This is a genomic window from Halarchaeum nitratireducens (assembly GCF_014647155.1).
GTDB classification, from domain to species: Archaea; Halobacteriota; Halobacteria; order Halobacteriales; family Halobacteriaceae; genus Halarchaeum; species Halarchaeum nitratireducens.
In genome coordinates this window covers 113,614-169,963 of the sequence record NZ_BMOQ01000002.1, presented here as the reverse complement: position 1 = coordinate 169,963, position 56,350 = coordinate 113,614, and the positions used below count along the sequence as shown (strand labels likewise).

Genomic DNA, 56,350 nt, shown 5'->3' with positions numbered 1-56,350 from the left:
GACGTCGCGGCGCTCGACGCCCGCCGCCTCGCAGGCCGCATCGACGTCTGGAAGGTCCGCGATCGCGGCGTCGAACCCCGCCGTGTGCGCGTCGACGAACGCCTCGTCCACTCGGCCGGTCTCGACGACGCACGCGAGCACCGCGCGGGCGAGCGTCAGATCCGCCCCCGGGTCGGGCCGGACGTGGACGTCCGCGGTCTCGGCGGTCTCGGTCTCCACGGGGTCGACGACGATCAGTTCCCCGTCGCGCGCGCTGTCCGTCACCCACCGGAAGAACACGGGGTGGGCGACGGCTGGGTTCGCCCCCCACACGACGTGACTCTCGGCCTCCGGGACGTCCGCGTAGCTACACGGCGGCGCGTCGCTCCCGAACGCGTCGTAGTAGGCGGTCACGGCGGACGCCATGCAGAGCGTCGTGTTCGCGTCGTACTGTCGCGTTCCGATCGCGCCGCGCGCGGCTTTCCCGAGGGCGTACGCCGCCTCGTTCGTCTGCTGGCCGCTCCCCAACACCCCGATCGAGTCGGGGTCGCGCTCGCGCGCCACCCGCATCGCCTCCGTGACCTTCCCGAGCGCGACGTCCCACGTCGTCGAGACGAGTTCGCCGTCGCGCCGGACGAGCGGACGCGTGAGGAACGTCGCGTCCGGATCCGCGGTCTCGCTGACCCCGCGCTGGCAGGCGAGGCCGCGGTTCGTCGGGTGTCCCGCGTCGCCGCGTACGGAGTCGACCCCGTTGCCGAGGTCCGCGCCGCGCTGGAGGTGGCCGCACCCGACCGCACACCGCATGCACGTCGTCGGGACCCATCCAGTCATCGCCGCCCCCGACGGTGCGATACAGAAACGGGCACCCAAGTCGAACTCTCTGAGACGCATGTCCCACTCGTCATCGCTATCCCAATCGTGTTTACGATATAAGAAACCACTCGTTTGTGATCGTCCATTTTTATCTTGGTCTGGTGACCGGTGCGGCGCGCGCTCGCTCAGCGCGGCGCGCACCGCGGCGCTCGCGCCGACTCCGCGGAGAGATCGAGGTGTGCCGCGCCGATCTCCAGCGCGCGCTGGACCTTCGCCTCGACGGTCTGGTCTGTCCCGTCGAACGGCCGATAGCGGCGCTCCCGGGCGCATAGACGGACATCTGGCGTCCGCTACTCCGCCCACGTAGTAACTCGAACGCCTACCGGTAACATGCGTGGCCACCCGGCGACGACACTCGGGAGGCGAAACGAGCGACACGCTTATTACCTTCGTGTCGTTAGAACGACATAGAGCCAGCACGGACGGATACGGTGAGACTCCGGGAGCCCCGTTCGGACTCCGGGCCGTGCACCACACGTGTTACCCATCCGGGGTCGAGGGCGCACCACCCCGACCCCATCGTTCGTCCCGCCGAGCGACAGCTGTCCGCCGACCGCGCGTTCACCGACGGGCCGAGTGGCGATCCGACGCGTCCTCGACAGCCCGTTCGCCGGCGGCCGCACTCTCGCCCGCTTCGCCGCCACCGGTCTCGTCGCACTCGTTACGCCCCTCCCGCTGTCGAGTTCGTCTGTGACGGGACCGTCGACGCGTGCGGTGGTCAGCGCGCGGCGCCCACGTCCGTCCCGTTGGTGTCCGTCTCGTTCGCGTCTGATTTCGCATCCGACGTCCCGAGCCGGACGTACTCGACGTCGGTGTCGTCCCCCGTCGTCGCCTCGATGCGGTAGACGCCGGGTGGCACGCCGTCGAGGTCGAACGCCGCCGTCCACTCGCCGTCCCACCCCCACGTCTGGGCGCTCGTCAGTCGGGTCGTCGTTCCGTTTGTCGCGCGAAGCGAGAGCAACACCGCCGCCTCGTCCGGCTGTCGGTTCGTCACGCCGCGGACGACGAGAGACGTGCCGGTCGTCGTCCCGTTCGTCGCTGTCCCGTTCGTCGCTGTCCCGTTAGTCGCCGTTCCGTTCGTCGTGACGCCGTCAATCCCCACCGACTCGGCCGATCCGTGCTCGGGGAGCGCCGCGCTCGTACCGCCGAGGAGCGCGCACGCCGCCAGCGTGCAGAGGGCGAGGGCCGCGGCGATCCGCGCGGTCCGTTCGGTCCGTCCGTCCGTCCACATCGGTACGACTGCCCGTTCGGTCCGCGACGCCGTAAGCGCCCCGCTAGAGCGACACCCACTCGCGGCGCTCGTCGCTCCGCTGGATCGCGTCGACGACGCGCTGGACGTCCCGCCCCGTCCCGAAGTCCGGGTCGTAGTCGTCGCCGTCGGCCGCCGCGCGGAGGAACGCGGCGTTCTCGTGGACGAACGTGTGCTCCCACCCGATCGTGTGACCGGGCGGCCACCAGTGCTCGACGTAGGGGTCGTCCGGGTCCGTGACGAGCACCGTCTCGAAGCCGCGGTCGTCGCCGCGGAGCACGTCGAGTTCGTTGAGCCGTTCGAGGTCGAAGCGGATCGCGCCCTCGGTGCCCTCGACCTCGATCGCGTTCGTGTTCTTGTGGCCGGTCGCACAGCGCGTCGCCTCGAACGTCGCCGTCGCGCCGCACGCGAGCGTCGCCTGCGCGCTGAACGCGTCGTCGACCGTGACCGATCGGAGGCGGCCGTCGTCGTCGGGTCGCTCGTCCACGTACGTCGTACACTGGCCGCTGACGGCCGCCACGTCGTCGACGAGGAACTGGACGAGGTCGATGCTGTGTGCACCGAGGTCGCCGAGCACACCCGTCCCCGCGCTGTCGGCGTCGAGACGCCACGACCACGGCGCGTCCGGATCGACGAGCCAGTCCTGGAGGTAGCGGGCGCGGACGTGTCTGATCTCGCCGAGGGCGCCGTCCGCGATCAGCCGCCGCGCGTACTCGATCGCGGGGACGAAGCGGTAGTTGAACGCGGTCGCGGCGACGGCGTCGCTTCGGGCCGCGGCCTCGGCCATCCGCTCGGCGCCGTCGAGCGTCGGCGCGAGCGGCTTCTCGCAGAGGACGTGGACGCCCTCGTCGAGCGCGCGGATCGACGGGTCGACGTGGACGTCGTTCGGTCCGAGGTTGTAGAAGACGTCGACGCGCGCGATCGCGTCCCGCCAGTCGGTCTCGACGTCGGCGAAGCCGAAGCGGTCCGCGGCCTCGCGCGCCGCGTCGGCGTCGCGGCCGCAGAGCACGTCGAGGGAGACGTCGGGCGCGTCCGGGAAGAACAGCGGGAGTCGTCCGAGCGCGTTCGCGTGCGCCTTCCCCATGAAGCCGTAGCCGAGGACGCCGACGGAGAGCGTATCAGTACCCATACGGTCCCGTGCGTCCGGGGGAGCCTCAAGGTGGCGCACGCGCGCGCCGAGTCCGGGGTCGTGAAGTGTGTCGGGGGAGAGGAGAGCAGAACGGAGCCCCTCGGCCGACGCCGTCCCGAGAATGCGCATCGGTCGCCGGGACCGCCACGTATTCCGAACGAGAGACCGAAGCCGCGTGTATGCCCACAGAGATGGCGGCACACCGGATCGCGGCGTACGGCGACGCGGACGCCTTCGAGACCGACACGGTCCCCGTCCCCGACCCCGGCCCGGGCGAGATCCGCGTCGCGGTCGAGGCGTCGAGCGTCAACCCCGTCGACTACAAGATCCGCCGGGGCGACATCCCGGACTTCGCGCCGTCGCTCCCGGCGACGCTCGGCTGCGACGTCTCCGGCGTCGTCGACGCGGTCGGCGAGGGCGTCGAGGCGTTCGACGTCGGCGACGAGGTGTACGGCATGCCGGGCGGGGCGGGCCGACAGGGCGCGCTCGCGGACTACGTCGTCGGCCACGCGGGGACGTTCGCGGACGCGCCGTCGTCGATCCCGCTCGCGGACGCCGCCGCGCTCCCGGTCGTCGCTCTGACCGCGTGGGAGATGCTGACCGACAAGGCCGACGTCGGCCTCGGGGACGAGGTGCTCGTCTACGGCGCGAGCGGCGGCGTCGGACACATCGGCGTCCAGCTCGCCGACTGGTTCGGCTGCGAGGTGACGGCGACGGGATCGACGGCCGCGAAGCGCGACTTCGCGGCGACGCTCGGTGCCGACGCGACCGTCGACTACACGACGACGGACGTCGAGACGTACGTGAGCGAGCACGCGACCAACGGCGGCTTCGACGTCGTCTTCGATCCGGTCGGCGACGACCACCTCGAAACCGCCTTCGAGGCCGTCCGTCCCTACGGTGCGGTCGTGACGACGGAGTCGAGCGCCGCGGAGTCGCTCTCGCTCGCGCCGATGCACGCGAAGTCGCTCGAACTGGGCGTCGTGCTCGTCATCCTCCCCGTCCTCCTCGGCGAGGGACAGGAACGCATCGGCGAGGAGCTCTCGGACATCGCGGCGCTCGTCGACGACGGTGCGCTCGCGCCACACGTCGACGAGCGCTTCGCGTTCGCGGACGTCGCCGAGGCGCACCGGCGCGCCGAAGCGGGCGACTTCCGCGGGAAGATCCTCCTCGTGAACGAGTGAGTCCACACACCGCCCCGTCCGCAGTATCGTCGCCCCGAATGCGGTAACTCGGTCGAATACCGCGGTGTGCTGACCGCGGACGAAACGGGGTGAAACGACCCCACCTAGCGGCCCGTCAGCGGCGACGCCAGCGGCGGCCGAGGCGTTGGGCCGTCGGGAGGTGCCAGTCGAGCGAGACGGCGAGGAGCCGCGCGCAGACGGTGACGCCCGCACAGACCGCGGCCGCTGTACGGGGATGGCCGCCGACGCCCGCGGACAGCCAGTACGCCGCGCCGCCGATGACCGCACAGCTGGCGTAGAAGTCGTCGAAGAGGACGAACGGCTGGCGACCGAGGAGGAGATCGGCGAGCGCGCCGCCGCCGACGGCGTTGATCGTGGCGACGGTGATGACGCCGAACCCCGAAACGCCCGCGTTCGTCGCGACGATCGCGCCCGTGGTGGCGAACGCCGCGAGCCCGATCGCGTCCGAGACGAGCGTCGCGGGGTGCTCGTCCGCGGCGTCGAGGACGACGTACGCGCCGACGGCGAGCGCGACGCCGATCAGCGCGAGCGAGATCTCACCGAACGACCGGAGGACGAGCGGGACGCGTCCGACGAGGAGGTCGCGCGTCGCCCCGCCGGCGAACGCCGTGGCGAGGCCGACGACGGTGACGCCGAACAGGTCGAACTCCTCGCGGATCGCCTTCGTCGCGCCGACGAGCGCGAACGCGACGAGGCCGACGGCGTTCATCACGGCGAAGGGGCGGACCGGCAGGGCGGCGAGGGCGTCCGACAGCACGTCCGAAGGACGTGGACGAGCGGTATTGAGACCACCGCTCCGCGCTGGCCGCCGGAGCGGACGGCCCCCGGATTGCCGCCATCGCGGAGGGAAGGCGCACGCCGTTGCCCGTGGAGGCGCCGACGAACCGGGATCACCCGTACACCGTTCGGTGGGTCTATATTGTATTGTACTCAATTCGAATTGAGACAATATGTTTGGACAGGATACTGCCACCGGGCGGTCGAACGCGGCGGTTCGGGAGGCGTACGACGACTACGTCATGCCCATCTGGAAGTCGCTGAACGTCCCCGTCCGGCGCGCGGAAGGCTGTACGCTGGAGGATTTCGAGGGGAACGAGTACCTCGACGTCTTCTCGGGGATCTCGGTGATGAACGCGGGCCACGGGAACGACGCCGTCGTCGAGGCCGCGACGGCGCAACTGGAGGAGTTCGTCCACGGCTGTTCGTACGTCCACCCGAACGAGCCCGTCGCGTCGCTCGCCGAGCGACTCGCCGAGGTCACGCCGGGGAACATGCGCAAGACCTTCTTCTGTAACTCCGGGACGGAGGCGGTCGAGGGTGCGATCAAGCTCGCGCGCAAGCACACCGGATCGAAGGAGGTCGTCTCGCTCGAAATGGGGTTCCACGGGCGGACGCTCGGGAGCCTCGCGCTCACGGGCAACAAGTCGTACAAGGCGGGGATGGCCCCGACGATCAACGACGTCGCGCACACCGCGCCGCCGTACGCGTACCGCTGTCCGCGCTGCGACGGCGAGCGCTGCGACGCGAGCTGCGCCGACCGGCTCGAACGGGTCATCGGCGCCCACACGAGCGGCGATCTCTCCGCGGTCGTCGTCGAGCCCGTCATGGGCGAGGCGGGGATCGTCGTCCCGTCCGCCGAGTGGCTCCACCGGGTCCAGGAGATCGCCCACGACCACGGCGCGCTCCTGATCGCCGACGAGGTCCAGACGGGGTACGGGCGGACCGGGGCGCTGTTCGCGAGCGAGCGCTTCGACCTCGAACCGGACGTCATCACGCAGGCGAAGGGAATCGCGAACGGCCTGCCGCTGGGTGCGTTCAGCGCGCGAGCCGGGATCGCGGACAGCTTCAGCGCGGGCGATCACCTCTCGACGTTCGGCGGGAACCCGGTGGCGTGCGCCGCCGCGCTCGCCACGCTCGACGAGCTGCAGGACGGCATCGTCGAGAACGCGCGCGAACAGGAGCCGTGGCTCCGCGAGGAGCTCGCCGCCCTCGAAGCCGACTTCGACGCCGTCGGCCAGAGCCGCGGGCTCGGGCTCATGTGGGGCGTCGAGCTCGTCGATCCCGACGCGAGCGGGCCGATAAGCGACGCGCCCGCGCCGGACGCCGACCTCGCGGCGCGCGTCGGCGAACACCTCCGCGAGGAGGCGAACGTCGTCATCGGCGTCGGGGGGTACTACAAGAACGTGATACGCTTCCAGCCCCCGCTCACGATCACGCGCGAACAGCTCTCGCGCGCCGTGACGGCGCTCCGAGACGCACTCGACGAGCTGGCGTAACCGGGGCGTCCCCCTGGGAGCGCGCAGGGCTCGGCGACCACGGCGCTCGCCGTCTCCGGGTCCGATCGCGTCCGGACCAACACGCATAGGACGGCCCGGCGCCACGTCTCACGGGGATGAGCGAACCCGACCTCGACGAGAAGGACGTCCGCATCCTCGGCGCGATCGCGAAGCTCGGGACCGGGAGCCCCGAGAAGCTCGCCGCGGAGACGGGGATTCCGAAGTCAACGGTCCACTACCGGCTGGACGCGCTCCGGGAGCGCGGCGTCATCACGAACGACGTGTTCGACATCGACCTGGAGGCGTTCGGTCTGAACCTCACCGTCATCACGGAGGTGCGCGCCGACTACGAGGAGGGGTACCACGACGAGGTCGGGCGGAAGCTCGCGGAGATCCCGGGCGCGAGCAAGATCTACTTCATGATGGGCGATACGGACTTCATCGTCGTCTCACAGCTGGCGAACCGAGGGATGGTCGAGGACCTCGTCTCCCGCTTCGAGGCCATCGACGAGGTTCGCCGGACGAGCTCGAAGTTCGTCATCAAGACGCTGAAGGACGACCCCCGCCCGATCGACGGCTACGACCCCGACGAGCTCGTCGGCGAGCTCTGAGCGACTGGCCGAGGCGGCCTATCGAGGGGAGAAACGCGAGGGGCGCGGACGCGACGACGTCGGCGGCGAGTTCCGCTCACCGATCGACCAGCGGCGGGACGGACGCGACGTGCTCGATGGCGCGGAGCTCGCCCCGTTCTTCGGTCCCGGCGAGCGTGCGCCACGAGGCCGCGTGGTCGCCCTCGACGAGCAGGGCAACGGCGAGCTCGCCGATGCCGCCGTACGTCAGCGACGCGAAGTCGAAGTTCGGGCGCGGGCCCGGGAAGGGGCCGTCCTCCCGGGGGCGACGGACGTCGAGGACGCCACCGATGTGCTCGCGCATCGCCGCCGTGAGGTCGAGGCATTCGCCGAGCCGCGATATCGGGAACTCGTAGTTGTCGACGATGAGGGTACCCGCACCGTCGAGCGCCGCGGCGACGTCGGTCCGGCCGGCCTCGATGAGGAGCGTAACGACGTCAACGGTCGAGTCGGTCCCGCTGATCGCGTCGACGTACCGCTCGACGGCGCCGCCGCGTTCGCGCCCGTCGTCGGCGCGGTACTCGACGAGGCCGGCGGTCTGGAGGTCGACGGGGATACCGCGCGCGAGGAGGACGCCCTCGACCGTGATGCTGGAGGGAAAGACGAACCGGACGGCGTCGTCGTTACTGTCACCGTCGCCGTCCCCGTCGACGGCTTCGACCGCGCCGCGGACGGGGCCGAGCGGCGAGTCGTCGAGCGCGCGAAGGCGGTCGAGCGCGGCATCGATGCGGTGTCCCGGAACCGTCACCGCGGACGTCACGACGGTCCCCACGTCCTCGATGGGGTCGTAGGTGACGCGGTCGGTGAGGGTGGCGATGCGCTCGCGGACCTGTTCGAGGCGGCCGGTGACGTCGCCGCGTTCGAGCTCGCGCCGCCCGCGATCCGTGAGGCGTCGGCCGCGACCGGGAACCTTCTCGGTCAACCCCGCCTCGTCGAGGTCGGCGAGCGTCAGCCGAATCGTGCGCCCCTGTATCGTGTATCCGTGGCGCTCCATCAGGTCGGTGAGCCGGATGCTCCCGATGGGGCCTTCGGCCCGGACGAGGCGGAGGAGATCGTAGGTCCGCCGGTCGAGGTCGACCATTGCGACCGAGGGTTGACCGCAGCGCCACTTAGCTGTCGGCGATTCGCCGACCGCCGGCGCCCCCGATTCGGTGGTACGACCATTCCGGTCGGTATCGCACTGAGAGACCGGGAGCGGCGGGCGCCCGAGCCGAGAGAGCACGAATCAAACCCTTACCCAGCGCCATGAGTAGTCGTATACGGCGTGAAATCGCCGGCGTCGCTCACGCGGCGGAGAGTGACGAAGGGTTATAGTGATACGGCACCGAGTTTCCGGTGTACGATGCGACAGGACGTCTCTCTCTCGAACGGCGATGCGACGCGGCCGCGCGGTGTCGCGGGGGCGAACGAATGAGCGATCGGACGCCCGCGGCGGCCTTCCACGAGCGTTACGACGACGCCGATGTCGGCCTCGCGTACAGCGGCATCAAGACCTTCCTCAAGGCCGCCCAGCGCGACGTCGACGACGTCGACGACGTGGACGCCGCGGTGCTGGGCGCGCCGTACGACGGCGCGGTGACGAACCGACCGGGCGCGCGATACGGGCCCGAGGCGCTGCGGAGCGCGAGCGGCTGGTGGGCGTACCTCTCGGGTTACAAGGGCGGGCTGACGAACATGCAGACGCGCGAGCAGGTCGACTACGACCGGCTCACCCTCGCGGACTGCGGCGACGTTCCCGTCTTCCCGATGGACGAGACGAAGACCGCCGAGAGCATCACCGCACACGTCGCCACCGTCGCCGAGCGGGCGTTCCCCGTGATGCTCGGCGGCGACCACTACTGCACCTACCCCGCGGTGCGCGGGTTCGCGGAGGGCGCGGGCCACGACTCCGTCGGCCTCGTTCAGATCGACGCGCACACCGACACCTCCTCGTCAAGCGCGCTCTTCGGGGAGCATTTCCACGGCTCGCCGACCCACCACATCGCCGACTCGCCGTACTCGGATTACGAACACGTCAGTCAGGTCGGCATCCGCGGCTACGAGGCCCCGGACTTCTTCGAGTTCGCGGACGACGTCGGCCTCGACCTCCACACGGCGCGCGACGTCGCCGAGCGCGGCATCGAGACGGTCGTCGCGGACGCCGTCGAGTCCGCCGCCGAGGGGACGGACGCCGTCTACGTGACGTTCGACATCGACGCCGTCGACCCGTCGATGGCCCCCGGGACCGGGACGCCCGAGGCGGGCGGTCTCAGCGCGGACGAGGCCCTCCGAACCATGGAAGTGTTGGGCGCACACGACGCGGTCGGCGCGGCCGACCTGATGGAGGTCGCACCGACGTTCGACCCGTCCGAGGGGACCCAGCGCCTCGGCGCGTATCTCCTCGTAACGCTCCTCGAACGGAAGTTCGCCCAGACCTAGTCGAGTTCCGCGACGGCCCGGACGGGCGCGCCGTCCGCGTCGATCTTGAGCGGATACGCGCGGAGCGCGAACCGATCCGGGAGCCCGTCGAGACCGGTGAGGTTCTCGAAGACGAGCCGATCGGCCCCGAGCAATCGCTCGTGCGCAGGGAATCCCGAGGGGTCGGACGGGGAGGCGTTCGCCGTCGGCGTCGGATCGGGGCTGAGGAAATCCACCGCGAGGTGGTAATTGTTTTCCACGCACCAGGTGGCGGCAGCCGCCGTGAGATAGGGGTGATCGAAGTATCGCTCGGTCCCCCACTCGGCGTCCCATCCGGTGCGGACGACGAGCACGTCGGCGTCGTCCGGGTCGGGGAGACGATCGGGGCCGATCGCCTCACGAGCGCCGGCGTCGACCGGCGCGAGGCGGGCGTCGAGGCGGAACTCGTCGAGCGGGACGTCTCCGAGCGTCGGGCCCGCCGCGTCGACGTGTCGGGGCGCGTCGACGTGCGTCCCGGCGTGCGTACCGAGGGCGAGGGAGCAGACGTGGTAGCCGTCTTCGGGGTTAGTCGCGGCAGTTTCCACTGATACCTCCGGGTCTCCCGGGTAGATGGGCATCTCTGACCGCAGTTCGTGCGAGAGGTCGATACTTTTCACGGGATGTGGTTTGTATCGTCCGTCTCAAACGTCCTTCGACACGGGGAGCACAATAATTAAGTCACGCTGTGAGAGAGTGTCTCACGGAAATGAGTTACCACGTGTCGGGGGCGGTCCCGTGATCCGTTCGACGACCGGTGCCGCGTTGTTGGCCCTCTGGGGAGCGGGAATGATCGCGCTCGCCTACTACGTCTACCGCCGTCAGGGAGTCACCAACGCCTCCGAATTCATCACCGCGGGCGGCCGAGCGCGACTCGGCCTCACGACGGCGAGCTTCGCCGTCACCTGGATGTGGGCGGGAGACGTCCTCGGCGTCCCGCAGTACGTCGGGATCACGGGCATCGCGGGCATCTGGATGTACGCCGCGCCCGCGGTGCTGTCGAGTCTCGTCGTGATCCCGTTCGCGCTCCGGATGCGACGGCTCTTCCCACAGGGGCTCACGTACAGCGAGTACTTCCTCGAACGCTTCGACAGCCGGCTCCCCCACCTCGCCGTCGTCTGCGTCGTCCTGTACACGATGGTGCTCGGTGGTATCATTCAGCTCTTCGTCGGCGGTGCCGTCATCGGCGGGCTCACGGGGATCAGCCCCACCGTCGTGAACGCCGTGCTCGTCGCGATCATCGGCGCGTACATCCTCCTCGGCGGGCTCTGGAGCTCGATGACGACGGACTTCGTGCAGTTCGTCTCCGCCATCGTCCTGACGCTCGTCTTCGTCCCGTTCCTCGTCTGGCAGGCCGGCGACCCGAACGTCGTCTACCAGCACGCCGTGACGAATCTCGGCGGGCAGGCTGACGCCTTCTTCAGCATGGGAAACCTCTCCTCGCTGGAGGGGCTCTTCCTCCCGTACGCGCTCGGCCTCGGCGTCTGGGGCGTCGTCAGCATGGCGACGTGGCAGCGCGTCTTCGCCGTCCGGCGCGATAAGACCTCGCGCTTCCTCACCGTTGGCGGCATCGGGGTCTTCACGACTATCGCCATGTACGGCGTCATCGGCGTCGTCGGGCTCTCCGCGTTCCCCGAGGTGTCCCCGGGGAACCTCTCCGTGGAGACGCTCTCGCTCCTCCCGTCGTGGGCCGCCGTCGTCTTCATCCTCGTGACGTTGATGGTGCTCGGTTCCTCCGTCGACTCCTACCTCGCCGCCATCGCCAGCCTCGCCTCGCGCGACATCTACTACCGGCATTGGAACCGCGACGCGGACAGCAGCGAACAGCTCAGCGTCGCCCGCTACGCCAGCATCGTCTTCGCCGTCGTCGTCTTCGCCGGCACCGAGTTCGTCAGCGGGCGGCTCTCGTTCGTCACGCTCCTGCTCATCGGCGGGATCGGTGCGAGCGGGCTCGTCGGTCCCTTCGCGCTCTCGCTGTTCTGGCGGTGCACGAGCGCCGGCCCGTTCGTCGCCGGCGTCGTCGTGAGCCAACTCGTCACCGCCTACCTCCTGCTCGGGAACGCCGCGCTCCCCGGTTGGGTCGGCCTCAAGCTGTGGGAGATCATGGCCGTCGGCCACATCGTCTCGACGGGGCTCACCGCCCTCGGGAGCGCCGTCACGCCCGACGACTTCGCGTTCGCCGACCTCCCGGACGAGGCCACGCGGGCCGACGGGGGTGAGGAACGGTGATCAGCGAGACCACGTTCCTCGTCCTCCTCGGCGTCGCGTGGGTCTCCGAACTCGGGTTCGGCGCGCTCATCAGCTACTGGTTCATCACGCAAGGGTTCGGCGACGACGCCGCGACGGCCGCGACGACCGCCCCGCTCGAATCGAGGCGGTCCGTCCGTCTCTCGCTCGCCGCGTGGGCGACGTTCTTCGTCGTACTCCTCGCTGCCATCGTCTTCCTGAACTAAGGGAAGGGCCCGGCCCGCGTCCCCCTCACCCTCATTCGACCGTATCGAGCGAGTAGGCGTCGGTGCGTCGATCGCCGAACGCGTCGGCGTGCGCCGCGAGGCGCTTGTCCCGCGCGCTCGCGAGATCGAGCGACGCGGAGCGTGTCTCCGCGTCCGTCACGCTCGCGGGGCCGGCACGCGGCCGACCCGCCGGGCCGACGACGACGCTCTGCCCCTCGAAGTCGACCCCGCGCTCGGTACCGCACCGGTCGGCGTACGCGAAGAACACCCGGCCCGGTTGGTCGTCGCACGCGCGATCGCGAGGTGGACGCCGGCCGTCCACTCCGAGGGTCGCTCACCCTCGTACGGCCAGTTCGTCGGGAGCGCGACGACGTCAGCACCGTCGAGGGCCTCTGCAGGCGCGTCGCCTCCGGGAACCAGAGGTCGTGGCAGATCTGGACGCCGAGCCGGCCGAAGGGCGCGTCCACGACCGGGAAACCGCCGTCGCCGGGCTCGAAGAAGAGCTTCTCACGGTCCCAGAGGTGGGCCTTCCGATACACCTCCTCCACACCGTCCGGCGAGACGACGGCCGCGCTGTTGTAGAGCCGATCGCGGTCGCGTTCGGCGAACCCGCCGACGATCCAGACGTCGAGATCGCGCGCGGTCGACACCCAGTCGGAGACGGTCGGTCCCTCGGCCGTTTCGGCGAGCGCGAAGGCCTCGGCACGCGTCTCGAAGACGTAGCCGGTGTTCGCGAGTTCGGGGAGAACGACGAGATCGGCGCCGTCACCGGCCGCGGTGCGGATACGCTCGTCGAGTTCGCGGCGGTTCGCCTTGACGTCGCCGAACGTCGGCTCGGTCTGGACGACCGCGACGGAGAGCGGCGCGACCGCAGTCATCGGTCGAGTGCGATGCGGACGGACTTCGACTGCGTGTACTCGTCGAGGGCCTCGGAGCCGCACTCGCGGCCGATCCCGGACTGCTTGAAGCCGCCGAAGGGCGTGCCCGGTACGGTACCGAAGTAGTGGTTCACCCAGACGCTGCCGGCGTCGAGGTCGCTCGCGATGCGGTGCGCCCGCGCGACGTCACGGGTGAAAACGCCCGAGGCGAGTCCGTACTCCGTGCCGTTCGCGACCTCGATGGCCTCCTCGTACTCCGAGAAGGTCATCACGAACTGGACGGGACCGAACACCTCCTCTTGGGCGATGCGCATCCCCGGTTCGACGTCGCCGAACACCGTCGGCTCGACGTAGTAGCCGTCCGTCGGGGCATCCGTGGGCCGCCCCCCGCCCGCCAGGAGCGTCGCGCCCTCGGATTTCCCGAGTTCCACGTAGTCGCGGACGCTCTCCCAGTGCTCGCGGTGACAGAGCGGCCCCTGCGAGACGTCGGCGAACGGATCGCCCACGGTGCGCGAGGCGACGGCGTCGAGGTAGACGTCGAGGAACTCCGCTTCGACGTCCTCGTGGACGAGGAGGCGCGTCCCGGAGTCACAGGACTGGCCGTTGTTGTAGAGACCGGCGGCGGCGGCCGTCTCCGCCGCGTCCTCGACGTCCGCGTCGGGGAAGACGAGGAAGGGGTTCTTCCCGCCGAGTTCGAGTGTCACGGGCGTGACGTCGTCGGCGGCGGCCCGCATCACCTCCCGGCCGACCGGTACGGATCCCGTGAACGAGACCTTGCGGATGGCGTCGTGGCCGCTCACCGCGGCGCCGGTCTCGCCGGAGCCGTTGACGACGTTCAGCACGCCGTCAGGGAGAACGCCAGCGGAGAGCTGCGCGGCGCGGATCGTCGCCAACGGCGTCTGCTCGGCGGGCTTGACGACGCAGGTGTTCCCGGTCGCGAGTGCGGCACCGACTTTCCACCCGAGGAGGAGGAGGGGATAGTTCCACGGGAGGATCTGGCCCGTGACGCCGTACGGTTCCTCCTCGACGTACGCGAGCGCGTCCGTGCCGCCGTCGGGTACCCGGCCCTCCTTCCCGGCGGCGACGGAGGCGTAGTACTCGACGAACCGGATACCGGTCTCGACGTCCTCGCGCGCCGCCGCGATGGGTTTGCCGACCTCGAGCGTGGTGAGTCGGGCGAGCTCGTCGTGGTGATCGCGGAGGACCGCCGACCACTCGCGCAGGACGTCCCCGCGGTCGAGGGGCGTCAGCGCTCGCCACTCCGCGAAGGCGTCGCTCGCGGCCGCTACCGCGTCGTCGACATCGCCGGCATCGCTCTCCGGGACGGTCATGATCGGCTCCGCGATCGTCGGATCCTCCGGGGCGAACGTCGCACCCGCGGACGCCAGGACCGTCTCTCCGCCGACGTAGTTTCCGAACTCCCGCTCCCCGATCAGCGATCGGATCTCTGACTCGTGTCGATCGCGCGTCTCGCTGCCGTCAGCCATGGATACCCGATACAGCCGCCGCGGTCGATCGATCGTACATCGGTGGCGGGGTGTTCGGTCGACCGGCACCTAAACCTTCGGTAGATGCGGAAATTACGTGCCACCCGTCTCCGCGTCGGACGGGTCGTCCGCGTCGTCGGCCAGCACCCGCGTGGCGAGGGCGTCGACGTCCGCGTCGTCGGGCACCGGAACGCGTGCGAGTTCGGGACCGGCGTAGTCGCTCGCGCCGGGGTCGCCGACGACGACCTTCGGGAGCGCCGACCCCGAGAAGCCCTCGACGAGCACGACGTCGACATCCTCGCCGAACTCGGCGAGCGCGCGGTCGAGCGCGGCGTCCGGGCCGCCGTCGGCCTTGCCCACGGGACGGAACGACGCCGTGAGGTCGGGGGTGACGCCGACGACGCGCGCCGCGCCCGCGCTCCGGTGGCGGTGGGTGTCCGTGCCGCGCTCGTCGAGCTCGACGGCGTGGTGGATGCCCTTCACCGTCCCGACGGTCGCGCCCGCGCGGTCCAACGCCGCGACGAGGTGCTCGACGAGCGTGGTCTTCCCCGCGTCGCTCTCCCCGACGATGCTCACGACCTTCATGCGGGCGCGTACGCCGGGGCGGCTGGTAAGGCGTTCGTCCCGCAGTGGCGGGCCCGGCCGGTGATCGGTCCCGGCAGTGGGATCACCGCACCCCGTTCGGGTCACCGTCGTAGTAGCGTGCGGTCGTCGAAGCCCGTGTCGGTGACCCGCTCACGTCGCCGGGACGGTCGGGGGTCACTCGCGGGCCTCGGCGTGCGTCGCGTACCCGGAGAGGCCCGCGGCGACGACGTCGCGGTAGCGTTCGACGTCGATGTCGAGCGCGACCGCGGCGTTCGGTGCCTCGTCGTAGACGCCGTGCTGGTCGCAGACGACCGATCCGTGCGACGGCCCGCCCGTCGTGTCGATCTCGCAGTAGTAGTCCGCGAAGTCGAGCGTGTCGGGATCGACGATGTCGGCGAGCACGGCGGCGTCGTGGATCGACGGCCCGGTCTCGCGCGCGTCGAGGGCGTCCGCGGGGTAGCGAAGCCAATCGGCGACGGTCCCGAGGACGCCGCCGCGCGCCTCGTACGACTCGATCCGCTCGAAGGAGATCGTCGCGTCGTTCGTCACGTCGAGACCGACCAGTGTGGGAGACGCGTCTTGGACGACGCGGCTCGCCGCCGCCGGGTCGTTGTGAAAGTTCGCCTCCGCGACCGGCGTGACGTTGCCGGCCGCGAGCGCCGCCCCGCCCATCACGTAGATGTCGTCGACGATATCGGGGAGCGCGGGCTCCATGGCGAGCGCGAGCGCGAGGTTCGTGAGCGGGCCGACCGCCGCGATCGTCAGGTCGCCGCCGTGCTCGCGGGCGTGGCGAACGATGGCGTCCGCCGCGTGTTCGTCGCCGACGTCGCCGCTCGGATACGGGAGGTCGCCGCGGATGCCGCCCGCGCCGTGGATCCACTCCGCGGTCGTCAGCTCGTCGACGAGCGGCCGGGCGCATCCGCGGGCAACCGGGACGTCGTAGCCCCCGAGTTCGAGGATCGCGCGGGCGTTGCGCGTCGTGTTCTCGACGGTCGTGTTCCCGCAGACCGTCGTGAGGCCGACGACGTCGATCGCGTCGTGTCCGAGCGCGGCCGCCAGCATCACCGCGTCGTCGCAGCCGGGGTCGGTGTCGAAGAGTACCTTCCGTGCCACGGTCGAGTTACGCGAACGGACCGACGTCGTCGACCGGCGTCACGGAGTAGTCGACGGTGAGCGTGTCCTTCGTCGCGCGGATCTTCCCGACGAACGTCGAGATGGCGTCGAGGCGGCCTTCGAGAATGAACAGCTCCATACAGTGGTGATCGCCGACGTGGCTGTGGAAGTTCGCGGCGACGATGGACTCGTTCTCGTGGCGGAGGTGCATCATCTTCTCCTCGACGGTCGTCGTCTCGTAGTCGAAGAGGACGGTGACGACGGCCATGAGATCGCGGTCCTCCAAGCGCTTGTCCTCGAACTCCCCGAGGAGGGTGCGCGCGGCCTCGCGGACGACCTCCGATCGGCCCGTGTAGCCGTGTTCGTCCGCGAACTCGTCGATCCGGTCGGCGAGTTCGGCCGGCATCGAGATGGAAACGACGGTCATTGTTAGTAACACAGGCGCGTTCGAGTAATAAGGAGTTGTGGTGTCGCGTCGATCGGGGACGAGATCGCGACGCCGGACCGTGCCGCGGGCGTGTGACCCGTATCCGGAGGCTTATCCGCCGGCCGGTCGAAGCGAACGCCGACGCGAATGGATCGAGATCACGGGACGCGGGCGCGCGAGATACTGGGGTTCTCGCGGTGGTGGCTCGTCGCCGCCGCCGCGGGAATGATGGCGGTCGTCGGGCCGTACCAGTACGTCTGGTCGAGCCTGCGTTCGCCGGTCGCGCGCCACCTCGGCGTCGACGCCGCGGTGCTCTCCACGGTGTTCACGCTGTTCGTCGTCTTCCAGGCCGGCTCGCAGTTCCCGGTGGGGTGGTGGCGCGACAGGCACGGTCCGCGCGGGATCTGTGCGCTCGCCGCGGTGCTCGCGGGCGGCGGCTACGTCGCGCTCGCGTACGCGAGCGCCGTCTGGCAGGTCTACCTCGCCTACTCGCTCGGCGCGGTCGGCGTCGGCATCGTCTACACCGTCGCCGTCAACACCGCGCTGAAGTGGTTCCCGGACCGCCGCGGACTCACCTCCGGCATCGGCACGATGGCGTTCGCCGCGGGACCCGCGGCGCTCGTGCCCGTCGTCCGCACGATCACCGGCCCGGCCGCGCCCGACGGGGCGTACGTCTCGCTCCTCCGGACCGTCGGCCTCGGTATCTTCGTGGTCGTCCTCGCCGGGGCGCTCGTCATCCGCGACCCGCCGGACGGGTGGCTCGACGGCCGCGACGACGAGCCGTCGCTCGCAGAGGGCGGTCGGCAGTACACGTGGCGCGAGATGCTACGCACCTGGCAGTTCTGGCTCATGTACGCGATGTTCGTCGCCGTCTCCGGATCGGGGCTGATGCTCACCGAGAAGATCGTCGACTACGCCGATCACCTCGGTCTCGCCGCGGTGGTCGCCACGCTCGCCGCGACGCTCCTCCCGCTCTCCAGCGCCGTCGGCCGTCTCATCCTCGGCGAGGCCGCGGACCGATTCGACCCCGTGCGAACGATGGCGTCGTCGTTCGTCCTCTGCGGTCTCGGGCTCTTCGCCGTCGTCCACTTCGGCATCCGGGGGACGCCCGCGGTCTTCGTGACGGCCGTCGTCGTGGCGACGTTCTTCTGGAGCCCGAAGTACACGCTCTTCCCGACCGTCGTCGCTGAGTATTACGGCACGGATCACTCCTCCGCGAACTACGCCCTCCTCTACTCGGGGAAGATCTGGGGCGGCGTCTTGGGCGGCACCGTCACCGGCCTCCTCGTCACCTCGCTCGGGTGGAACCGGACGTTCCTGCTCGGCGGCGCGCTCGCCGTCGTCGCCGGCCTCGCCGCGCTCTTCCTCCGGCCGCCGGAGGACGCGACATCGACCGACGAGACGCCTTCGTAGCCACGCCGCACGCCGTGACCGAAACGGCTTTAGATTATTAGGGTAGCCTAAAATCATGGCCGACGACAGCGGCGGCGACGCGGGACTGACGCGACGGAACTACCTCACGCGCGGCGGCGTGCTCGCCGGCGGGCTGGTAGCGGGCTGTGCCGGCAGCGAGAGCGACGCTCCGGTCACCGACGCGGAGACGACGATGACGACGACGAACACGTCGGCCAATTCGGCCGACGGTCCGCACTCGGTGACGATGGAACCGATGGGCGAGGTCTCCTTCGACGAGGCACCGGAGACGTGGCTGTCGTTCCTCAGCACGTACGGCGACATGGGGATCGCCCTCGGCAAAGCCGACGGACTGCGGGGGCTGTGGGATCCCGCGAACGTGCCCGCGTTCTTCTACGATTACCTCCCGGGAGTGGACGTCTCACTGGACGGCGTCACGTCGATCGGTGGCGACAGCGGATTCGATACGGAGACCCTGTACAGCCTCGACTGCGACGTACACCTCGTCGATCCGAACTGGCTCGGCGTCCTCGACGACGACTGAACGAGAGACGACGCGGCGGAGATCGAACGGAACGTCGCGCCCTTCCTCGGGAACGACATCCGGCGGCGCGGCGACGACTGGCACGACTACCGCTACTACTCGCTGTACGAGGCGTTCGAGATCGTCGCCGACGCCTTCGACGAGTCCGAGCGGTACGACGCGTACGACGCGGTTCACGAGGAGCTCCGAGCGACGATTCAGTCGACGCTCCCGCCGACGGCCGAACGGCCGACCGTCGGGTTGATCTCGGTGAACTCAGACTTCGAGAACGGGTCGTTCTGGGCGTACCCCATACAGGCGGGCAACAACCACAAACAGTACCGCGACCTCGGAATCCGCGATGCCTTCGACGGGCACATCGACGGCGGATACGCCAACTGGGACTACGAGCAGCTCCTGTCGGTCGACCCCGACGCGATCGTCTTCCAGTACGGCCTCACGCACGTCTCGACGGCGGAGTTCGAGGCCGAGATCGAACGGATGCGGGACGACCCGGTCGGCGGGCAGTTGCGCGCCGTGCAGAACGACCGCCTCTATCGCGGCGGTGGCTCCTATCAGGGACCCATCGTCAACCTCTTCCAGACGGAGGCCACGGCGCGGCAGTTCTACCCCGACGCCTTCGGAGAGTGGAACGGCCTCGATACGCTCGCCAGCGACTCGCTCACGCTGTTCGACCGACAGCGGGTCGCAGACATCGTGACCGAGGGCGCCTGAGCCGGCACGTTCCCGGCGGCCGCTCCAGCGGGCCAGCGATGGCGCCGATCGTCACGGACGCCGACCGTCGAAAAAACACCGGATCTGCGTGATCCAACCCCGCTCATCGGCCGCCTCCGCCGCCGCTCAGTGCGTCGTCTCGTGCGACGAGGTCGGGTGGCGCCACGCTTCGAGCGTGTAGAGGCCGAGCGCGCCCAGCGCGACGACCGCGGCACCGGCGATCACGTAGAAGAGCGCCATCGACTGGACGCCGCGGAAAACGATGAGGGCGAGCGCGACGATCTCCACGAGCGCCGCGACGCCGAACAACCCGAATCCGAGCTCCTTCCTGTCCATACGTGACGGTATTACGGAAGCCCGCTTATTCGTGTCGGTCGCGCACCGGGGGACGCGACGCGGTCCGCGCGCCGTCCGCGACTACGCCCCGGGCTCCGCCTCCGCCTCCGGCTCCGCGCTCTCGCGGAGTTTCGCCTCCGCCGTCTCGCGGTCCTCGGGGTAGCCGACGTCGACGCGCCACCCCTCAATCCCGATGGCGTCGATGGTCCGCCCCGACTCGATCAGGAGATCGACCGCCTCGCTGAGTTCGTACTCGCCGCGATTCGAGGGTTGGACGAGGTGGCAGGCGTGGAAGATAGCGGGCGTGAAGGTGTAGAAGCCGGTCATAACGAGGTTCGACGGCGGGTCCTCGGGCTTCTCGACGACGTCCGTGATCTCGCCGTACTGGTTCGTATCGCAGACGCCGTACCGGCCGGCTTCCGCCTCGGGGACCTCCTCGACGAGGAAGGCGGCGTCGGCGCGGTCCTCGCGCTGTCGGCGCACGACGTCGCCGAGGTTCGCGTCGAAGACGTTGTCGCCGAGCATGAGCATGAAGTCCTCGTCGACGTGTTCCTCGACGGTCAACAGGGCGTGGGCCAACCCCTTCTGCTCGCACTGGTGTTCGTACGTGATCGGGACACCGTCGAACGCGTCGCCGTAGCGCTCGATGATCCGCTCTTTCATGTAGCCGACGACGACGACGAGCTCGTCCGCACCGAGGTCGACGAGCTGTTCGAAGCAGTGCGTCAAGAGCGGGCGGCCCGCGACCTCGACCATCCCCTTCGGTTTGTCCTCGGTCAGCGGTCGGAGCCGCGTCCCTTCGCCGGCGGCCAGTACGACGGCTTGCATCGGACGTGTCCGTGTACGCCGACGCGCCGGCATATACGTGTCGACGCTCGGGGGAAACGGAGAGCGCGGACGTCCCCGCGTCGTGCCCACGACCGAACCGTCATCAACGTCCGCGCCTATCGTCGGGTATGGACGTGAGTATCGTCGGTTCGGGATACGTCGGAACGACGGTCGCGGCGTGCTTCGCCGACCTCGGTCACCGCGTCGTGAACGTCGACGTCGACGAGACGACCGTCGAGACGCTCAACGACGGCGTCGCGCCGATACACGAGGAGGGGCTGGCCGACCTCGTCGAGGCGCACGCGGGCCCGGGCGGCACCGGCCGCTTGCGTGCGACGACCGACTACGGAGCCGTCCTCGATACCGACGTCACCTTCCTCTGCCTGCCGACGCCGCAACGCGACGACGGGAGCATCGACCTCTCGATCATGACGGCGGGCGCGGAGACGCTCGGCGAGACGCTCGCCGCGAAAGACGACTGGCACACCGTCGTCGTGAAGAGCACGGTCGTCCCGGGGTCGACGGACGAGACGATCACACCGGCGATCGAGGAGGCGTCCGGAACGGCGGCCGGCGAGGCGTTCGGCGTGGGGATGAACCCCGAGTTCCTCCGCGAGGGGAGCGCCGTCGGGGACTTCCGCGACCCGGACAAGGTCGTGCTCGGCGCGGACGACGAGCGCGTCAGCGACGACATGGCCGCGGTCTTCGCGCCGCTGGTCGAGGCGAGCGGCGCGCCGGTCGTGGAGACGGACACCCGGACGGCCGAGATGATCAAGTACGCGAACAACGGTTTCCTCGCAGCGAAGGTCTCGCTCATCAACGACATCGGGAACGTCTGCAGGGAGTTCGGGATCGACGCCTACGAGGTCGCGGACGCCATCGCCCTCGACGACCGCATCGGTGAACAGTTCCTCCGCTCGGGGTTGGGGTGGGGCGGTTCTTGTTTCCCGAAAGACACGGGCGCGATCCGTCACGCGGCCCGCGAGGCGGGCTACGAACCGGCGATGCTCGAGGCCGCAGTCGAGGTGAACGACCGCCAGCCCGAGCGTCTGCTCGCGCTCCTCGACGAGCACGTCGACGTCGCTGGCGAGCGCGTCGCCGTCCTCGGTCTCGCGTTCAAGCCCGGGACGGACGACGTCCGGAACTCCCGAGCGCTCGACGTCGTCGCCGGCCTCCGCGAGCGCGACGCGGACGTCGTCGCTTACGACCCCGTGGCCGCGGCGAACGCCCGCGAGCACCACCCCGACATCGAGTACGCGGACTCCGCCGCGGACGCCCTCGACGGCGCGGTCGGCGCGCTCGTCGCCACCGACTGGGACGAGTTCGCGGCGCTCGACGCCGAGTTCGACGCGATGGACGAGCGAATCGTCGTCGACGGCCGCCGGATCGTCGAGCGCCGCGAGGGCCTCACCTACGAGGGCCTCACGTGGTGACGCAGAGCGAGGAGTCCTAGTTGACTGAAAATACTGGTCAGATATACTGAGCAGTAATACTAGGTGCGTTTCGAAGTGGCGAGTAGCCGGCGAAGCGACGAGCGAGGGGCGCTATCGGGGAGGCACACAGAAAAATATTTACATCTTGACTATTCACTGGTCTGAATATATTTTCATCAAGTGGGCCTAATAGGTGATAAGATGCGTTTCATACCCATATTCGGAAGTGGTTATTTATGTACTACTGCCTGATATTGTCGGTTTTATGTACTATCTCGTCGCACGTCGGGGGCGAGGCCGAACGGACCGAGCGTGGTCAGCCGTCCGCCTCGATCAGTTCGACGCGGTACCCCTCGGGGTCGGTGAGGACCGCGACGCGGTCCCCGCCGTCGAGGCGTTTCGGGCGGTGAACGACCTCGCTGTCCCACTCGGCGACGGCGGCGTCGATGGTCGCGTCGAGATCAGCGACGGTGACCGCGACGTGGTTCACGCCGCGGTCCGGTTCGTCGACTTCGACGAACTGGAGTTCGCCGCCGCCGTCCCCACCGACGCAGTCGCTTCGCTCGCCGTCGATCTCGAACGTGCGGGTCTCGTGCAGACCCAGCACGTCCTCGTAAAAGGCGCTCGTCGTCTCGACGTCGGCGACCTCCAGCGCGACGTGGTGTACGCGCATACGGGGAGAGCCGTGCGGAGGGAGAAGAGCGTTTCGCCGGCGCGGCGTCGGAGCGATCCATCGCGCGCACTACTCGATCGCCCGCGGTCGGAGACCGTCAGTCCAGACCGTACTTGACGGATTTCGCCTGCGTGTAGTAGTCGAGCGTCTCGACAGAGAGCTCGCGGCCGATCCCGGACTGCTTGTACCCCCCGTAGGGGAGACCGGGCGACATCTCGTGCCAGGTGTTCACCCAGATGTAGCCGGCCTCGATGTCGCGTGCCGTCCGGTCGGCGAGTTCGAGGTCGTTCGTGATGACGCCGCCCGCGAGTCCGTAGTCGACGTCGTTGGCGAGCGTCATCATCTCGTCGTAGTCGTCCCAGCGGAAGACTTCGAGGACCGGGCCGAAGATCTCCTCCTGAACGGCCTCGTGGTCGTGATCGAGGCCCTCGACGAGGGTCGGCGTCACGAAACAGCCGTTCGAGAGGGCCTCGTCGTCGGGCGCGTCGCCGCCGGCGAGGAAGGTCGCGCCGCCCTCTTTGGCGCGCTCTAAGTAGTCCATCGTCCGATCGACCTGCTCCTGTGAGACCTTCGGACCGACGTCCGTCTCCTCCTTGAGGGGGTCGCCGACGGTCATCCCCTCCGCGGCGCCGATCAGACCCTCCAGGATCGGCTCGGCGACGTCGTCGTGGACGAAGAGCCGCGAGCCCGCCTCGCAGCACTCGCCGGTGTTGGCGAAGATGGCCATGGCGATGACGCCGACGGCCTCCTCGGGGTCGGCGTCCGCGTGGACGACGATGGGGCTCTTCCCGCCGAGTTCGAGCGTGACGTCCGTGACGTTCTCCGCGGCGTTGCGCATGATCTGTTTGCCGACGGCCGTCGATCCCGTGAACGCGAGCTTGCGGACGCCGTCGTGGCGCGAGAGGGGATCGCCGGCCTCCTCGCCGTAGCCCGTGACGACGTTCACGACGCCGTCCGGGACGACGTCGTCGACGATTTCGAGGAAGCGGAGGACGGAGAGCGGCGTCTGCTCGGCGGGCTTGAGCACCGAACAGTTACCGGCGGCGAGGGCGGGCGCGAGCTTCCACGACGCCATCGCCAGCGGGAAGTTCCACGGAATGATCTGGCCGACGACGCCGTACGGCTCGCGGATCACCTCGCCGTGGACGCCGGGTTCGTCGCGAGTGTGACCGCTCTGCGAGTTCGTGGCGCCCGCGAAGAACCGGAACTGCTCGGCGACGCCGCCGACGTCCATCCGCGCCTCCATGAGGGTCTTCCCGTTGTCGAGCGTTTCGAGCGTCGCCAGCTCCTCTTGATGCTCCTCGACGCGGTCCGCGATCTCGGTGAGGAGCGCCTGTCGCTCGGCGCGACTCGTCTCGGACCACTCCTCGTCGTAGGCGTCCCACGCGGCCTCGACGGCGCGATCGATGTCCGCTTCGCCGCCGCGCGCGACGGATGCGAGGACCTCGCCGGTCGTCGGGTTCAGCGTGTCGAACGTCTCGCCGCTCGCGGCGTCCTGCCACTCGCCGCCGATGTACAACTGCGTGTGCTCGGGAACGACGTCGGCCGCCGCGTCGCGGTGCCGCGAGCGGATCGATTCGATCGTCTCCCCACCGTCGTCGCTGGTACTGGACATCACACGGAGTGTCGGCACCACACACAATAATAGTGATGTATTCGGCGGGGACGGCCCCCTCGATAGAGCCGCGGAGTCGCGTTGATATATACCTAACGTTCATTATTGATTAGCGCGTGACTCGAATCGAGATGGCAGACGGATACGATTACGTCATCGTCGGCGCCGGCTCCGCGGGTTGCGTGCTGGCGAACCGCCTGAGCGAGTCGAACGAGAACGAAGTACTGCTGCTCGAAGCGGGGAAGCCCGACGAGAAAGAAGAGATCCACGATCCGACGTCGTTCCCGCTCCTCATGCGCTCGGAGATCGACTGGGACTACTCGACCGTCCCGCAACCCGGTCTCGGCGGGCGCGAGGAGTACTGGCCCCGCGGGAAGACCCTCGGTGGGTCGAGCGCGATCAACGCGATGATGTACGTCCGCGGGAACCCCCGCGACTACGACCGCTGGGCGGACCTCGGCAACGACGGCTGGGGGTACGACGAGATGCGCACCTACTTCAAGCGCATGGAGGACTGGGAGGGCGGCGAGTCCCAACACCACGGCGAGGGCGGACCGCTCCGCGTCGAGCAGGAGCACCCGTACGGCGACGTGACGTCCGCGCTCATCGACGCCGCCGTTGAGGTCGGTTTCGACCGAAACGACGACGTCAACGCCGGTCGGCAGGCGGGAATGGGCCCCCTCCCGCTCACGGTGCAAGACGGCGAGCGACAGAGCACCGCCACGGCGTACCTCCATCCGGTGCTCGAACGGGACAACCTCACCGCCGAGACCGGCGCACGGGTGACGCGCGTCACGTTCGACGGCGACACCGCGACCGGCGTCGAGTACGTACAGGACGGCACGAAGCGGAGCGCCGCGGCCGGCGAGGTCGTCCTCTCCGCGGGCGCCATCGATTCGCCGGCGCTGCTCATGCTCTCCGGGGTCGGCCCCGCGGACCACCTCGCGGAGCACGACATCGACGTCCGTCACGACCTCCCCGGCGTCGGGCAGAACCTGCAGGACCACCTCGTCGCCTCCTCCGCGTACGAGTGCACGGTGGACCCGGAGATCGAACCCGGCGAGGTCCTCTGTCAGGTCACCGGATTCGAGCGCAGCGACCCCGACCTGGACGTGCCCGATCTCCAGTACTTCCTCGCGCGCGTCTACTTCATGAATCACGGCTTCGACAACCCCGACGGGAACGGGATAACGCCGAGCACGACGCTCCTCCACCCGGAGAGCCGAGGGGAGATCTCGCTGGCCTCCGACGACCCCTTCGACGATCCCCTGATCGATCCGAACTACCTCGACGCCGAGGCCGACATGGAGCGGCTCGTCCACGGCGTGAAACGCACCCGCGAGATCGCCGACGCGAGCGCGCTCGACGGCGTTCGCGGCGAGGAGATCTGGCCCGAGGGCGACGCGGAGACGGACGCGGACATCCGCGAACACGTCCGTGAGACCGTCCAGACGATCTATCACCCCGTCGGGACGTGCAAGATGGGGGACGACGAGATGGCCGTCGTCGACGATGACCTCCGCGTCCACGGCCTGAACGACCTCCGCGTCGTCGACGCCTCGATCATGCCCACTATCACCACCGGGAACACGAACGCGCCCACCATCGCCATCGCCGAGCGAGCCTCCGACCTCATCCGCGACGACGGCTGAAACGCGCGGCGACACGTCTTCGACCGCGTCCGAAGCGCGGGCGTGGGCTGTTCGTTTCGCGGGCGTGCACGAGACGGAAACGGCGAAGACTGAGAATGCGGACGGCGAGGAGTCGCGGGACGCGCGACGGGCGAACGACGTTGACGAGAGGCGGAATCGAACGAGCCGAGCGCGGGCGTTATTCGCCCTCGATCGTGATCCGGGGGTCGATGATCGTGTACGCGATGTCCACGATGAAGTTCCCGATGACGATCCAGGCCGCGATGAGCAGGAACATGAACTGGATGACTGGCGTGTCACGCGCGAACACGGACGTCAGGAGCAGCTGCCCGATGCCCGGCCAGTTGAAGACTATCTCGATGAGCACGAGCCCGCTGATCGAGGTCGCGGTCACGGCGGGGAGGACGGTGACGACGGGAAGCGACGCGTGCTTCATGATGTGACGGAAGCGCCGCCACTTGCCGAGCCCGAGGAGCCGCTGGTAGGTGGCGAACTCCTGGTTCCGAACCTCGACGACGCTCCCGCGCATCACCAGCGTCGGGTAGTACATGTACTTGATCACGACCGTGAGGAACGGGAGCGTGTAGTGGTACCAGAAGTCCGACGTGAGGTAGATCCCCCATCCGGAGGTGCTGGTCAGCGTGTCGACGGAGGCGATGCTCCCGGAGGGGAACCACCCCAGCCACGCCGAGAACACGGTGAGGAGCAGGATGCCGATGAAGAAGTCCGGCGTGGTGCCGACGATGTTCGGCGGGATGATGCCGTACTTCTCCAGCAGCGAGTTCGGCCGACTCCCCATCAGGGCACCGTAGAGCGACCCGAGGACGAACGCGACCAACACGCCGGGGAGCGCGACGATGAGGGAGTTGCGCAGCGCCGGCAGGACGACCTCGAGGACCGGCTCGTTGAACTGCCGTGACATTCCGGCGTTCCCCTGAGCCATGTTGCTGAGCCACTTGAAGTACTGAACGTACAGCGGTTGATCGAGCCCCCACATCTGTCGCACCTTCGCCACCTGCTCCGGTGAGGCGCCCTGCTGTAACAGGAGCGTCGCGTAGTCGCCCGGCATGAACCGAAAGGCGAAGAACAGGAACGTCGCGATGGCGAAGATGAGCAGGATCGAGACCACCGTTCGGCGCGCGTAGTAGTAGAGTTGGCTCATCGTTCACCTCCGTCGGTCGCGGCCGTCGGCGCGGGGTCGTCGCCCGAGCCGTGCTCGTAGTGGAGGTGGCAGGCCGCCCGGTGATCGTCGCCGACGTCCGCCTGACGGGGCATCCGCTCGCAGACATCCATCCGGTCCGGACAGCGATCGCGGAACCGACAGCCCGTTCCGAGGTCGGAGGCGTCGCCGGGCGTTCCCGGGAGCTCCGCCCACTCCCGTTCGTGGTGGGGGTCCGGGACGGGGATCGCCTGCAGGAGCGAGCGCGTGTACGGGTGTTTGGGATCGGTGAGGAGGTCCATCGTCGGCGCGCTCTCCACGAGCCGTCCGAGGTACATGACGTTCACCCGATCGCAGACGTACGAGACGGTCGAGAGGTCGTGGGAGATGTACAGCATCGAGACGCCGTACTCGTCGGTCAGTTCGTTGAGCATGTCGAGGACCGACGCCTGCGTCGAGACGTCGAGCATCGACACCGGCTCGTCGGCGAGGATGACGTCGGGTTCGAGGATCAGCGCGCGCGCGATCGAGACGCGCTGTTTCTCGCCGCCCGAGAGCTGCGACTCGTTGCGGTCGATGTACTCCTCGGCGGGCGTCAGCCGGACCTGCTCGAGCACGTCGAGCACCCGTTCTTCGCTGCGCTCCATGTCGTGTATCCGAAGTGGCTCCAGTAGCGTCTCCCGGACGGAGAAGTGCGGATTGAGCGTGTTAAACGGGTCCTGAAGGATGATCTGGACGCGGCGTCTGTACTCCTTCCAGTCCGCCTTATCGAACGACGAGACCGGCGTGCCGTCGAAGACGATCTCGCCCTCGGTCGGCTCGTACTTCCCCATGAGCGTCTGGAGGAGCGTGCTCTTGCCGCAGCCGCTCTCGCCGATGACGCCCTGGATCTGGTTCTCCTTCAGTTCGAGGTCGACGCCGTCGACGGCGCGGACCGCGTCCTGCTCGCCGCCGAAGACGCTGGCCCGAATCGTATCGAGCACGTTCGTCGACTGGCTGAAGTGCTTGTTGAGACCCCGAAGTGACAGGATCGACTCGTCGCCTCCGCGGTCGGCCCCGGCGTCCGCACCGGCGGGCTCCCCGTGGTCGTCGTCGACGTCCTCGAGGTCGCGCGCCGCGAGCGTCGCCACCTCGTCGCTACGAACGCAGGCGGAGGCGTGTTCGGCGTCGCCGGGGACGACCTCGGTCGGGGGCGCGCGTTCGCGGCACTCGGGTTCGGCCCACGGGCAGCGATCCGCGAACGTACAGTAGTCCACTTCGTTCTCGAGCGCCGGCGGCGTCCCGTCTATGCCTTCGAGTTTCCTGTTCGGATACCGGATGTCGGGGAACGCGCGCTGTAACAGGAGCGTGTAGGGGTGGTGGGGGTCGTCGAAGAGCGCCGTCGTGTCGCCGCGTTCGGCGACCTGCCCGCCGTGCATCACGGCCATCGAATCGCACATCTCGAAGACGACCGCGATGTCGTGCGTGATGAAGAGGAGGCTGAAGTCGCGGATCTCGCGGAGCTCGTCGAGGTGTTTGAGGAACTGGTCCTGCATGATCACGTCGAGCGCCGTCGTCGGCTCGTCCGCGATGATCATGGAGGGATCGAGCAGGAGGGAGAAAGCGATGATGGCGCGCTGTTTCATCCCGCCCGAGAACTGGTGAGGGTAGTCGTGAACGCGCGACGCCGGCAGTCCGACGACGCCGAAGAGCTCTTCGAGCTTGTCGACCGCCTTCTCCTCGGACCAGTCCGTGTGGGCCTCGGCGACCTCGATCGCCTGCTCGCTGATGCGCGAGAGGGGATTGAGGCTGTTCATCGCCGACTGTGGGATGACCGCGATCTCCTTCCACCGGATCTCGTCGTTGTACTCCTCCTCCGAGTAGTCCTGGATCTCCTCGCCGCGGTACGTCACCGTGCCGCCCGTGATGTCGCCGTTCTGATCGAGGGAGTTGGTGACGGCGCCGGCGAGCGTGCTCTTCCCGCAGCCGCTCTCCCCGACGAGGCCGTAGTACTCGTTGGCGTCGATGGAGATGGAGGCGTCCGTAACGGCCCTGAGGTCGCCGGAACTCGTGCGGTACGTGATGTCGAGATCGTCGATTTCGAGTAGGGGTGCCATGGTGTCGATCAGAACTCCGAGACGTTGGTTTCGTGCACGCGCTCGTATCCGCGCCCGAGCATGAAGATGCACAGCACGGTGAGGGAGATGGCGAAGCCGGAGGTGAGCGACCACCACCAAGCGCTCGCCATGTAGCCCGAGTTGTACGCGTTACGCAGCATGAGCCCCCAGGAGGGAAGCGACAGGTCGGCGAAGCCGAGGAACGACAGCGAGGCGCTGATGATGATGGTGAGGCCGGTCCCGAGCGCGAAGAACAGGACGATCATCCCGCCGAGGTTCGGGAGGATGTGGCGCGTGATGACGTATCGGTCGCTCGCGCCGAGCATCTGCGCGGCCCGGACGTGTTCGCGCTCGCGGATCTGGAGGACCTGCGAGCGGAAGACGCGGGCGTTGTTCCGCCACAGCAGACAGCCGATGACGAGGATCGTGCTCCACGTGCCGACGCCGAAGTACGCCGCGAGCACGATCGCCGTCGGGATGAGCGGGATGCCGAAGACGAAGTCCGTCAGGCGCATGAGGACGTCGTCCACGCGACCGCCGTAGTAGCCGGCGGAGACGCCGATGGTGACGCCGATCAGGACGACCAGAAACCCGCCGAGGAGCCCGGTGAACAACGTCGGCCGGGCGCCGATCAACAGCCTGCTGAACACGTCCTGTCCGCGCGCCGTGGTCCCCAACAGGTGCTCCCCGGACGGGTGGGCGAGCTTGAGTATCTCCCCGCTGCTGGTGATGAACACCTTATCGGGCGGATACGGGGCGATCATCGGACCGAACACGGCCGCCAGGAGGACGAGGACGAACCCCGCGAGGAACACGACGGTGAGCCGATCCGAGAGGTAGAGCCTCAGCGACGAGCGGAGGTTCCGGAACAGGTAGTGATCGCGGAGCCGCCCCGGACGGAGCGCACCGAGCAAGCCGGAGTCGGTCGACCCGCTCGAATCGTTAATCTGCATGAACCCTCATGAAACCCTCATCATTGTTGGGCCACTATAATTCTTTCCTCTATCGAGACGTGTATCCGGTGATTCGCGGTCGACGGGCGGCGAACGCGCCCGGACCGATCGGTCGTTACACCCCGTCGATCAGGAGTTCGGTCTCCGCACGGAGCGCGCCACGACCCGGGTTTCCAACGAAGCGCGACGCGACGGCGTCACCGGCGCAGAAGAGGACGGTCGGCGCCGCGCCGACATCGTAGGACTCGCGGAGCTCGTCGACGTTGTCCGGCCCGTAGACGGCGCCGAGTCCGATCTCGTCGGGAAACAGTCCCTCGCCTCGCAGCGATTCGAGATCCGCACGCACCGCGTCGCACGGGTCGCATTCCTCCCGCCAGCAGTAGACGACGGCCGCCGCGTGCGCGTCGAGGAACCGTCCGATCTCGTCACCGGAGAGCGATACGAATCCGTCCGGGACGTGCGGATCGGAACCGTCGAGTCCGTCGCGCGTGAGCGAGCGCGCGACGTGGAGGCTGGTGGCTCGGTCGACGCTCTCGCACGTCTCGTGGACCGCCACCGCGTCCGCGAGCGTCCGCTCGTCAACATCGGTCGCCGCGACGTCGGCGCCGTCGACGTACGCCTCGCGGAGGTCCGCGAGTGCGTCCTCATCGAGCGCTGCGACCGCCGCTCGCTCGCGCTCGCGGGCCGTCGAGAACGCGTCGCTCAGTCGCACTTCCTCGCCCGACTCTTCGAAGAGGCCGTCGTCGCGGAGTCGCTCGTAGAGGGACGCGGGATCGGTATGAGTTCCCATGCCGCAGTAATACCGACGATCGAATAAACATCTTTCCCGGTCGCGCGCCGCCGGCCGACGCGAACCCGGCCCGAAACCGATCGGGTCGCGCTCAGCCGCAGATATCGGGGACGCAGGGGAAACTATCGGGTTCCTCGCAGGGGGTCGATCCCTCGGGCCAGCGGGGAGTGAGGTCCTTCTCCGGCGGGTAGTGGAGTCGCCCGTCCCCGTCCCACCCCCACCCCGCGTCGCGCAACACCTGCTTCGCCGCCTCCGTGTTGGGCTGCGGCGAGTCCGCGATCTTCGTCAGCGCGTCGTCGCTCTCCGGGCGCCACGGGTGATTCTTTCCCGCGAACGACGAACGCAGCTCGGGGGTACCCGTCCCGCCGTTGAAGTACGCGTTCAGTCGAGTGCGGTTGAGCGTCTGCGAGACGGCGAGGCGGAACTCCCGGAACATCGACGGCGCGAACGAGTGTTGCGCGCGCAGTTCGTACGACACGAACGTGTCCGACGTCACGACGGTCGCTTTATCGCCGAGGGCGTTCTTGATCTGCTCGTTCGTGTCGTTCGTGCTGTTGAGGAGGATGTTGAGACTGCCCGATTCGAGCGCGCGGCGGGCGCTCTGCCGGTCGGAATAGCCCCGGAAGATGAGGTCGCCGGTGACGTCGATGTAGTGGTCCTCGTAGGGTTCCATGGCGAGGATCTGACGGGTCTGAAAGTCCCGGACCTGATAGGGCCCCGAACCGATGATCCGGTCGAACTCGACGTTCATCGGATCCTCCTCGGCGCCGGCGGCCCGCCAGACGTCCTTCGGCAGGACGCCCGACCAGATGGGGACGAACGCCGTCAGCCACGACGGTGCGGGCCGCGACATCTCGACCGTCAGCGTCGTGTCGTCCACCGCCGTCACCGACTCGTAGGGGTACTCGGAGATGACGGCGAAGGTGTCGGCGTTGTCGTTGAGGAAGTCGAGGGTCCACTTGGCGTCCTCCGCGGTGAGTAGACTGCCGTCGTGGAAGGTCATCCCCTCGCGGATGTCGAACGTGAAGGTCTGATAGCTGTTCTCGACGGTCCAGTCCTTCGCGGCGCCCGCCGCGAGCTCGTAGTTCCTGTCCCGGTAGAGGAGCGGCATGTACACCGTCCCCACCCACGGCGTCGACGGACGGTTGTTCATGTAGACGACGCTCGGGATGTTCCCCGGCGTCACGTTCGACTTCATCGCGTTCGCCCCGTTGATCGGCTCGGTGTTCCAGAGGAACTCCGGGTTTCGATCGACCGGTCCGGCCTGCCCGACGTCCTGCGCGTTCAGCTGATCGTTGCGGTAGATCGACGAGCCCGTGTTCGTACAGAGGGTCGTGGGCATGACGTCTTCCGAGGCGGTCGAGAGGGCGTCCGTGACGTACTCCCGACGCTTCTCCGTCGACGAGGCGGTACGCTGTTCGTCGAGTTTCTGCGAGAAGTCGCAGTCGGCGTAGTTGATGACGTTCGGATTGCCGTTCGCTCCCGCGTTCTTGATGTGGTAGGAGTAGAGGAGGTTGTCCGGGTCGAGGTTACTGGGGAACTGCGGGGAGAGATCGAGGTGGAAGCTGAACGTGCGGGAATCGCTGTACGCCTCGTTCCACAGCGTCGTCAGTTCCTTGATCGTCACCTCCGCGGGGACGCCTAACACCTCGCTGATCTGCGTGGCGACGTGCTGGTTCGCCTGCTCGATGGCGGACGCACCCGCGACGCCGCCCAGCGACGCCACCGTCAGTGCCGGCACCCGCTCGCCCAAGTCCTCGCCGCTCGATCCGCCCCCACCGCCGCCGCTACATCCGGCGAGGCCCGCCGCGCCGGCCGCCCCCAGCGCGCCCAAGTACGTTCGTCGATCGATCCCATCAGAGTCCGGTGAATCGTCAGTCATGATTGAATCCCGTGTGTCGTCGGCTCCACGTCCCGATCCGCTCGCCGGGCCGTCAGAACCGTGACGACCATCCACACACAAGTCGCTCATCATCGAACATAATAAATATGCCGATAGTACCGGTCGGTTCGCCGTTCTCGACCCGCGAGCGGGTCGTTTCGGCCGGGTGAGCCCGACCGAACCGCGGTCACTCGCAGATATCGGGGACGCAGGGGAAGCTATCGGGTTCCTCGCAGGGAGTCGATCCCTCGGGCCAGCGGGGGGTGAGGTCCTTCTCGGGCGGGTAGTGAAGTCGCCCGTCCCCGTCCCACCCCCACCCCGCGTCGCGCAACACCTGCTTCGCCGCCTCTTCGTTCGGTCGCGGCGAGTCCGCGATCTTCGTCAGCGCGTCGTCGCTCTCCGGGCGCCACGGGTGGTTCTTCCCGACGAACGACGCGTACAGCTCCGGGCTCCCCTCCCCGCGGGTGAACATGCCGTTTATCAGCGCTCGGTCGAGCGCTTGCGAGACGGCGAGGCGGAACTCCCGGAACATCGACGGCGCGAACGAGTGTTGCGCGCGCAGTTCGAAAGACGTGAACGCGTCGCCGGCGACGACCGTCGCCGACTCCGCCATTCCGTCCTCGATCTGCGACCACGTGTCGTTCGTGATGTTGATCAGGAGGTTGAGGCCACCAGTCTGGAAGGCGCGGAACGCGCTTTGGCGCCCCTGATAGCCGCGGATCGTCAGGTCCGCGCCCGCGTCGATGTAGTGGTCCTCGTCAGGCTCCAAAACGAGGATCTGGCGCGGCTGGTACTGGACCACGCGGTAGGGGCCCGAGCCGACGAGCCCCTCGAAGTCGGGGTCCGTCGGGTTCTCCTCGGCGCCGGCGGCCCGCCAGACGTCCTTCGGCAGGACGCCCGACCAGATGGGGACGAACGCCGTCAGCCACGACGGTGCGGGCCGCGACATCTCGACCGTCAGCGTCGTGTCGTCCACGGCGGTGATCGACTCGTAGGGGTACTCGTTGATCGCGGAGAAGCTATCCGTGTTGTCGTCGAGGAATTCGAGGGTCCACTTGGCGTCCTCCGCGGTGAGCGGACTGCCGTCGTGGAAGGTCATCCCCTCGCGGATGTCGAACGTGAAGGTCTGATAGCTGTTCTCGACGGTCCAGTCCTTCGCGGCGCCCGCCGCGAGCTCGTAGTTCCTGTCCCGGTAGAGGAGCGGCATGTACACCGTCCCCACCCACGGCGTCGCGGGCTGGCTCGACATGTAGGTCGCGCTGGCGATGTTCGCGGGCGTGATGTTCGAGACGATGCCGTCCGCCTCGCCGGTCGCCGTCGTGTTCCAGAGGAACTCCGGATTGCGGAGGCTCGCACCGGCCGATCCGGCGTCGCCGGGGTCGAGCTGGTCGGTCCGATAGGCGCCGCCCGTGATCGACGTGCACAGCGTGATCGGAGTGACGTCGGCCGAAGCGGCCGAGAGGGCGTCCGTGACGTGCGATCGCCGTTGCTCCCGGTTCGTCGCGGTGCGTTGAGCGTCCACCTTCCGCGAGAAGTCACAGTCGGCGTAGTTGATGCCGTTCGGGCGCCCGTTCGCCCCCGCGTTCTTGATGTGGTAGGAGTAGAGGAGGTTGTCCGGGTCGAGGACACTCGGGAACGACGGCGAGATCGAGACGGTGAAGTTGAACGTGCGCTGGTCGTTGTACGCCTCCGTCCAGTACGTCGTGATCTCGCGGTTGACGAGTTCCATCGGCACCCCGAGCACCTCCTCGCTCTGCGTCTGGACGTGCTGCATCGCCCGCTCTAAGTCGGACGAGCCCGCCGTTCCGGCGATGATCGCGCCGGGCATCGTCGGCACGCGCTCCCCGAGGTCTTCGTCGCTCGCGCTCTCGCCGCCGCCGCTACACCCGGCGAGGCCCGCCGCGCCGGCCGCCCCCAGCGCGCCCAAGTACGTTCGTCGGTCGATTCCGTCCGTCGTCCGTGTGTCCGCGTTCATGGTGGTGGATACGTCGGTCGGTCGTAGTGCGTCCGGACTCGGTCACCGGCACCGGTCTGCCGGGATCGGATGCGCTCGAGCAGCGCGATCGATCGCTAGATTACAATTAATAATTATAAATCTTCCGCCGACGATCGCGTCCCGGAGTCGGGACGTGACGGAAACGGGAGACGCGACGCTACCGACCGTCGAAACGCGAAACGAGAAGGGGTGGCGCCTCAGGCGCGGACTTCGACGAGGTCCGTCTTGTACTCGGACGGCGGCAGTTCCTCGACGTCGACGATCGTCGGATCGACGCGGACCTTGAGCTGACCTCGGACCTCGGAGACGACGTCCTCGATGATCTCGTCGTCGGCGCGGTCGGTGCCGGTCTCGCGGGCGATCTCGACCTCGATCGGATCCTCGAAGTGGACCTTGTCGGCGTCGGGGGTGAGCACGCGGATGCGCGGGGCCGCACCCTCGACGGCGGAGACGACGTCGCGGATCGCCGACGGGAAGACGTTCATGCCCTTGTAGATGAGCATGTCGTCGGCGCGGCCGATACACTGCATCTTCGGTGCGGTGCGTCCGCAGGCGCACTCGGTGCCGGTGACCCTCGCGTAGTCGCCGGAGCGAAAGCGGACGAGCGGCGTCGCTTCGCGCCGAAGGTGCGTGTAGACGAGTTCGCCTTCCGCACCGTCCTCGAACGACTTCGCCTCGCCCGTCTCCGGGTCGATGAGTTCGACGTGGACGTGGCCCTGCGCGTGGAAGTGCATCCCGTCTTCCTCCTCGCACTCCGCCCACATGCACCCGAGGATGTCGCCGAGACCCATGCCCTCACGGACGAGCGAAGCGTCCCACGTGTCGTAGAACTCCCGGCGGATCTCGGGGTTGGCGATACCGGGACCGGCGCCCCCGATGACCTTGTGCATCGAGAGGTCCGCGGGCGCGACGCCGCAGACGTCCTCGGCGTTCTCGCCGAGGTAGCGTATGTGCGAGGTCGTCGTCCAGAGGACGTCCGCGTTGATGTCCTTGCCGACGGAGAGGAGGCGTTCGGTGCTCTCCCCGCCCGCGGGCACGACGTTCGCGCCGAGTTTCGTCAGCGACTCGAAGTAGGGCGTCCCGCCGGTGACCATCGTCTGTCCGGCGCCGAAGAGCACCGTGTCCTCCGGGCGGACGCCGGCGGTGTAGAACGCCCGCGTCTGCACCTCGTTCCAGTCGCGGCGATCCTGTGCGGTGAGTCCGAAGTACGTCGGCTTCCCGGTCGTCCCCGAGGAGGAAATCGTGCGATTGAGCGCGGACGTCGGTGCCGTCTGGTGTTTCCCGAGCGGTTTCGCGGGCGACTGGACCGCTTGGCAGTCCCGCTCGTCCTGCTTCGTCATGAACGGGAGTTCGCGCAGGTCGTCGAGCGACGTGACGTCGCCGGGGTCGACGCCCCACTCGTCGAACGTGCGCCGGTAGTAGTCGGAGTGCTCGACGAGGTAGTCGAACTGCTTCGGGAGGAGACGCGCGTGCTCGGCGAGCACGTCGTCCCACGGGCGGAGCTCGATCTCGTCGTAGACATCGGCCATGGTGCGACGACTCACGGTCTACGATGATTAACCTATCGGTTACTCCGATTCGCGTACCCGATCGCGTGACCGAAAGGGTCGAAACGGACGAAAATCGTGGATCGCGGGAGTCGACGGCCACATCGTGCGTACGCGTGACGAGCGGGAGATCCGCGAGAGTGGATTTGACCACCACAAAAGTTTATGATTGTTGATCCGGGTATGGGACGTATGGCCGGGAACACGGAGGACCGGAAGATCCAATCCGTCGATCGGACGTGCGACATCCTACAGGAACTCGGCGAGAGCGGCGGGAGTACCGTCTCGGAACTCGCGGAGGGGACGGACCTCACACCGGGAACGGTCCACACGCACCTCTCGACGCTCGCGTCGAACGGCTTCGTCCAGCAGGTCGACGGCGAGTACAAGCTCGGAATGGAGTTCGTCCCGTTCGGCGAGTGGGTGCGGCGCCAGAGCCCGCTGTACCGTGCGGCGAAGACCGAAGTCGACGACCTCGCCCACGAGTACGACGCCGTCGCCCACCTCGTGACGGAGTACCGTGGAAAGACCCTCACCCTCTACGAGATGGCCGGCGAGGAGGCAGTCGGTAAGGAAGTACACACGGCGAAGCGCGGTCGTCCCCAGACGCACATCCACTGCACGGCGGGTGGAAAGGCGATCCTCGCCTACCTGCCGGAGGAGCGAACCCGAGAGATCATCGACGACTGCGGACTCCCGCCGTACACGAGCCACACCGTCACGGACGAGGAGACGCTCTTCGCGGAGCTCGAAACGATCCGGGAGCAGGAGTACGCGATCAACCACGAGGAGGTCGTGCACGGGAACCGCGCGATCGGGGCGCCGGTCCTCGACGACGACGGGACGATCCTCGGATCGATCAGCATGTCCGGTCCGGCGAGCAAGTGGCGCGACGAGCGATTCCAGGACGAGCTCGTGGACGCGGTCGTGCGCGCGGCGAACAGCGTGGAGATCAACATCCACACGGCGGACCGATCGCCTTGATTTGCAGTGATCAAACGAGGGTGAGAGAGGACGCGCCTTCGATTACAGTGATATTGGTGTAAATATAGGCGTGCTATGCCGAGTCGGTGACCGATCGCGGATAGCACGTGAGCGCGAAAAACCACGGTACGAAGTCACATGACACGGTGAGGCGGGCGTGAGGGAACCCCTATCAGTCCATTTGACACCCTCAAACAGCTGCTCGCTCCGTCCCGCGATCGAACGGCGCGTCGCCGATCACATAGATTTATTAACGAATAATGAGTTAGGTCTGGTATGAGAGCCGCACTCTTCTACGGACCGGAAGACATGCGCGTCGAGGACGTCGACGAGCCGAACCCGGGCGAAGGGGAGGTACTCGTGGACGTCGCCGCGTGTGGGATCTGTGGATCCGACCTCCACTTCTACACGGACGGCCTCCACGGCGACGCCGACTATCCGACGACGCTGGGTCACGAGATCGGCGGCACCGTCCTCGAAACCGGCGCCGGCGTCGACATCGAGGTCGGTACCGACGTCGTCCTCAGCCCGCACACGCCCTGCATGGACTGTTGGTGTTGCGAGAGCGCGATGTACAACCTCTGTCGGGACCTCGACGCGACGTCCGCGCGACCGGGCGGCTACGCGGAGAGGGTCGTCGAGCGCGCCGACAACGCGCTCGTGCTCCCCGATGGGGTCTCGCCCGCCGACGCCGCCATCGCCCAGCCGATCAGCGTCGGCCTCCACGCCGTCCGTCAGTCGCCCGTCGGTGTCGGTGACAGCGCCGTCGTCGTCGGCGCGGGGCCGATCGGACTCGGTGCGGTGCGGTTCGCCGCCTCCGCGGGCGCCGGCCCCGTCTACGTCTCAGAGCCGCAGGCGTCGCGCCGCGACGTCGCCGCCGACTTCGGCGCTGACGTGCTCATCGATCCCGAAGAGGAGGACCCCGTGGAGCGGATCCACGAGAAGACCGGGACGGGCGCCGACGTCGCGTTCGAGGCCGTCGGCCACGAGGCCACCCTCGATCAGGCCGTCAGCGCCACGCGCGCCGGTGGTCACACCACGGTCATCGGCGTCTTCGGCGGCGAAGCCGCGTTCGAACCGCAGAAGCTCGTCCGCCACCAGCGCACGGTCGCCGGGTCGACCTCCCATCAGCTCGGCCCGCGCGTCTCCAAGGAGTACGACGTCGTGCTCCGCCAGCTCGCCAGCGGAGAGCTCGACGCCGACGACTACGTCACGTCGCGGATCGACCTCGAAGACGTCGTCGATCGGGGGTTCGAGACGCTGCTCGGCGGGGAGAGCGAGGAGCGAAAGATCCTCGTCTGCCCGTGATCGGGTCCGGTTCAGTCGAGCGAGCCGTCGTGCGTGTCGACGACGTGCGCCGGTAGATCGTCCGCGTCGACGCGCTCTTCGCACCCCGCGACCGGGCACGCCGCGGGGTCGTCGAGCGCCGTCCGTTTGAGGCCGGACTCCGCCTCGGCGAAGACGAACCAGCCGTCGCAGTCCGGACACTGCCGGAGGTGTCGCTCCTCGTCCTGCAAGAAGAACTCGTGGGCCGCCTCACACCGCGGACACTCGACCGTCGTGGCGCGCATGCTCGGGACGGACGCTCCGTGCGCTCAAAACGGTTTGGTCGCGGTCCCGGCGGGAACCGACGGGCGGTCCGAGTGACGCTCAGTCGTAGAAGCCCTCGGTCGGAACCCAGTTCTCCTCGATGGCGTACTCCTCTCGGAGGTCGTCCCAGTTGTCCGGGAACTCGATCTTCTTCGTGACGGGACCGCCGATCGAGGTGCCGGCGATGGCGTTCACCCGTCCGGGGCCGCCGACGGCGATGAGGTTGATGGCGTCCGCATCGGCGTACTGCTGGATCTGTCGTGGCGGGACCTTCCCCGTCTCGCCGCGGGGTTCCTCGTAGCCGTCGAGCGTCCGGTAGGAGTTCTCGACGAGGTACTCCTTGACCTCCTGCTTGCTCAGGTCCTCCTTCTCCAGCTCCTCCGCGTTGTACGGGTTGAAGAAGTGCGTGATCGTCGCGTTGAGGTCCTCGCCGGAGCTCGCGCGCATCGAGGTCGGCGTGTTCTCGATCATGTTTCGCAAGACGTTCTCCGCGTTGTTCTCGTCGGGGAACCACTGGACCCAGCCGTTCGGCCCGGAGAGCGAGATCGTGCTGTCCCCCTCGTCGTAGCCGTTCGTGACGTGGTAGGGCTCCCACGGACTGGCGTCCTGGTTCTCGCCGGCGAGGAAGCTGAACTTGAAGGGGTTGCCCATCACGCCCATGTCCTTCTCGCCGGGATAGATCTTCGCGGTGTTCCGGTAGGCGATCCCGAGCGCCCGCGCGATCGTCTGGTTCGCGTGGAAACTCGGCCCGAACGCCCCGGAGCTCGTCTCGATGCCGAGCGCCTCACGAACGGGACCGTTGACGATCCATTGGTAGGCCCACGATCCCGTGCTGACGGAGAACTGAATCGAGTTCGAGTCGGGGTCCGCCAGCGCCCGGATACCGGCCTCCAGCACCGGCATGTAGGTCGGTAGACAGCCCGCCATCACGGCGTTCGACGCCAGCTGCTCGACCGTGATCGCGTTCTCGTTGTTGCCGAGGTCGCCGAGGACGTGGTCGCGGGGTTTGTCGGTGCCGCGAAGCATCTCCTCGACCCGCTCGTCGGTCGGCGGGATCACCGGGAGGCCGTCGGTCAGGCCGTCCTCGTACAGCGACTGATTGATCTCCTCTAGCGACTGCTCGTCTGGTGAGTGCTGGGACATGAATATCTCGGGGCGGGGATTACTGCGCGACCGGGTCGGCGCGCTCTTTGTCGTTCAGGGGGCGGGTGAGCTCGTCGATGATACCGTCGAGGACGTCGTCGGTGACCTCGTCGCGGACGCGCTCGAGGTCGGTCGTCTCGCATCGGACCGGGGTCTTCTTGTAGCGCAGCGGACGGCCGCGCTCGACGGCGTTGGACTGATAGTCGAGCTCGAACCCCTCGTCGATGAGTCCGACGCCCGGCGTTCCGGCGTCCTCGATGAACTCGATCCCCCACGTGAGGAACTTCGTGCACGAGCCGCAGTCGCCGATGGCTCCGATGGCGACGTCGACGTCCTCGGCCCACTCGGTGACCGCCGCCTGCTCCTCGTCGTTCTTGATCTGATTGAGGTGCTCGACGTGGTACCACTCGAACGTCGCGTCCGGATAGCGCTCGGCGAGCATCTCCTGGACCGCGGTCAAGAGGGGTTCGGCCGCCGGCTTCCCGTTGTCGTACAGCCCGATGTGCGTCCCATCAAGCGAGTCGACGCGCGGGGTGAGTGGCTTCTGGTCCGTGTCGTTGCCCGTCGAGGAGGGGGTTACGAGACCCATAGTATGGGTACTATACGCACTGACAATATAGTTTTTGGTGACAGATAATGATGTATGCGTGCTGTGGGGTCATTCGGTGGGCCCGTACTCGGCGACGAGCGCCGACCAGCCGTCGGGGTAGTCGATCGGCTCCGTCACCGGCCCTCCGATCGACGGCCCGATGACGGCGTCGCACCGGCCGGTCCGCCCGCCGCCAGCGACGACGCGAACGTACTCGGGACCCCTGATCTGTGGCACCTGCGCGTTCTCGACGCGACCGTGGTAGCCCTCGAGCGCACCCTCCCAGAGGACCCCCTTCTGGAACTCATCAACTGGAATCGCGGAGTTGTCCGCGACGTACCGCTTGACGTCGCGCTTCGAGAGCCCGGCGTCCGCGAGGAGGTCGATGCTCGCGGGACAGAGGACGTACGTGATCGTCTGATCGAAATCGCCGCCCTGCTGCTCGCCGCTGACCATCGCCGGCGGCGTGTTGGCGAGCATCCCGCGGAGGACGGCTTCCGCCTCGGCCGCCGCCGGCTCCCACTGGACGAAGCTGTTCGGTCCGGAGAGCGAGATCGTGCTGTCCCCCTCGTCGTAGCCGGCCGTGACGTGGTAGGGCTCCCACGGGCTGGCCTCCTCGTGCTCCCCGAGGAGGAGGCTGAACTTGAATGGGTTGCCCATCACGCCCATGTCCTTCTCGCCGGGGTGGATCTTCGCGGTGTTCCGGTAGGCGATCCCGAGCGCCCGGGCGATGGCCCGGTTCGCGCGGTAGTTCGGCCCGTACGCGCCCGTCCCGCCGGCGATCCCGACGTCGCCGCGGACGGGGCCGTTGACGATCCACTGGTAGGCCCACCCACCCGTGCTGACGGAGAACTGGATCGAGTTCGAGTCGGGGTCCGCCAGCGCCCGGACGCCGGCCTCCAGCACCGGCATATGGGTCGGCAGACAGCCCGCCATCACGGCGTTCGACGCCAGCCCCGCGACCGTGATCGGGTTGTCGTCGTTCCCGAGGCGACCGATGACCGCGTCGTCCGGTGTATCCGTGCCGCGCAGCATCTCCTCGACCCGCTCCTCCGTCGGCGGAATCACCGGGAGGCCGTCCGTCATCCCCTGCCGGTAGAGGGTGCGCGAAACCGCCGCTATCGACTCGTCGTCGGCGTCGTCTCGGACCATGTGTCAGTGCCGGCTACTCCGTCGGTCGCCTTCGTCTTTGTGCCGACGCGGGCGAATCCGAGCGGGAGAAAGCTTTTTTGCGCTCTCTCGCGGACCTGCGCGTGGCGACAATGGTACACGACGTTCTCATCATCGGGACGGGACCCGCCGGGTTGGCCGCGGGCACGTACGCCGGCCGGGCCGCGCTCGACACGCTGTTCTTCGAGGCGGAGTCGATCGGCGGCGAACTGGTGAATCGACACGAAGTCGAGTCCTTCCCGGGGTTCCCGGGCGGCGTCGCAGGCACCGACCTGCGCGCGCGACTCGTCGAACAGGTCGAGCAGTACGAGGTCGACGTGGAGCTGGAGGCCGTGAAGGCCGTCGAGCCCGGCGACGGTGACGATCCCCACGTGGTCCGTGCGGGAGGGGAGGCCCACGAGGCGGAGACGGTCATCGTGGCGACGGGGAGCCACTCCGAACGGCTCGGCGTCGACGGCGAGGAGGAGTACGAGGGACGCGGGATCTTCCACTGTGCGACCTGCGACGGACCGCTCTACCGAGGCGAGCGCATCGCGGTCGTCGGCGGCGGGAACCACGCGGCGATCGACGCCGTCTTCCTCACGGACTACGCCTCGGAGGTACTCCTCCTCACGCCCGACGCGGAGCTGTCGGCGGACGCGGCGTTCCGCGATCGGGTGGCGGAGGCGGACGGGCTCACGGTCCGGACGGACGTCGCGGTCACGGAGGTGCTGGGGAGCGACGGCGTCGTGGACGGCCTCGCGGTCGTCGACGCCGAGGGCGAGCCGGAGACGATCGAGATCGGGGGACTGAACGTCAACGTCGGCTCCGTGCCGAACACCGAGTTCCTCGACGGCGCCGTGGCGCTGGACGACGAGGGAGCGGTCGTCGTCGGCCCGGACATGGAGTCCAGCGTTGAGGGCATCTTCGCGGCGGGCGACGTCCGCCAAGACAGCGTCTTCGAGATCGGCGCCGGCGTCGGCGACGGCATCACCGCCGTCGAGTCGGCGAAGGAGTACCTGTAGCGCGGCGGTGAGCGGCGACGGGCCGCCGCGGACGGCGTGACGTGGAGCAGGTGCGACCGCACGACGGTGGACTCGGGTGGGCCATGGGACGCGAGCGCCGGTGCGACGAGGCCGTTTCGCAACCGATCACCGGTAACCGGAAATTATTAGTTATATTCTATCTATGATTGCATCGTTAATCATGTACGACTACATCATCGTCGGCGGTGGGAGCGCGGGGTGCGTGCTCGCCCGCCGACTGACGGCAGACGAGGACGTCGACGTGCTGGTCCTCGAATCGGGCGAGCCGGCAGAGGACCGCGACATGGTCAAGGATCCCACGCGGGTCTGGGACGTCCTCGGCTCCGACCTCGACTGGGAGTTCGAGACCGAGCCCCAACCCGGGCTCAACGGCCGTCGGATCGACTGGCCCCGCGGGAAGGCGCTCGGCGGGTCGAGCGTCATCAACGGCATGGCGTACGTCCGCGGCCACCCCGACGACTACGACCGGTGGGAGGAACTCGGCAACGAGGGGTGGGGGTACGACGAGATGCTCGACTACTTCAAGAAGTCCGAGAGCCTGAACGCCGACGGCGACGAGGCGTACCACGGTCACGACGGGCCGCTGAGCGTCTGGCGCGGGTCTCCGAACGAGTTCAGCGAGACGCTCGTCGAGGCCGGGCGGGAGGCGGGGCTCGACGTGAACATGGACTTCAACGGCGAGCAGCAGGCGGGGATCGGCTACTACCACTCCACGATGGACAACGGCCACCGACACAGCGCGGCGGCGGCGTTCATCAAGCCCGTCCTCGATCGCCCGAACCTCCACGTCGAGACGAGCGCGCACGTCACCGAACTCACCTTCGACGGCGACCGGGCGACCGGCGCGGTCTACGAACAGGACGGCGCGACGGAAACCGCGGAAGTCACGGACGACGGCGAGGTCCTCCTCGCCGCCGGGGCGGTCCAGACGCCCCAGCTACTGATGCTCTCGGGCATCGGCCCCGCCGACCACCTCGAAGAGCACGGCATCGACGTCCGTCACGACCTCCCGGGCGTCGGACGGAACCTCCAAGACCACCTGCGCGTGCCGGTCGTCTACGAGAGCTCGGAACCGATCGAGGCCGCCCCGGAGCCCATCGAGACGGCGGACGGCGAGGAACGAGGGACCCGCTACGACCGCTCGATGGTCGGCGCCTTCGAGCGCTCCGATCCGGACCTCCCCGCGCCCGACCTCCAGTACGGGCTCGCGCCTGGCGCGGAGAACGACCCGCAAGCCGGATTCTCGATCATGGTGCTGCCGTTACGGCCGAGCGCGCGCGGGCGCGTCACGCTCCAGTCCGCCGACCCCCACGACGATCCGGTGATGGACCCCGAGTACATGCTGGACGAGGAGGACGTCGAGGACTTCGTCACGGGCATCCGCCGCGCGCGTCGGATCGGCGAGACGGACGCGCTCACGGAGTACCGCGAACGCGAACTCTATCCGGGCGAGGACGCCCAGAGCGACGAGGAGATCGCGGAGTACATCCGGAACAACGCCGTCTCGGGCTACCACCCGACCTGCACGTGCAAGATGGGCGACGACGAGATGGCCGTCGTCGACGACGACCTCCGACTCCACGGCATCGACGGCCTCCGCGTCATCGACGCCTCCGTGATGCCCCGCGTCCCCAGCGGGAACACGAACGCGCCCACCATCGCCGTCGCGGAGAGGGGCGCGGACCTCGTTCGGAACGACTGAACCGACGCGTCGGTACGCTCTCCACGGGCGACGTCCGCGCACGCGTAAACACGGCAATCGTTCGTTATCTTTAACCCGGTTCGCGGTGACGGGGAGGTATGATAGACCTCGACGGAGAGACGGCTATCGTCACCGGCGGCGCACAGGGATTCGGCCGCGAGATCGCGACACGGCTCGGGGAGGCCGGGTGTGACGTCGTGATCGCCGACATCCAGGTGGAGCTCGCGGAGGAGACGGCGGACGACCTCCGCGCGGACGGGGTCGACGTCGAAGTCGTCGAGTGCGACGTCACCGACCCGGCGTCCGCGGAGGCGCTCGTCGAGGCGACGGTCGAGCGCTTCGGGAGCCTCGAAATCCTCGTCAACAACGCCGGCGGGAGCAGCACCGACCACTTCACTGACCTCGACTACGACGAGTGGGAGAGCGGCATCTCGCTCAACCTCTCGGGGCCGTTCAACTGCTCGAAGGCCGCCTCGGCGGAGATGCTGGAGCACGGGAACGGCCGCATCGTCAACATCTCCTCGATGGCGGGGACGAACGTCACCGTCCACGGGAACCCGAGTTACACCGCGGCGAAGTGGGGGCTCATCGGCCTCTCGAAGCACACCGCCCGCGACCTCGGGCCGGACGTCCGCGTGAACGCGGTCTGTCCCGGCGGCTCGCCGAACGGCCCGCTCGAACGCGGCGTCACCTCCGAGGACGTCGCCGACACCGTCCTCTTCCTCGTCTCCGACCTCTCCGAGTACGTCAACGCGACCGCCATCGAACTCGACGGCGGCGGGAGCCTGAACGAGCGCCCGGACTACCTGAGCAAGCCGCCGGAGGAGTGGCCGGAGTTCCTCCAGGACCAGTAAGTCGGCGGGGCTCGGCGGGCGACGCGTCGCGCGCGAAAAAGCGGTGTTCGGGGTCGACCGAGCGGCCGGAGCCGCGTTCAGCGCTCGGTGAGGTTGACGCAGATGTTCTTCGTCTGGAGATAGGAATCGAAGGCTTCCATCCCCATCTCGCGACCGATGCCGCTCTTCTTGAAGCCGCCGAACGGCGCGCCGATCGGGCCGCCGAACCACTGATTGACGTAGACGCTCCCCGCCTCGATCTGCTCGGCGGTGTTGAGCGCGGCCCGGATGTCGTCGGAGAAGACGCCGCCAGTGAGTCCCATCTCGACGTCGTTGGCGATGTCGACGGCCTCGCGGCGCTCCGAGAACGGGATGACGCAGAGCACCGGCCCGAAGATCTCCTCCTGGGCGATCCGCATGTCCGTCTCGACGTCCGAGAAGACCGTCGGTTCGACGAAGTAGCCGTCGCGGTTGAGGGCCTCGCCGCCCGTCTCGATGGTCGCGCCCTCCTCGACGCCGAGGTCGATGTAGTCCATCACCTTCTCGAAGTGCGCCTCGTAGTTGAGGGGGCCCATGTCGGGGTCGTCGATGCCGTCGCCGAGCTCGTAGGCGTCGGCGCGCTCGACGACGAGGTCGAGGAACTCGTCGTAGACGTCCTCGTGGACGATGGCGCGGTCCGCGGCGGCGCAGATCTGCCCGGTGTTCATGAAGATGCCGAGCGCGATGGCGTCGGCGGCCTCCTCCAAGTTCGCGTCGGGGAGGACGACGGCGGGGTTCTTGCCGCCGAGTTCGAGCGTGACGGGCGTGATGTTCGCCGCGGCGGACTCCATGACGGCCGCGCCGGTCTGGACGCTCCCCGTGAAGGAGACGGTGTCGACGTCCTCGTGGCCGGAGAGCGCCGCACCCGGTTCCGCCCCGCCGGTGACGACGTTGATGACGCCGTCGGGCACGCCGGCGTCCTCGAAGAGCTCCGCGAGGTGGATCGCCGAGAGCGGCGTGGTCGGTGCGGGCTTGATGACGACCGTGTTGCCGGCGACGAGCGCGGGTGCGGTCCCCTGCCCCATCAGGTTCAGCGGGGCGTTCCACGGGATGATCTGCGCGCTCACGCCGTAGGGTTCCCGAACGGTGAAGTCGACCTCCTCGCCGCCCGTCGGGATGCTCTTGCCTTCGAGTTTGCCCGCCGCGCCCGCGTAGTATTCGAGGGTCTGCGCGAGGCCCTCGACGGCGCCGCGGGAGTCGGAGAGGGGTTTGCCCTGATCGCGCGTCTCGACCTCCGCGAGGGTCTCCGCGTTCTCGCGGACGACGTCCGCGAGGCGCTCGACGACCTCGCCGCGCTCCGTGGGGGTCTTCGCCTGCCACTCCGGCAGGGCGTCGCGGGCGGCCGCGACCGCGCGGTCGACGTCCTCGCTCGTCCCGGCCGCGAACTCCGCGATGGGTTCCTCCGTCGCGGGGTCAATCGTCTCTCGGTACTCCCCGCCCGCCGATTCGACGAGCTCGCCGCCGATGAACATCCGGTATCGCTCGTTAGTCGCAAGTGACATGATTTGTGGACAACGGCCGACCGTCTCCGCGCTGGTGGGTCCGCTGTTGTCCCCGCGTACGGACGCGACCCAAATAGTTCTATCCATAACGATCCTTATGGTTCGGCGGGCGACGCCGCGGGCGGCGCGTCCCCCACAGTGCGGCGGTCGACCGCCCCCGATGGACCACGGGCGACCGACGATCCGCGACCCGGATCCCCCCAGGAACAATATACGACGATTTATGTGCATAGACGCGCGTGTATCGAGCGTCATGCGAGCAGCCAGATACCACGGCAACCGCGACGTCCGCGTGGAGGACGTCGCGGCGCCCGAACCCGAGGCGGACGAGGTCGTCGTCGACGTCGCGGCCTGCGGCATCTGCGGGTCAGACCTAGCCGAGTACAGCCACGGCCCGCGCGCCGGCGAGGCGTCGCTCCCCTACGTCATGGGCCACGAGTTCGGCGGCACCGTCGTCGAGGCGGGCGCCGACGCGGACGTCGACGTCGGCACGGACGTCGTGGTGAACCCGCTCGTCGCCTGCGAGGACTGCTGGTGTTGCGACGCCGGGATGTACAACCTCTGTCGGGACCTCACCGTCGTCGGCGCACAGCGTCCGGGCGCGTACGCGGAGCGGGTGAGCGCGCCCGCGACGAACGTCGTCCCGCTCCCCGACGGCGTCTCGCCGGAGCTCGCCGCCGTCGCCGAACCGTTCACGGTCGCCTACCACGGCCTGTTGCAGTCACCGATCCGATCGGGCGACGACGTCGCCGTCGTCGGGATGGGGCCGATCGGGCTCGCGACCGTCCAGTTAGCGCGTGATATGGGCGCCGGGTCGGTGTACGCGTCCGGCCACCGCGAGGCACGACGCGCGCTCGCCGCGGAGGGCGGGGCCGACGTCGTCGTCGACCCGCGCGAGACCGACTTCGTCGAGACCGTCCGCGGAGACACCCGGGGCGGGGCCGACGTCTCCTTCGACGTCACCGGGACCGAGTCCGGCTACGCAGACGCGATCGAGGCCGCCCGGCCGGGCGGGCATACGACGCTCGTCGGCGTCTTCGAGGACGAGATCGAGGCGGACGTCATGGCGTACGTGAGCGCCCAGCGGAGCGCGAGCGGGTCCGCCGCCTACCAGACCGGCCCGCGGGCCGCCGAGGAGTTCGGGACCGTCCTCCGGAAGTTCGCCGCGGGCAACCTCGACCCCGAGTCGCTCGTGACGTCGCGGATCGACCTGACGGATATCGAGTCGGAGGGCTTCGAGGCGCTCGCGGACGGCGGATCGGGTGAGGTGAAGGTCCTCGTGCGCCCGTAGCGTGGGAGCCGGGGGACGGCTCGCGGAGCGCCTACGCGTCCACGTCCGCGTCCGCGTCCGCCGGAACGAAGCGGTAGAAGACGCGTTCGAGGTCGGCGGGACCCTCGATGTCGACGACCTTCAGCGTCACCGGATCACCGATGGTGAGGTCGTCGTACTCGGCGTCGTCGATACGCGCCGAGAGGCGGACGTCGACGCCGTCGAGATCGACGATGCCGACGACGAACGGGAGGTCGTCGACTTTCCCGATCGGCGCGCCGGCGCGCATCACCGAGAACGCGTGGAGCGTCCCGGTGTGCGGGAGCGACGCGTACGAGAGGTCATCGCTCGTGCACTCGGGGCAGACGACGCGCGGCGGGAAGTGGAGTTCGCCACAATCGGCACACTCGGTCGTCGTGAGCGACCCGTCGTCGAGGTTCGCGTAGAACTCGTGGATGCGCGTCTCGTCCTCGCTTTGGATCTCGTAGAAGTCGAAGAGCCGCGGGAAGTCCACGCTGTCCGGCAGGCTCGTCGACCCGCGGGGCGGCTCGTCGCTCATCGCGGATCCCTCCCGAGCGTCATGACGCTGTGAACCGACGCGCTCCCGCTGAGGTTGTGGATGAGCCCCGTCTCGGGACCGTCCGGGACCTGTCGGGCAGACTCGACGCGGCCCGTGAACTGCTTGTGGACTTCGAGGGCCTGCGAGACGCCGGTCGCGCCCAACGGGTGGCCACAGCCGAGCAGCCCGCCGCGGGGATTGACGGCGATGTCGCCGTCGAGTTCGCTGCGACCGTCCTCGATGAACTGACCGCCCTCGCCCTTCTCGACCCACCCGAGGTCCTCGTACTCGATGATCTCGCTGATCGAGAAGCAGTCGTGGATCTCGGCGACGTCGAGTTCCTTCACGGGGTCGTCGATCCCGGCCTGCTCGTAGGCCTGCTCGGCGGCGACGGTCGCCTGCGGCCACGCGGAGAACGACGGGACGTTGTTGACCGAGTTGCCCGCCATACATGATTGGCCGCTCCCGGTGATGTACGTCGCCTCGTCCGTGACCTCGCGGGCCTTCTCCTCGCTCATGAGTATGAGGCCGGCCGCGCCATCCGTGACGCCGCTACAGTCGAAGAGGTGCAGGGGCGGCGCGATCGGGTACGAGTCGAGGACGTCGTCGACGTCGATGTCCATCCGGAACTGCGCGTAGGGGTTGTTCGCGGCGTGCGTCTTGTTCTTCACCGCGACCTTCGCCAGTTGCTCTTGGGTCGTCCCGTACTCGTGCATGTGGCGCTGCCCGAGGAACGAGAAGTACGTCGGGGCGTTGAGCCCGTTGACGCCGTCGAACTCGCGGTCGACGACGTTCGACATGCTCGTCTGCATCTCCTCGTCGTGGCCGTCGGGGAGGTTCATCTTCTCAACGCCGATGACGAGCGCGGTGTCGAGTTGGCCCGCGGCGATGGCGAGCCACGCGTAGCGGAGCGCGGCCTGTCCGCTCGCGCACGCGAGCTCCGTCCGGGCGATCATCGAATCGGCCTCGACGCCGAGGAGTTCGGCGACGAGCGGCGCGACGTGCGATTGGAACGCGAAGCGCTCGGGCTGCACGGCGCCGACGAACAGCCCTTCGACGTCCGGCGGGCCGACGTCCGGTACGTCGTCGAACGTCGCTTTCCCGGCCTCCTGCGCGAGGTCCTTCCACGTCGCGTCGCGCTCGCCCCAGTCGGTGTGACCGCCACCGACGATCGCGGCGTTCCGCGTCACGGCGCGGCCTCCGGTGCGTCGTCACCGACCACAGCGTGCCGCTCGTTATCACTCTGCATCAATCGTTACATCACGGAGTATCACAATCAATGTTGCGGTCCGTGGGCGCGTCGACGGTCGCACCGGAGCGAGTAACCGTGAGTAAGCGCGACACTATCGCGGTCGACGGCGCCCACGTAGTTATAGTTTGAGTGGGCGGTTCGCCGGCGCGCGCCGTCGGCCCGTCGTCGTCCGTCGCCAGCACGCCGATCGGCGGCGAACCGTCAGCAGACTCGTTTGGTAATAGGAAACGAACGCTCGTGGGGCGACGGCTTCGACGCACTCCTTTACGAAGATACAGGTGTAATTCGGTCGCGGTCGGGTGGAGACCCCCTGATCCGATCCGTTCGGTCATCGCGTCGATCGCGGAGCGGCTACCGCCGACTCGACGGCGACGACGCGATACGGCCGCGCCGACGACTCGGCGTCTCGTCTGATATACCCAAACGAATTTGGGCGTGCGCGGTGAACGACGGGACGATGACGACGCCAACGATGCAATCGGTCGAGCGGGTCTTCGAGGTCGTCGAGGTGCTCTGGCGCGAGGACGGCGCCGGGCCGGCGGCGGTCGCCGAGGCCCTCGACGTCCATCGGAGCACCGCGCACGGGTACCTGCGCTCGCTCGAAGCCGTCGGCTACGCGGTCAACGACGGCGGGACGTACGAGCTGAGCTACCGGTTTCTCGACATGGGGACGCGTCTCCAGTACCGAAACCGGGTCTTTCAGGCCGCACGCGAGGAGATCTCTCGGCTCTCGCGCGAGACCGAAGAGCTGCCGACGCTCGTCGTCGAGGAGGCGGGGAGCGCGGTCATCCTCCACCAACGCCCGGGGGCGAACGCCCTCGAACTCGGGACGTACTCGGGGATGCGGACCCCGCTACACACGACGGCGTCGGGGAAGACGATCCTCGCGCACATGCCCGCGGAGCGCGTCGACGCGATCCTCGACGGCGGCCTCGAACGGGTGACCGAGCGGACCGTGACCGACCCCGATCGGCTCCGCAAGCGACTGGCGACCGTCCGTGAGGACGGGCACGCCGTCGACGTCGACCAGCAGGTCGTGGGAATGGGGACGGTCGCCGTCCCGCTCCACCCCGACGACGACCACGTCGCCAGCCTCGCCATCGCCTGCCCGTCCGAGCGGATCCGGAACGAGTCGTATCAGGACGAACTGCTCGGCGCGCTCAAGGAGTCGCGCAACCGCGTCTCGATCAAGTATCAGTACGGACGATAGGCACCGTCACCTTGATTACCGGTTGCGCGAATGGATGGCACGATGGGACGCGAAATCGACACCGTCGCAGTGCTCGGAGCGGGAAGCATGGGCCACGGGATCGCCGAGGTCGCGGCGATCGCGGGCTACGACGTCACCCTCCGGGACATCGAGGAGTCGTACGTCGAAGACGGGTACGAGCAACTGGAGTGGAGCGTCGGAAAGCTGGCCGAGAAGGGGCAACTCGATCAGGACCCCGACGCGGTCCTCGATCGCGTGCGGACGACGACGGACCTCGAGGCGGCCGTCGGAGACACGGACCTCGTCGTCGAGGCCATCCCCGAGGACTTGGAGATGAAGCGTGACCTCTTCGCCGACGTCGAGGCGGCCACGGCCGCGGACACGATCCTGGCGACGAACACGTCGAGCCTGCGCGTGACCGACATCGCGGCGGAGACGGAGCACCCCGAGCGCGTCTGCGGGATGCACTTCTTCAACCCGCCGGTGAAGATGGACCTCGTCGAGGTCGTCTCCGGGGAGGAGACGGACGACGACGTCGTCGACGCGGCCTACGGGTTCGTGGAGTCGCTCGATAAGACGCCGGTGCTCGTCCGCAAGGACATCCCGGAGTTCGTCGTGAACAACGTCCTCGTCCCGTTCATGGAGGAGCCCGGCTGGATGCGTGATGCCGGCGAGGCCGACGTCAGACAGGCCGACGCGGCGATGGTGTACCGTCGCGGCTACCCGATGGGCCCGTTCGAACTCGCCGACTTCGGCGGTCTCGACATCTTCGTCCACACCCGCGAGCAGTGGAACGAGCCGGTGCCGGAGTGTTATCGATCGCTCGTCGACGGCGACGACCTCGGGCGAAAGACCGGCGAGGGCTTCTACGACTACGAGGACGGTCCCGGGGTGGATTACGAACCGGGCGACGGCGAGGGCTTCAACACGCTCCGCGTCGAGGCCCGGATGATCAACGAGGCGGCGCGACTCGTCGGGCAGGACGTCGCGGACCCCGAGGACATCGACATCGCCATGCGCCTCGGCGGCGGGCTCCCCGAGGGAACGTGTCGTACCGGCGATAAGCTCGGTCTCGGTCGCGTGCTGGAGAAGCTGGAAACCCTCCACGAGGAGACGGGCGCACCGCGGTACGAGCCCGCCGATTATCTGGTCGAGCTCGTCGAGTCGGGGCACACCGGCGAGGACGCCGGGCGGGGCTTCTACGACTACTCCGACGGCGGCCCGTACCACTACATCCGACACGAGATCGACGAGGACGGCGTGCTCCGCGTCGTCTTCGACCGCGAGGAGCGGCTGAACGCGCTCTCGGACGACATGCTGAACGAGATCGACCGGCTGCTCAAGACCGTCGACACCGACGAGGTCACCTGCGTCACCTTCGAGGGCGCGGGTGATCGCGCGTTCAGCGCGGGCGCGGACATCACGGGCTTCACGACCGCGGACGCGACCGACCTGATGGCGGTCGAGGACGCCGTGGAGACCATCTACGACTTCGAGCGCCCGACGATCGCCAAGATCGACGGCCTCTGTCTCGGCGGCGGTTTCGAGATCACGATGGCCTGCGACATCCGGCTGGCCACGGAGGGGTCGCGACTCGGGAGCCCCGAGATCAACCTCGGCCTCATCCCCGGCGGCGGCGGCACGCAGCGCCTCGTGCGCCTCGTCGGCGAGGCGCGCACGAAGGAGCTCGTCTTCCGCGGCGAACAGATCAGCGCCGAGAAGGCCGTCGACTGGGGCATCCTGAATCGCGCCGTCCCCGAGTCCGAATTCGAGGAGACCGTCGAGGCGTTCGTCTCCGACATCGCGAACGGTCCGCAGACCGCGCTCAAGGTCGCAAAGCAGGTCATCAACGAGGGGCAGGACGCGAGCCTGAAGACCGCCATCGCCATGGAGAGTCAGGCGTTCGGCCTGTTGTCGACGACCGACGACATGCTGGAGGGCGTCGAGGCGTTCACCCACGACCGGGATCCCGACTTCGAGTAGGGCCCCGGATTTCGTGTTACGTGACATAGATAACGTTTATTGTAGTGTATCCGGAACAGGTGGAACTGAATGGACGAAATAGACCGGCTGGAGAACTACTACTTCCACGAGCAGGGCTTCGACACGATCGAGGAGGCCCGCGAGTGGTTCGAGTGGGAGATCCCGGAGACGTTCAACATCGCGCACTACGTCTGTGACCGGTGGGCGGCGGCGAAGAAGAACGGCGTCGCGCTCTACATCGACGACGGCGAGGAGCGGACGTACACCTTCCGACAGCTCCGCGGGTACGCGAACCGCTTCGCGAACTACCTCGACGAGCGCGGCGTCGAGGCGGGCGATCGCATCGCCGTCAACGGGACCCAGCGCCTCCAGTCGCTCGTCGCGCACCTCGCGGCGTTCAAGCTCGGGGCGGTCACCGTCCCGCTCAGCGTGCTCCTCGGGACCGACGGCCTCCGCTACCGGCTCGACGACTCCGACGCCGTCGCGTTCGTCGTCGACGAGGGCGCGATCGAGACGTTCCGGCCGATCCGTGACGACCTCGACTCGCTCTCGTTCGTCGTGACGAGCGAGGGGTTCGACCGGGGGGACGAGACGTGTTTCTGGGACGCGATCGAAGGGCGGAGCACCGAGTTCGAGACGCGCGCGACCGATCCGGCGGATCCGGCCTGCATCATCTACACGAGCGGGACGACGGGCCAACCGAAGGGCGCGGTCCACGCCCACCGCCACCTGCTCGGCCTCCTCCCGCAGTTCGTCAGCCTCCAGGGCCACGAGACGGGCGACGAGCAGGTCGTGCGGACCATCTCGGAGTGGTCGTGGATCATGTCGCTGAATCAGATGGTGCTCCCGCCGCTGTTCTACGGCATCCCGGTCGTCGGCCGGCCCGAGGGGAAGTTCGACGCCGAGGCCGAGTTCGAGCTCGTCGAGCGCTTCGAGGTGACGCAGTTGAACCTCCCGCCGACCGCCGTCCGGATGATGATGCAGGTCGAGGACGCGGACGAGCGCTACGACCTCACGAGCCTCCAGTCGTTCTCGACGGGCGGGGAGTCCGCCGGCGAGAGCATCATCGATTGGGCGACGACGACCTTCGAGAACGCCGCGTTCGTCGAGGGGTACGGATCCACGGAGGTCGGCGGCCTCATCTCCGACGACCCCGGCTTCGGTATCGATCACCGTATCGATTACTTCGGCGTCCCCTCGGTCGGCCACGAGGTGGCGATCCTCGACCCCGACACGCGCGAGGAGGTGACGGATCCCGGCGAGATCGGCGAGCTCGCCGTGAAGTACGAGGGCGATCCGATGCTGTTCGTCGAGTACCTCGGGAAGCCGGAGGCGACCGCGGAGAAGGTCCAGGACGGCTGGCTTCTCTCCGAGGACCTCGTCTCTCGGGACGAGGACGGCTACTTCCAATTCCACGCCCGCGACGACGACCTCATCATCAGCTCCGGCTACCGCTTCGGGCCGAACGAGATCGAGGAAGCGCTCGTCACCCACGACGCCGTCTCCGAGGCCGGCGTCATCGGCGTCCCCCACGAGACGCGCGGCGAGATTCCGAAGGCCTTCGTCGTCCTCGCGGACGGCTACGAGGCGTCCGACGACTTACGCGACGACCTCCAGGCGCACGTCAAAGAGCGCCTGGCGAAGTACGAGTACCCGCGCGAACTGGCGTTCGTGCGCACGCTCCCGCGGACGTCGACGGGCAAGATCCGACGGACCGAGCTCCGCCAGGAGGAGGGCATCGAGGAGCCGTAGCGTGACGGTGACGAGACGGTCGACGGCGGCGAAAGGGCTTTGCTGGCCTTCCGCGTCCGTCCCGACATGGAGCTCTTAGACGAATCCTCGGTTCCGGCGGAGGTCCGCGAGGCCAAACGCGACGCGCGGGCGTTCGCCCGCGAGCACGTCGAGCCGAACGCGGCGCGCCACTTCGCGGACGGGACGTATCCACGGGAAGTCGTCGAGGCGGCGGTCGAGGCGGATCTCGTGGGGATCGAGATCTCCGAGGCGTACGGCGGCCGGGGCGCGTCGCTGCGAGAGAGCCTCGCCGTCACGGAGGAACTCTTCCGCGCGGACGCCGGGATCGGGATGGCGATCCGCGGGCGGAGTTTCGGGACGAACGTCCTCGAACGCTACGGCACCGACGAGCAAAAAGAGCGCTACTTACCGGGGATCCCGAGCGGCGAGTCGTTCACCGGCATGGCGATCTCCGAGCCCGAGACGGGGAGCGACCTCGCCGGGATGACGACGCGGGCGGAGCGGGAGGGCGACGAGTGGGTCATCGACGGGGAGAAGTACTGGATCGGAAACGGGATCGACGCCGATTGGGTTCTCACGTACGTCAAGACGGAGGAGACGGACGATCGACACGCGAATCACTCGCTCGTCGTCGTCCCGACCGACGCGCCGGGCTACGCGGCCGAGCACATCCCGGAGAAGATCGGGATGCGCGCCTCCCAGCAGGCACACATCGTCTTCGACGACTGTCGCGTGCCGGCGGAGAACCTCGTCGGCGAGCGCGGTGAGGGGTTCCGCATGGTCGCGGAGTTCTTCGATCACGGCCGTATCTCCGCCGCCGGTCACGGGCTCGGAATCGCCGCCGCGGCCATCGAGGAGGCGTGGGCGTTCGTCGACGACCGCGAGGAGTTCGGGCGACCGATCGGCGAGTTCCAGTCCGTCCAGCACGACCTCGCGGACATGCGCACGGAGTTCGAGAGCGCGCGTGCGCTGACGTGGCGCGCGGCAGAGCGGGTCGAGACGGACGAGGCGGCGAGCGACTGGAGCGCGATGGCGAAGACGAAGGCCACGGAGACCGCCGTCGAGTGCGCCGAGACCGGGATGCGACTCCACGGCGGTCGCGGCGTCCTCGACGAACATCGGATCTCGCGGCTCTACCGGGACGCGCGCCTCCCGCTCATCTACGAGGGCGTCAACGAAGTCCAGCGCGACATCGTCTACAAGCGATCGGAGGCCTGAGCGGTCGGCGCGGGCGCGACGGGACCGGGGGCGAACGCCGCACGCGCACGCGACCCCGAGTCGGCGACGACGTGACGCGCGGATCGAAGCGGGAGCGTGGGGGTGAGAAACGAGGGGCACCCGATGCCCGTAGCGGACGCGTTACTGCTCGATCAGTTCGACGGTGTACCCCTCGGGGTCGG

General features: G+C 68.4%; 51 protein-coding genes and 1 pseudogene (2 of these 52 running past the window's edge). 21 read left to right on the top strand and 31 right to left on the bottom strand.

The features are described 5' to 3' along the window. The 3 genes from nasA to IEX91_RS03215 form a co-directional block, all read right to left on the bottom strand. Positions 1–810, bottom strand: the 5' portion of a protein-coding gene (nasA, locus tag IEX91_RS03225) for an assimilatory nitrate reductase NasA (protein ID WP_188877073.1). Its footprint begins 1,266 nt before the window's first position; only the first 810 of its 2,076 coding nucleotides appear in the window; its start codon is at positions 808–810; the stop codon falls past the left edge of the window. A 760-nt stretch (positions 811–1,570) separates the two neighbouring features. Then, positions 1,571–2,083 carry a hypothetical protein gene (locus IEX91_RS03220; protein WP_188877072.1) on the bottom strand — a complete coding sequence of 171 codons (513 nt, stop codon included), beginning with the start codon at positions 2,081–2,083 and terminating at the stop codon, positions 1,571–1,573. Between the two features lie 43 nt (positions 2,084–2,126). Next, positions 2,127–3,230: a Gfo/Idh/MocA family protein gene (locus IEX91_RS03215; protein ID WP_188877071.1), complete on the bottom strand. Its 1,104-nt coding sequence runs from the start codon at positions 3,228–3,230 to the stop codon at positions 2,127–2,129. A gap of 179 nt (positions 3,231–3,409) precedes the next feature. Between IEX91_RS03215 and IEX91_RS03210 the strand changes: the two genes are divergently transcribed. Further along, positions 3,410–4,414 carry a zinc-binding dehydrogenase gene (locus tag IEX91_RS03210; RefSeq protein ID WP_188877070.1) on the top strand — a complete coding sequence of 335 codons (1,005 nt, stop codon included), beginning with the start codon at positions 3,410–3,412 and terminating at the stop codon, positions 4,412–4,414. Positions 4,415–4,529: 115 nt separating this feature from the next. Here IEX91_RS03210 and IEX91_RS03205 read toward each other — a convergent pair whose 3' ends face one another. After that, positions 4,530–5,144, bottom strand: coding sequence for a trimeric intracellular cation channel family protein (locus IEX91_RS03205; protein ID WP_188877354.1), 615 nt, complete (start codon positions 5,142–5,144; stop codon positions 4,530–4,532). A 241-nt stretch (positions 5,145–5,385) separates the two neighbouring features. On the opposite strand from IEX91_RS03205, the gene IEX91_RS03200 reads away from it, so the two are divergent. Both IEX91_RS03200 and IEX91_RS03195 read left to right on the top strand, forming a co-directional pair. Beyond that, entirely contained in the window at positions 5,386–6,711 is a 1,326-nt protein-coding gene (locus tag IEX91_RS03200; protein WP_188877069.1) for an aspartate aminotransferase family protein, read from the top strand. A 116-nt stretch (positions 6,712–6,827) separates the two neighbouring features. After that, positions 6,828–7,322, top strand: coding sequence for an Lrp/AsnC family transcriptional regulator (locus IEX91_RS03195; RefSeq protein ID WP_188877068.1), 495 nt, complete (start codon positions 6,828–6,830; stop codon positions 7,320–7,322). 76 nt (positions 7,323–7,398) lie between these two features. On the opposite strand, the gene IEX91_RS03190 is transcribed toward IEX91_RS03195, so the two are convergent. Then, a complete protein-coding gene (locus tag IEX91_RS03190; protein ID WP_188877067.1) occupies positions 7,399–8,421 on the bottom strand; it encodes an NrpR regulatory domain-containing protein in 1,023 nt (340 codons plus the stop codon). A 329-nt stretch (positions 8,422–8,750) separates the two neighbouring features. Here IEX91_RS03190 and IEX91_RS03185 point away from each other — a divergent pair, with 329 nt between their 5' ends. Beyond that, positions 8,751–9,758 (top strand): agmatinase family protein, encoded by a 1,008-nt coding sequence (locus IEX91_RS03185; protein WP_188877066.1) that lies wholly within the window; start codon positions 8,751–8,753, stop codon positions 9,756–9,758. On the opposite strand, the gene IEX91_RS03180 is transcribed toward IEX91_RS03185, so the two are convergent. Next, complete coding sequence (locus IEX91_RS03180; protein ID WP_188877065.1) at positions 9,755–10,393, bottom strand: cyclase family protein; 639 nt, start codon at positions 10,391–10,393, stop codon at positions 9,755–9,757. The two genes, IEX91_RS03185 and IEX91_RS03180, sit on opposite strands and share 4 nt — an antisense overlap. A gap of 118 nt (positions 10,394–10,511) precedes the next feature. Here IEX91_RS03180 and IEX91_RS03175 point away from each other — a divergent pair, with 118 nt between their 5' ends. After that, positions 10,512–12,002, top strand: coding sequence for a sodium:solute symporter family protein (locus IEX91_RS03175; protein WP_229772772.1), 1,491 nt, complete (start codon positions 10,512–10,514; stop codon positions 12,000–12,002). Beyond that, a complete protein-coding gene (locus tag IEX91_RS03170; RefSeq protein ID WP_188877064.1) occupies positions 11,999–12,226 on the top strand; it encodes a hypothetical protein in 228 nt (75 codons plus the stop codon). Before IEX91_RS03175 ends, IEX91_RS03170 begins: the two co-directional genes overlap by 4 nt. A 31-nt stretch (positions 12,227–12,257) precedes the next feature. Here the strand turns inward: IEX91_RS03170 and IEX91_RS16240 are convergent, their stop codons facing one another. From IEX91_RS16240 to IEX91_RS03145, 6 genes and pseudogenes are all read right to left on the bottom strand, one after another. Next, complete coding sequence (locus tag IEX91_RS16240) at positions 12,258–12,494, bottom strand: carbon-nitrogen hydrolase family protein (protein ID WP_229772771.1); 237 nt, start codon at positions 12,492–12,494, stop codon at positions 12,258–12,260. A 187-nt stretch (positions 12,495–12,681) separates the two neighbouring features. Then, positions 12,682–13,104 (bottom strand): annotated as a pseudogene (locus IEX91_RS16700) (nitrilase-related carbon-nitrogen hydrolase); the annotation flags it as partial. Further along, positions 13,101–14,591 carry an aldehyde dehydrogenase family protein gene (locus tag IEX91_RS03160; RefSeq protein ID WP_188877063.1) on the bottom strand — a complete coding sequence of 497 codons (1,491 nt, stop codon included), beginning with the start codon at positions 14,589–14,591 and terminating at the stop codon, positions 13,101–13,103. The gene IEX91_RS03160 and the pseudogene IEX91_RS16700, both read right to left, overlap by 4 nt. A gap of 93 nt (positions 14,592–14,684) precedes the next feature. Beyond that, entirely contained in the window at positions 14,685–15,176 is a 492-nt protein-coding gene (gene mobB, locus IEX91_RS03155; RefSeq protein ID WP_188877062.1) for a molybdopterin-guanine dinucleotide biosynthesis protein B, read from the bottom strand. Positions 15,177–15,350: 174 nt separating this feature from the next. Beyond that, positions 15,351–16,289, bottom strand: coding sequence for a nucleoside hydrolase (locus IEX91_RS03150; protein ID WP_188877061.1), 939 nt, complete (start codon positions 16,287–16,289; stop codon positions 15,351–15,353). Between the two features lie 7 nt (positions 16,290–16,296). Continuing rightward, on the bottom strand, positions 16,297–16,716 hold the full coding sequence (locus IEX91_RS03145) for a CopG family ribbon-helix-helix protein (RefSeq protein ID WP_188877060.1): 420 nt from the start codon (positions 16,714–16,716) through the stop codon (positions 16,297–16,299). A 147-nt stretch (positions 16,717–16,863) separates the two neighbouring features. Between IEX91_RS03145 and IEX91_RS03140 the strand changes: the two genes are divergently transcribed. The 3 genes from IEX91_RS03140 to IEX91_RS16230 are packed head-to-tail and all read left to right on the top strand — an operon-like array spanning position 16,864 to position 19,387. After that, entirely contained in the window at positions 16,864–18,129 is a 1,266-nt protein-coding gene (locus tag IEX91_RS03140) for an OFA family MFS transporter (RefSeq protein ID WP_188877059.1), read from the top strand. A 55-nt stretch (positions 18,130–18,184) separates the two neighbouring features. After that, a complete protein-coding gene (locus IEX91_RS16235; RefSeq protein ID WP_229772770.1) occupies positions 18,185–18,673 on the top strand; it encodes a substrate-binding domain-containing protein in 489 nt (162 codons plus the stop codon). Between the two features lie 21 nt (positions 18,674–18,694). Next, positions 18,695–19,387, top strand: coding sequence for an ABC transporter substrate-binding protein (locus IEX91_RS16230; RefSeq protein ID WP_407647940.1), 693 nt, complete (start codon positions 18,695–18,697; stop codon positions 19,385–19,387). 126 nt (positions 19,388–19,513) lie between these two features. Here the strand turns inward: IEX91_RS16230 and IEX91_RS03130 are convergent, their stop codons facing one another. Both IEX91_RS03130 and aglF read right to left on the bottom strand, forming a co-directional pair. Continuing rightward, a complete protein-coding gene (locus IEX91_RS03130) occupies positions 19,514–19,723 on the bottom strand; it encodes a hypothetical protein (RefSeq protein ID WP_188870041.1) in 210 nt (69 codons plus the stop codon). An 81-nt stretch (positions 19,724–19,804) separates the two neighbouring features. Next, positions 19,805–20,551 (bottom strand): UTP--glucose-1-phosphate uridylyltransferase AglF, encoded by a 747-nt coding sequence (gene aglF, locus IEX91_RS03125; protein WP_188877058.1) that lies wholly within the window; start codon positions 20,549–20,551, stop codon positions 19,805–19,807. A 128-nt stretch (positions 20,552–20,679) separates the two neighbouring features. Here aglF and aglM point away from each other — a divergent pair, with 128 nt between their 5' ends. Further along, entirely contained in the window at positions 20,680–21,984 is a 1,305-nt protein-coding gene (gene aglM / locus IEX91_RS03120; RefSeq protein WP_188877056.1) for a UDP-glucose 6-dehydrogenase AglM, read from the top strand. A gap of 316 nt (positions 21,985–22,300) precedes the next feature. On the opposite strand, the gene IEX91_RS03115 is transcribed toward aglM, so the two are convergent. Together IEX91_RS03115 and IEX91_RS03110 are read right to left on the bottom strand one after the other, a co-directional pair. Further along, positions 22,301–22,657 carry a VOC family protein gene (locus IEX91_RS03115; RefSeq protein WP_188877055.1) on the bottom strand — a complete coding sequence of 119 codons (357 nt, stop codon included), beginning with the start codon at positions 22,655–22,657 and terminating at the stop codon, positions 22,301–22,303. Positions 22,658–22,754: 97 nt separating this feature from the next. Next, complete coding sequence (locus tag IEX91_RS03110; RefSeq protein WP_188877054.1) at positions 22,755–24,272, bottom strand: aldehyde dehydrogenase family protein; 1,518 nt, start codon at positions 24,270–24,272, stop codon at positions 22,755–22,757. Between the two features lie 131 nt (positions 24,273–24,403). Here IEX91_RS03110 and IEX91_RS03105 point away from each other — a divergent pair, with 131 nt between their 5' ends. Further along, on the top strand, positions 24,404–25,924 hold the full coding sequence (locus IEX91_RS03105; RefSeq protein WP_188877053.1) for a GMC family oxidoreductase: 1,521 nt from the start codon (positions 24,404–24,406) through the stop codon (positions 25,922–25,924). Between the two features lie 178 nt (positions 25,925–26,102). On the opposite strand, the gene IEX91_RS03100 is transcribed toward IEX91_RS03105, so the two are convergent. The 7 genes from IEX91_RS03100 to IEX91_RS03070 form a co-directional block, all read right to left on the bottom strand. Further along, on the bottom strand, positions 26,103–27,086 hold the full coding sequence (locus IEX91_RS03100) for an ABC transporter permease (RefSeq protein WP_188877052.1): 984 nt from the start codon (positions 27,084–27,086) through the stop codon (positions 26,103–26,105). After that, positions 27,083–29,179, bottom strand: coding sequence for a dipeptide ABC transporter ATP-binding protein (locus IEX91_RS03095; RefSeq protein ID WP_188877051.1), 2,097 nt, complete (start codon positions 29,177–29,179; stop codon positions 27,083–27,085). The genes IEX91_RS03100 and IEX91_RS03095 overlap by 4 nt, the downstream gene beginning before the upstream one ends. Positions 29,180–29,187: 8 nt before the next feature. After that, complete coding sequence (locus tag IEX91_RS03090; RefSeq protein WP_188877050.1) at positions 29,188–30,132, bottom strand: ABC transporter permease; 945 nt, start codon at positions 30,130–30,132, stop codon at positions 29,188–29,190. Between the two features lie 115 nt (positions 30,133–30,247). Then, the gene (locus tag IEX91_RS03085; protein ID WP_188877049.1) at positions 30,248–30,922 is read right to left on the bottom strand and encodes a YbbN family protein; all 675 of its coding nucleotides are present in this window, start codon (positions 30,920–30,922) and stop codon (positions 30,248–30,250) included. 91 nt (positions 30,923–31,013) lie between these two features. After that, positions 31,014–32,804, bottom strand: a complete 1,791-nt coding sequence (locus IEX91_RS03080; protein ID WP_188877048.1) for an ABC transporter substrate-binding protein — start codon at positions 32,802–32,804, stop codon at positions 31,014–31,016. A gap of 187 nt (positions 32,805–32,991) precedes the next feature. Then, positions 32,992–34,779: an ABC transporter substrate-binding protein gene (locus IEX91_RS03075; protein WP_188877047.1), complete on the bottom strand. Its 1,788-nt coding sequence runs from the start codon at positions 34,777–34,779 to the stop codon at positions 32,992–32,994. A gap of 218 nt (positions 34,780–34,997) precedes the next feature. Next, complete coding sequence (locus IEX91_RS03070) at positions 34,998–36,329, bottom strand: phenylacetate--CoA ligase family protein (protein WP_188877046.1); 1,332 nt, start codon at positions 36,327–36,329, stop codon at positions 34,998–35,000. A 210-nt stretch (positions 36,330–36,539) separates the two neighbouring features. Here IEX91_RS03070 and IEX91_RS03065 point away from each other — a divergent pair, with 210 nt between their 5' ends. After that, positions 36,540–37,331: an IclR family transcriptional regulator gene (locus tag IEX91_RS03065; RefSeq protein ID WP_188877045.1), complete on the top strand. Its 792-nt coding sequence runs from the start codon at positions 36,540–36,542 to the stop codon at positions 37,329–37,331. A 276-nt stretch (positions 37,332–37,607) separates the two neighbouring features. Next, entirely contained in the window at positions 37,608–38,639 is a 1,032-nt protein-coding gene (locus IEX91_RS03060) for a zinc-dependent alcohol dehydrogenase (RefSeq protein ID WP_188877044.1), read from the top strand. Positions 38,640–38,650: 11 nt separating this feature from the next. On the opposite strand, the gene IEX91_RS03055 is transcribed toward IEX91_RS03060, so the two are convergent. From IEX91_RS03055 to IEX91_RS03040, 4 genes are all read right to left on the bottom strand, one after another. Continuing rightward, on the bottom strand, positions 38,651–38,902 hold the full coding sequence (locus tag IEX91_RS03055; protein WP_188877043.1) for a hypothetical protein: 252 nt from the start codon (positions 38,900–38,902) through the stop codon (positions 38,651–38,653). Between the two features lie 79 nt (positions 38,903–38,981). Beyond that, positions 38,982–40,064 (bottom strand): hypothetical protein, encoded by a 1,083-nt coding sequence (locus tag IEX91_RS03050; protein ID WP_188877042.1) that lies wholly within the window; start codon positions 40,062–40,064, stop codon positions 38,982–38,984. 19 nt (positions 40,065–40,083) lie between these two features. Beyond that, positions 40,084–40,653: a UGSC family (seleno)protein gene (locus tag IEX91_RS03045; RefSeq protein WP_188877041.1), complete on the bottom strand. Its 570-nt coding sequence runs from the start codon at positions 40,651–40,653 to the stop codon at positions 40,084–40,086. 69 nt (positions 40,654–40,722) lie between these two features. After that, positions 40,723–41,805: a hypothetical protein gene (locus IEX91_RS03040; protein ID WP_188877040.1), complete on the bottom strand. Its 1,083-nt coding sequence runs from the start codon at positions 41,803–41,805 to the stop codon at positions 40,723–40,725. 110 nt (positions 41,806–41,915) lie between these two features. Here IEX91_RS03040 and IEX91_RS03035 point away from each other — a divergent pair, with 110 nt between their 5' ends. From IEX91_RS03035 to IEX91_RS03025, 3 genes are all read left to right on the top strand, one after another. Beyond that, positions 41,916–42,827, top strand: coding sequence for an NAD(P)/FAD-dependent oxidoreductase (locus IEX91_RS03035; RefSeq protein WP_188877039.1), 912 nt, complete (start codon positions 41,916–41,918; stop codon positions 42,825–42,827). Between the two features lie 181 nt (positions 42,828–43,008). Continuing rightward, positions 43,009–44,550: a GMC family oxidoreductase gene (locus IEX91_RS03030; RefSeq protein WP_229772769.1), complete on the top strand. Its 1,542-nt coding sequence runs from the start codon at positions 43,009–43,011 to the stop codon at positions 44,548–44,550. A 98-nt stretch (positions 44,551–44,648) separates the two neighbouring features. Further along, complete coding sequence (locus IEX91_RS03025; protein WP_188877037.1) at positions 44,649–45,404, top strand: SDR family NAD(P)-dependent oxidoreductase; 756 nt, start codon at positions 44,649–44,651, stop codon at positions 45,402–45,404. Positions 45,405–45,481: 77 nt separating this feature from the next. Here IEX91_RS03025 and IEX91_RS03020 read toward each other — a convergent pair whose 3' ends face one another. Continuing rightward, positions 45,482–46,924, bottom strand: a complete 1,443-nt coding sequence (locus IEX91_RS03020) for an aldehyde dehydrogenase family protein (RefSeq protein WP_188877036.1) — start codon at positions 46,922–46,924, stop codon at positions 45,482–45,484. A 253-nt stretch (positions 46,925–47,177) separates the two neighbouring features. Here IEX91_RS03020 and IEX91_RS03015 point away from each other — a divergent pair, with 253 nt between their 5' ends. Beyond that, positions 47,178–48,215, top strand: a complete 1,038-nt coding sequence (locus IEX91_RS03015; protein WP_188877035.1) for a zinc-binding dehydrogenase — start codon at positions 47,178–47,180, stop codon at positions 48,213–48,215. A 31-nt stretch (positions 48,216–48,246) separates the two neighbouring features. Here the strand turns inward: IEX91_RS03015 and IEX91_RS03010 are convergent, their stop codons facing one another. Continuing rightward, the gene (locus IEX91_RS03010; RefSeq protein WP_188877034.1) at positions 48,247–48,753 is read right to left on the bottom strand and encodes a Zn-ribbon domain-containing OB-fold protein; all 507 of its coding nucleotides are present in this window, start codon (positions 48,751–48,753) and stop codon (positions 48,247–48,249) included. Further along, positions 48,750–49,943, bottom strand: a complete 1,194-nt coding sequence (locus IEX91_RS03005) for a thiolase C-terminal domain-containing protein (protein WP_188877033.1) — start codon at positions 49,941–49,943, stop codon at positions 48,750–48,752. The genes IEX91_RS03010 and IEX91_RS03005 overlap by 4 nt, the downstream gene beginning before the upstream one ends. 519 nt (positions 49,944–50,462) lie before the next feature. On the opposite strand from IEX91_RS03005, the gene IEX91_RS03000 reads away from it, so the two are divergent. The 4 genes from IEX91_RS03000 to IEX91_RS02985 all read left to right on the top strand — a co-directional run bounded on the left by IEX91_RS03000 (position 50,463) and on the right by IEX91_RS02985 (position 56,168). Further along, entirely contained in the window at positions 50,463–51,215 is a 753-nt protein-coding gene (locus IEX91_RS03000; RefSeq protein ID WP_229772768.1) for an IclR family transcriptional regulator, read from the top strand. A gap of 42 nt (positions 51,216–51,257) precedes the next feature. Continuing rightward, positions 51,258–53,198 (top strand): 3-hydroxyacyl-CoA dehydrogenase/enoyl-CoA hydratase family protein, encoded by a 1,941-nt coding sequence (locus tag IEX91_RS02995; protein ID WP_188877032.1) that lies wholly within the window; start codon positions 51,258–51,260, stop codon positions 53,196–53,198. A gap of 69 nt (positions 53,199–53,267) precedes the next feature. After that, positions 53,268–54,950, top strand: a complete 1,683-nt coding sequence (locus IEX91_RS02990; protein WP_188877031.1) for an acyl-CoA synthetase — start codon at positions 53,268–53,270, stop codon at positions 54,948–54,950. Positions 54,951–55,016: 66 nt separating this feature from the next. After that, the gene (locus tag IEX91_RS02985; RefSeq protein ID WP_188877030.1) at positions 55,017–56,168 is read left to right on the top strand and encodes an acyl-CoA dehydrogenase family protein; all 1,152 of its coding nucleotides are present in this window, start codon (positions 55,017–55,019) and stop codon (positions 56,166–56,168) included. Positions 56,169–56,309: 141 nt separating this feature from the next. Here the strand turns inward: IEX91_RS02985 and IEX91_RS02980 are convergent, their stop codons facing one another. Then, positions 56,310–56,350 carry the final stretch of a VOC family protein gene (locus IEX91_RS02980; RefSeq protein WP_188877029.1) on the bottom strand. Its footprint extends 316 nt past the window's final position, so only the last 41 of its 357 coding nucleotides appear in the window; the start codon falls outside the window, past its right edge; its stop codon occupies positions 56,310–56,312.

What these genes read in the sequence shown, in the direction of transcription:
- IEX91_RS03220 (WP_188877072.1), bottom strand. Translation starts at nt 2,083, where the DNA reads ATGTGGACGGACGGACGGACCGAACGGACCGCGCGGATCGCCGCGGCC.
- IEX91_RS03215 (WP_188877071.1), bottom strand. Translation starts at nt 3,230, where the DNA reads ATGGGTACTGATACGCTCTCCGTCGGCGTCCTCGGCTACGGCTTCATG.
- IEX91_RS03210 (WP_188877070.1), top strand. Translation starts at nt 3,410, where the DNA reads ATGCCCACAGAGATGGCGGCACACCGGATCGCGGCGTACGGCGACGCG.
- IEX91_RS03205 (WP_188877354.1), bottom strand. Translation starts at nt 5,144, where the DNA reads ATGAACGCCGTCGGCCTCGTCGCGTTCGCGCTCGTCGGCGCGACGAAG.
- IEX91_RS03200 (WP_188877069.1), top strand. Translation starts at nt 5,386, where the DNA reads ATGTTTGGACAGGATACTGCCACCGGGCGGTCGAACGCGGCGGTTCGG.
- IEX91_RS03195 (WP_188877068.1), top strand. Translation starts at nt 6,828, where the DNA reads ATGAGCGAACCCGACCTCGACGAGAAGGACGTCCGCATCCTCGGCGCG.
- IEX91_RS03190 (WP_188877067.1), bottom strand. Translation starts at nt 8,421, where the DNA reads ATGGTCGACCTCGACCGGCGGACCTACGATCTCCTCCGCCTCGTCCGG.
- IEX91_RS03185 (WP_188877066.1), top strand. Translation starts at nt 8,751, where the DNA reads ATGAGCGATCGGACGCCCGCGGCGGCCTTCCACGAGCGTTACGACGAC.
- IEX91_RS03160 (WP_188877063.1), bottom strand. Translation starts at nt 14,591, where the DNA reads ATGGCTGACGGCAGCGAGACGCGCGATCGACACGAGTCAGAGATCCGA.
- mobB (WP_188877062.1), bottom strand. Translation starts at nt 15,176, where the DNA reads ATGAAGGTCGTGAGCATCGTCGGGGAGAGCGACGCGGGGAAGACCACG.
- IEX91_RS03145 (WP_188877060.1), bottom strand. Translation starts at nt 16,716, where the DNA reads ATGACCGTCGTTTCCATCTCGATGCCGGCCGAACTCGCCGACCGGATC.
- IEX91_RS03140 (WP_188877059.1), top strand. Translation starts at nt 16,864, where the DNA reads ATGGATCGAGATCACGGGACGCGGGCGCGCGAGATACTGGGGTTCTCG.
- IEX91_RS16235 (WP_229772770.1), top strand. Translation starts at nt 18,185, where the DNA reads ATGGCCGACGACAGCGGCGGCGACGCGGGACTGACGCGACGGAACTAC.
- IEX91_RS03130 (WP_188870041.1), bottom strand. Translation starts at nt 19,723, where the DNA reads ATGGACAGGAAGGAGCTCGGATTCGGGTTGTTCGGCGTCGCGGCGCTC.
- aglF (WP_188877058.1), bottom strand. Translation starts at nt 20,551, where the DNA reads ATGCAAGCCGTCGTACTGGCCGCCGGCGAAGGGACGCGGCTCCGACCG.
- aglM (WP_188877056.1), top strand. Translation starts at nt 20,680, where the DNA reads ATGGACGTGAGTATCGTCGGTTCGGGATACGTCGGAACGACGGTCGCG.
- IEX91_RS03115 (WP_188877055.1), bottom strand. Translation starts at nt 22,657, where the DNA reads ATGCGCGTACACCACGTCGCGCTGGAGGTCGCCGACGTCGAGACGACG.
- IEX91_RS03110 (WP_188877054.1), bottom strand. Translation starts at nt 24,272, where the DNA reads ATGTCCAGTACCAGCGACGACGGTGGGGAGACGATCGAATCGATCCGC.
- IEX91_RS03105 (WP_188877053.1), top strand. Translation starts at nt 24,404, where the DNA reads ATGGCAGACGGATACGATTACGTCATCGTCGGCGCCGGCTCCGCGGGT.
- IEX91_RS03100 (WP_188877052.1), bottom strand. Translation starts at nt 27,086, where the DNA reads ATGAGCCAACTCTACTACTACGCGCGCCGAACGGTGGTCTCGATCCTG.
- IEX91_RS03095 (WP_188877051.1), bottom strand. Translation starts at nt 29,179, where the DNA reads ATGGCACCCCTACTCGAAATCGACGATCTCGACATCACGTACCGCACG.
- IEX91_RS03090 (WP_188877050.1), bottom strand. Translation starts at nt 30,132, where the DNA reads ATGCAGATTAACGATTCGAGCGGGTCGACCGACTCCGGCTTGCTCGGT.
- IEX91_RS03085 (WP_188877049.1), bottom strand. Translation starts at nt 30,922, where the DNA reads ATGGGAACTCATACCGATCCCGCGTCCCTCTACGAGCGACTCCGCGAC.
- IEX91_RS03080 (WP_188877048.1), bottom strand. Translation starts at nt 32,804, where the DNA reads ATGACTGACGATTCACCGGACTCTGATGGGATCGATCGACGAACGTAC.
- IEX91_RS03075 (WP_188877047.1), bottom strand. Translation starts at nt 34,779, where the DNA reads ATGAACGCGGACACACGGACGACGGACGGAATCGACCGACGAACGTAC.
- IEX91_RS03070 (WP_188877046.1), bottom strand. Translation starts at nt 36,329, where the DNA reads ATGGCCGATGTCTACGACGAGATCGAGCTCCGCCCGTGGGACGACGTG.
- IEX91_RS03065 (WP_188877045.1), top strand. Translation starts at nt 36,540, where the DNA reads ATGGCCGGGAACACGGAGGACCGGAAGATCCAATCCGTCGATCGGACG.
- IEX91_RS03060 (WP_188877044.1), top strand. Translation starts at nt 37,608, where the DNA reads ATGAGAGCCGCACTCTTCTACGGACCGGAAGACATGCGCGTCGAGGAC.
- IEX91_RS03055 (WP_188877043.1), bottom strand. Translation starts at nt 38,902, where the DNA reads ATGCGCGCCACGACGGTCGAGTGTCCGCGGTGTGAGGCGGCCCACGAG.
- IEX91_RS03050 (WP_188877042.1), bottom strand. Translation starts at nt 40,064, where the DNA reads ATGTCCCAGCACTCACCAGACGAGCAGTCGCTAGAGGAGATCAATCAG.
- IEX91_RS03045 (WP_188877041.1), bottom strand. Translation starts at nt 40,653, where the DNA reads ATGGGTCTCGTAACCCCCTCCTCGACGGGCAACGACACGGACCAGAAG.
- IEX91_RS03040 (WP_188877040.1), bottom strand. Translation starts at nt 41,805, where the DNA reads ATGGTCCGAGACGACGCCGACGACGAGTCGATAGCGGCGGTTTCGCGC.
- IEX91_RS03035 (WP_188877039.1), top strand. Translation starts at nt 41,916, where the DNA reads ATGGTACACGACGTTCTCATCATCGGGACGGGACCCGCCGGGTTGGCC.
- IEX91_RS03030 (WP_229772769.1), top strand. Translation starts at nt 43,009, where the DNA reads ATGTACGACTACATCATCGTCGGCGGTGGGAGCGCGGGGTGCGTGCTC.
- IEX91_RS03025 (WP_188877037.1), top strand. Translation starts at nt 44,649, where the DNA reads ATGATAGACCTCGACGGAGAGACGGCTATCGTCACCGGCGGCGCACAG.
- IEX91_RS03020 (WP_188877036.1), bottom strand. Translation starts at nt 46,924, where the DNA reads ATGTCACTTGCGACTAACGAGCGATACCGGATGTTCATCGGCGGCGAG.
- IEX91_RS03015 (WP_188877035.1), top strand. Translation starts at nt 47,178, where the DNA reads ATGCGAGCAGCCAGATACCACGGCAACCGCGACGTCCGCGTGGAGGAC.
- IEX91_RS03010 (WP_188877034.1), bottom strand. Translation starts at nt 48,753, where the DNA reads ATGAGCGACGAGCCGCCCCGCGGGTCGACGAGCCTGCCGGACAGCGTG.
- IEX91_RS03000 (WP_229772768.1), top strand. Translation starts at nt 50,463, where the DNA reads ATGACGACGCCAACGATGCAATCGGTCGAGCGGGTCTTCGAGGTCGTC.
- IEX91_RS02995 (WP_188877032.1), top strand. Translation starts at nt 51,258, where the DNA reads ATGGGACGCGAAATCGACACCGTCGCAGTGCTCGGAGCGGGAAGCATG.
- IEX91_RS02990 (WP_188877031.1), top strand. Translation starts at nt 53,268, where the DNA reads ATGGACGAAATAGACCGGCTGGAGAACTACTACTTCCACGAGCAGGGC.
- IEX91_RS02985 (WP_188877030.1), top strand. Translation starts at nt 55,017, where the DNA reads ATGGAGCTCTTAGACGAATCCTCGGTTCCGGCGGAGGTCCGCGAGGCC.